This is a genomic window from Shigella sp. FC1544 (assembly GCF_001722145.1).
Lineage (GTDB): Bacteria > Pseudomonadota > Gammaproteobacteria > Enterobacterales > Enterobacteriaceae > Escherichia > Escherichia coli.
Genome location: NZ_MECT01000111.1, coordinates 1 through 57671 on the forward strand (window position 1 = coordinate 1; position 57671 = coordinate 57671).

Sequence of the window (57671 nt, forward strand, 5' to 3'; positions counted from 1 at the left end):
CTGTATGAATCCCGCCTGAAGGGAAAGCTGCACGTAATCAGCAAGCGATATACGCAGCGAATTGAGCGGCATAACCTGAATCTGAGGCAGCACCTGGCACGGCTGGGACGGAAGTCGCTGTCGTTCTCAAAATCGGTGGAGCTGCATGACAAAGTCATCGGGCATTATCTGAACATAAAACACTATCAATAAGTTGTAGTCATTACCAGCCGCGGGATATGCGCCCGCTATTGGGTTTATCCATAGTGGCAAACCGCTTTCATTTGTTTATGACATAGCCGATATCATTAAATTTGATTCGGTTGTACCAAAGGCATTTGAAATAGCGGCGAGGCAACCCGCAGAACCTGATAAAGAAGTCAGATTAGCCTGTCGTGATATTTTCCGTAGCACTAAGTTAACGGGCAAATTAATACCGTTAATTGAGGAAGTCCTTGCCGCAGGTGAAATTGAACCGCCACAACCTGCGCCGGATATGTTACCGCCAGCCATCCCCGAACCTGAAACGTTGGGCGATAGCGGTCATCGAGGACGCGGCTGATGAGCATGGTCGTGGTTGTTACAGAAAATGTCCCGCCGCGCTTACGTGGACGGCTCGCAATCTGGCTACTGGAAGTGCGTGCCGGTGTGTATGTTGGTGATACATCAAAACGTATTCGGGAGATGATCTGGCAGCAAATTACCCAACTGGCTGGTTGCGGAAATGTGGTGATGGCCTGGGCGACCAATACCGAGTCGGGTTTTGAATTTCAGACCTGGGGAGAAAACAGACGTATTCCGGTGGATTTGGATGGGTTACGTTTGGTTTCTTTTCTTCCTGTTGATAATCAATAAGTTATCCGTTCTTTAAAAATAAGGAAATGTTTTAATTTAGTTGGTAGATTGTTGATGCGGAATAAATTTGTTTAAAAACAGTTATGTATGCTTAGTGTGTTCCCCGCGCCAGCGGGGATAAACCGGGCGCACTGGATGCGATAATGGATATCACTTAGAATTCCCCGCCCCTGCGGTAGAACTCCCAGCTCCCATTTTCAAACCCATCAAGACGCCTTCGCCAGCTCCTTCACCAACGGTAGCATTATCCGCATAACGTCACGGCAGCGACGTTCTATTCTTCCAGGAAGTGCCTTATCAATATGCTGTTGATTATCCAGTCTTACGTCATGCCAGCTATTTCCCGCAGGGAATGCGGCTGTTTTTGCGCGTTGCTGATAACCATCCTTATTCCCAAGATTCCAGTTAGTCGCTTCCACCGAAAGTACAGCAATGCCCGCTTTGTCGAATATTTCTGCGTCATTACAACACCCAGTGCCTTTCGGATAATTTTTATTCAACCCCGGATTGGTCGTTGCGGCTATTCCGTGACTGCGCGCAATTGCCAGCGCCCTGTCGCGCGTTAATTTCCTTACTACTTCAGGGGTTTTTACACCGCTGTTGAAATACAATTTATCGCCAACAATTAAGTTATCGAGATTAATCACCAGCAGCGTATTTTTCTTTTCGGTGTCACTCATCCGCTTGAGTAAATTCTCAGCGCCTAATTTCCCTTCCTCTTCGCCGCTGGTCGCCACAAATCGAATACCATACTCGGTAGGCGTATTTTTCAGGCGTTCTGCCAATTCCAGCATGACACCTAAACCTGCGGCGTTATCATCCATTCCTTGTAACGTCAGCCCGCCGAGATTGGCATCGGCGTCAGCATCGCTCAGCGGGGCGTAAGTATCCAGATGCGCCATAATGATGATCTGCTGCGGCGCTTTGCCTTCATGAGCGGCAATCACCGTACTTCCCGTCACGTTATGCCAGCTCTTACGATTATCGCGGGCGGTATAAATATACCGACTATTAAATGTCCGAATATCACTGCGATAACCCATTTGCTGAAACTGTTGGCGAATATAATCGGCAGATAACATTTCTGCAGGAGTTCCGGTCATGCGTCCCGGAAAGAAAGTAGCAATATGTCGTGCCTGAGTATTAGCAAAATCGCCAGGTTTAGGTGACGAGGCGTGTACGGGGAGAATAAAGCATACGCCGAGCGCCAGGGCAGCGGTACGGTGGCGCAATGCGGAAAACATAGTGAGTCCTTAAATACCATGCAAATTTTTTTACCGCCATAGTATGAAACTGCCGCTGCGCTAAAACAATTTCAAATCTTCCTAAACGCCCGAAATCCGGTGCCTTAAGCACTTTTTGATATTAGCTTTGCCAAATCGTTATTCCGTTAAGGAACTACTCATTCTAATTGGTAATTTCATTCGTTCTCTTACGCTCCCTATAGTCGAAACATCTGATGGCAAGAAAATAGCGGTATTGCAAAGGAACGGTTATGGCTCAAAAACGACTTACTCACCTGCGGCAACTGGAGGCGGAAAGCATCCACATTATTCGCGAGGTGGCGGCAGAATTCTCAAATCCGGTGATGCTCTACTCTATCGGTAAAGATTCCAGCGTCATGCTGCATCTGGCGCGCAAGGCGTTTTATCCAGGTACGCTGCCTTTCCCGTTGCTGCATGTCGATACCGGCTGGAAATTCCGCGAGATGTATGAGTTCCGCGATCGTACTGCTAAAGCCTACGGCTGCGAGCTGCTGGTGCATAAAAACCCGGAAGGCGTGGCGATGGGGATTAATCCATTCGTACACGGCAGCGCGAAACATACCGATATTATGAAAACTGAAGGCCTGAAACAGGCGCTGAACAAATACGGTTTTGATGCCGCCTTCGGTGGTGCGCGCCGTGATGAAGAGAAATCCCGCGCTAAAGAGCGAATCTACTCTTTCCGTGACCGCTTCCATCGCTGGGCTCCGAAAAATCAGCGCCCGGAGCTGTGGCACAACTACAACGGGCAAATTAACAAAGGTGAAAGCATCCGCGTCTTCCCGCTCTCTAACTGGACCGAGCAGGATATCTGGCAATACATCTGGCTGGAAAATATCGACATTGTGCCACTGTATCTCGCTGCGGAACGTCCGGTTCTGGAACGCGACGGTATGTTGATGATGATTGATGACAACCGTATCGACCTGCAACCGGGCGAAGTGATTAAAAAACGGATGGTGCGTTTCCGTACGCTGGGCTGCTGGCCGCTGACCGGTGCGGTGGAGTCAAATGCACAAACACTGCCGGAGATCATCGAAGAGATGCTGGTTTCTACCACCAGTGAACGTCAGGGCCGCGTGATTGACCGCGACCAGGCGGGGTCTATGGAGCTGAAAAAACGTCAGGGGTATTTTTAAGATGAACACCGCACTTGCACAACAAATCGCCAATGAAGGCGGCGTCGAAGCCTGGATGATTGCGCAACAACATAAAAGCCTGCTGCGTTTTCTGACCTGTGGTAGCGTCGATGACGGCAAAAGTACCCTGATTGGTCGCCTGCTGCACGATACCCGCCAAATCTACGAAGATCAGCTCTCATCGCTGCATAACGACAGTAAGCGTCACGGCACCCAGGGCGAAAAGCTGGATCTGGCACTGCTGGTGGACGGCCTGCAAGCTGAGCGCGAACAGGGCATCACCATTGACGTGGCTTACCGTTATTTCTCTACCGAGAAGCGTAAATTTATTATCGCCGACACCCCAGGGCACGAGCAGTACACTCGCAATATGGCGACTGGCGCATCGACATGTGAACTGGCGATCTTACTGATCGATGCCCGTAAAGGCGTGCTCGATCAAACCCGTCGTCACAGTTTTATCTCCACACTGTTGGGGATCAAACATCTGGTCGTGGCGATCAACAAAATGGATCTGGTGGATTACAGTGAAGAGACGTTCACCCGTATTCGTGAAGATTATTTGACCTTTGCCGGGCAGCTGCCGGGTAATCTGGATATCCGCTTTGTGCCGCTCTCTGCACTGGAAGGCGACAACGTGGCATCGCAAAGTGAAAGTATGTCGTGGTACAGCGGTCCGACACTGCTCGAAGTGCTGGAAACCGTGGAGATCCAGCGAGTGGTGGATGCCCAGCCAATGCGCTTCCCGGTGCAGTACGTTAATCGCCCGAATCTCGATTTTCGTGGCTACGCCGGAACGCTGGCATCCGGTCGCGTGGAAGTCGGGCAACGTGTCAAAGCGCTGCCCTCTGGTGTGGAATCAAACGTCGCGCGGATCGTGACTTTTGATGGTGATCGCGAAGAAGCCTTTGCCGGAGAAGCGATCACCCTGGTGCTGACGGATGAGATCGACATCAGCCGTGGCGATCTGCTGCTGGCGGCAGACGAAGCGTTACCGGCGGTGCAGAGCGCGTCGGTGGATGTGGTATGGATGGCGGAACAGCCGCTTTCCCCGGGCCAGAGTTACGACATCAAAATTGCCGGTAAGAAGACGCGCGCGCGTGTTGATGGCATTCGCTATCAGGTTGATATTAATAACCTTACCCAGCGTGAAGTTGAAAACCTGCCACTGAATGGGATCGGCCTCGTGGATCTCACTTTTGACGAGCCGCTGGTGTTAGATCGTTATCAACAAAATCCGGTGACGGGTGGGCTGATTTTTATCGATCGCCTGAGCAACGTGACTGTTGGTGCCGGTATGGTGCATGAGCCGAAAAACGAGGCCGCCGTTGCGTCATCTGAATTCAGTGCATTCGAACTGGAATTGAATGCCCTGGTTCGTCGCCACTTTCCGCACTGGGGCGCGCGCGATTTGCTGGGGGATAAATAATGGCGCTGCATGACGAAAACGTCGTCTGGCATAGCCATCCGGTCACTGTGCAACAACGCGAGCTACACCACGGTCATCGTGGTGTAGTGCTGTGGTTTACCGGCCTCTCTGGGTCCGGTAAATCAACGGTCGCCGGGGTGCTGGAGGAGGCGTTACATAAACTCGGCGTCAGTACGTATCTGCTGGATGGCGACAATGTTCGCCACGGATTATGCAGCGATCTCGGTTTTAGCGATGCCGATCGTAAAGAGAATATCCGTCGCGTCGGTGAAGTGGCGAATTTGATGGTTGAAGCCGGACTGGTGGTGCTGACCGCATTTATCTCGCCACACCGCGCCGAACGCCAGATGGTTCGCGAACGCGTAGGAGAAGGGCGCTTTATCGAAGTGTTTGTCGATACGCCGCTGGCGATTTGCGAAGCCCGCGATCCCAAAGGCTTATATAAGAAAGCGCGTGCCGGTGAACTGCGCAACTTTACGGGAATAGATTCCGTTTACGAAGCGCCTGAATCGGCAGAAATTCATCTCAATGGTGAACAATTAGTAACAAATTTGGTACAGCAATTATTAGATCTGTTGAGACAGAACGATATTATCAGATCCTGAGACACCACCGGGTTTCCATGCCCGGTTCGTCAAAGTAACAGGATCAAATATGCGTAATAGCCATAACATTACACTAACAAATAACGACAGCCTTACTGAGGATGAAGAAACCACATGGTCACTGCCTGGTGCCGTGGTCGGTTTTATCTCCTGGTTATTTGCGCTGGCGATGCCGATGTTGATTTATGGCTCTAACACGCTGTTCTTCTTTATCTACACCTGGCCTTTCTTTCTGGCACTGATGCCTGTCGCGGTAGTGGTGGGGATTGCGCTGCATTCATTGATGGACGGAAAGCTACGCTACAGTATTGTTTTCACCCTGGTGACAGTAGGCATTATGTTTGGCGCACTGTTTATGTGGCTACTGGGCTAATTTGTACTTTCTTGTCTCCTCTGTTCATAATTCAAACCGTAACTAATAATGAGATTATGTTCTGCACGCCCTGGGTATACGTAACAATGGACAAATGTGGTACATTTGCCCGCGTTGTCGCGGTATCCCCAACAGAGGATGTAGAGTCGTCTTCGGATGCATGGGATGATGATGCCGTTTTTCAGGGGGCAGGATGGGTAAACTAACGCTGCTGTTGCTGGCTATTCTGATCTGGCTACAGTATTCGCTGTGGTTCGGTAAGAACGGTATACATGACTATACCCGCGTCAATGATGATGTGGCGGCACAGCAAGCTACAAACGCGAAACTTAAAGCGCGAAACGATCAACTTTTTGCCGAAATTGACGATCTCAATGGCGGCCAGGAGGCGCTCGAAGAGCGTGCGCGTAATGAACTCAGCATGACCAGGCCGGGCGAAACTTTTTATCGTCTGGTGCCTGACGCGTCGAAGCGCGCACAGTCTGCGGGGCAAAACAATCGATAAATCAGCCCGGGAATTAACATGGCAACCACTCATTTGGATGTTTGCGCCGTGGTTCCGGCGGCCGGATTTGGCCGTCGAATGCAAACGGAATGTCCTAAGCAATATCTCTCAATCGGTAATCAAACCATTCTTGAACACTCGGTGCATGCGCTGCTGGCGCATCCCCGGGTGAAACGTGTCGTCATTGCCATAAGTCCTGGCGATAGCCGTTTTGCACAACTTCCTCTGGCGAATCATCCGCAAATCACCGTTGTAGATGGCGGTGATGAGCGTGCCGATTCCGTGCTGGCAGGTTTGAAAGCCGCTGGCGACGCGCAGTGGGTATTGGTGCATGACGCCGCTCGTCCTTGTCTGCATCAGGATGACCTCGCGCGATTGTTGGCGTTGAGCGAAACCAGCCGCACGGGAGGGATCCTAGCCGCACCAGTGCGCGATACGATGAAACGTGCCGAACCGGGCAAAAATGCCATTGCTCATACCGTTGATCGCAACGGCTTATGGCACGCGCTGACGCCGCAATTTTTCCCTCGTGAGCTGTTACATGACTGTCTGACGCGCGCTCTAAATGAAGGCGCGACTATTACCGACGAAGCCTCGGCGCTGGAATATTGCGGATTCCATCCTCAGTTGGTCGAAGGCCGTGCGGATAACATTAAAGTCACGCGCCCGGAAGATTTGGCACTGGCCGAGTTTTACCTCACCCGAACCATCCATCAGGAGAATACATAATGCGAATTGGACACGGTTTTGACGTACATGCCTTTGGCGGTGAAGGCCCAATTATCATTGGTGGCGTACGCATTCCTTACGAAAAAGGATTGCTGGCGCATTCTGATGGCGACGTGGCGCTCCATGCGTTGACCGATGCATTGCTTGGCGCGGCGGCGCTGGGGGATATCGGCAAGCTGTTCCCGGATACCGATCCGGCATTTAAAGGTGCCGACAGCCGCGAGCTGCTACGCGAAGCCTGGCGTCGTATTCAGGCGAAGGGTTATACCCTGGGCAACGTCGATGTCACTATCATCGCTCAGGCACCGAAGATGTTGCCGCACATTCCACAAATGCGCGTGTTTATTGCCGAAGATCTCGGCTGCCATATGGATGATGTTAACGTGAAAGCCACTACTACGGAAAAACTTGGATTTACCGGACGTGGGGAAGGGATTGCCTGTGAAGCGGTGGCGCTACTCATTAAGGCAACAAAATGATTGAGTTTGATAATCTCACTTACCTCCACGGTAAACCGCAAGGCACCGGGCTGCTGAAAGCCAATCCGGAAGACTTTGTGGTGGTGGAAGATTTGGGCTTTGAGCCTGATGGTGAAGGTGAGCATATTCTGGTTAGAATCCTCAAAAACGGCTGCAATACCCGTTTTGTGGCGGATGCACTGGCGAAATTCCTGAAAATTCATGCCCGTGAAGTCAGCTTCGCTGGGCAAAAAGACAAACATGCTGTTACGGAACAGTGGTTATGCGCTCGCGTGCCAGGCAAGGAAATGCCCGATCTGAGCGCCTTTCAACTGGAAGGCTGCCAGGTGCTGGAGTATGCGCGGCACAAGCGCAAGCTGCGTTTAGGCGCGCTGAAAGGTAACGCCTTTACCCTGGTTCTGCGCGAAGTGAGCAATCGCGATGACGTTGAACAACGTCTGATCGATATTTGCGTAAAAGGTGTACCGAACTACTTCGGTGCCCAACGTTTTGGGATTGGCGGTAGCAACTTGCAGGGCGCGCTGCGCTGGGCGCAAACCAATACTCCGGTGCGCGATCGCAATAAACGGAGTTTTTGGTTGTCGGCAGCCCGCAGTGCGTTGTTTAATCAGATTGTTGCTGAGCGCCTCAAAAAAGCAGACGTTAATCAAGTTGTTGACGGCGATGCGCTACAATTAGCCGGACGTGGTAGCTGGTTTGTAGCAACCACCGAAGAACTGGCGGAATTACAGCATCGCGTCAACGATAAAGAGCTGATGATAACCGCCGCATTGCCGGGCAGTGGCGAATGGGGAACTCAGCGTGAAGCGCTGGCATTCGAACAAGCAGCTGTCGCCGCAGAAACTGAATTACAAGCTTTACTGGTGCGCGAAAAAGTTGAAGCCGCGCGCAGAGCGATGCTGCTGTATCCGCAACAATTAAGCTGGAATTGGTGGGATGACGTCACCGTAGAGATCCGTTTCTGGCTTCCGGCGGGTAGTTTTGCAACCAGCGTTGTCAGGGAACTTATCAACACAACAGGTGATTATGCGCATATTGCTGAGTAATGATGACGGGGTACATGCACCCGGTATACAAACGCTGGCGAAAGCCTTGCGTGAGTTTGCTGACGTTCAGGTGGTCGCCCCCGATCGTAACCGCAGCGGCGCTTCAAATTCTCTGACACTGGAATCCTCCCTGCGCACGTTTACCTTTGAAAATGGTGATATTGCTGTGCAAATGGGAACCCCGACCGATTGCGTCTATCTTGGCGTGAATGCTCTGATGCGTCCGCGCCCGGACATTGTTGTGTCCGGCATTAACGCCGGGCCGAATCTGGGGGATGACGTTATTTATTCCGGTACGGTAGCCGCCGCGATGGAAGGCCGTCATTTAGGTTTTCCGGCGCTGGCCGTCTCGCTTGACGGGCATAAACATTACGACACTGCCGCGGCGGTAACCTGTTCAATTTTGCGCGCACTGTGTAAAGAGCCGCTGCGCACCGGACGTATTCTTAATATTAACGTTCCGGATTTACCCTTGGATCAAATCAAAGGTATTCGCGTGACGCGCTGCGGTACACGACATCCGGCAGATCAGGTGATCCCGCAGCAAGATCCGCGCGGCAATACGCTGTACTGGATTGGCCCGCCGGGCGGTAAATGTGATGCCGGTCCGGGGACCGATTTTGCTGCGGTAGATGAGGGCTATGTCTCCATCACGCCGCTGCATGTGGATTTAACTGCGCATAGCGCGCAAGATGTGGTTTCAGACTGGTTAAACAGCGTGGGAGTTGGCACGCAATGGTAAGCAGACGCGTACAAGCACTTCTGGATCAATTACGTGCGCAAGGTATTCAGGATGAGCAGGTGCTGAATGCACTTGCTGCCGTGCCGCGTGAAAAATTCGTTGATGAAGCGTTTGAACAAAAAGCCTGGGACAATATCGCCTTGCCGATAGGTCAGGGGCAGACAATTTCGCAGCCGTATATGGTGGCGCGAATGACCGAATTACTCGAGCTGACGCCGCAGTCGCGGGTGCTGGAAATTGGCACCGGTTCGGGATATCAAACGGCAATCCTGGCGCATCTTGTCCAGCATGTTTGCTCGGTCGAACGGATTAAAGGTTTGCAGTGGCAGGCGCGTCGCCGCCTGAAAAATCTTGATTTACATAATGTTTCAACCCGTCATGGCGATGGATGGCAAGGTTGGCAGGCACGCGCGCCGTTTGACGCTATCATTGTTACGGCGGCACCGCCGGAAATTCCAACTGCGCTAATGACGCAGCTGGACGAAGGCGGGATTCTCGTCTTACCCGTAGGGGAGGAGCACCAGTATTTGAAACGGGTGCGTCGTCGGGGAGGCGAATTTATTATCGATACCGTGGAGGCCGTGCGCTTTGTCCCTTTAGTGAAGGGGGAGCTGGCTTAAAACGTGAGGAAATACCTGGATTTTTCCTGGTTATTTTGCCGCAGGTCAGCGTATCGTGAACATCTTTTCCAGTGTTCAGTAGGGTGCCTTGCACGGTAATTATGTCACTGGTTATTAACCAATTTTTCCTGGGGGATAAATGAGCGCGGGAAGCCCAAAATTCACCGTTCGCCGCATTGCGGCTTTGTCACTGGTTTCGCTATGGCTGGCAGGCTGTTCTGACACTTCAAATCCACCGGCACCGGTCAGCTCCGTTAATGGCAATGCGCCTGCAAATACCAATTCTGGTATGTTGATTACGCCGCCGCCGAAAATGGGGACGACGTCTACAGCCCAGCAACCGCAAATCCAGCCAGTGCAGCCAGTAGCTCAGCAGCCGGTACAGATGGAAAACGGACGCATCGTCTATAACCGTCAGTATGGGAACATTCCGAAAGGCAGTTATAGCGGCAGTACCTATACCGTGAAAAAAGGCGACACACTTTTCTATATCGCCTGGATTACTGGCAACGATTTCCGTGACCTTGCTCAGCGCAACAATATTCAGGCACCATACGCGCTGAATGTTGGTCAGACCTTGCAGGTGGGTAATGCTTCCGGTACGCCAATCACTGGCGGAAATGCCATTACCCAGGCCGACGCAGCAGAGCAAGGAGTTGTGATCAAGCCTGCACAAAATTCCACCGTTGCTGTTGCGTCGCAACCGACAATTACGTATTCTGAATCTTCGGGTGAACAGAGTGCTAACAAAATGTTGCCGAACAACAAGCCAGCTGCGACCACGGTCACAGCGCCTGTAACGGTACCAACAGCAAGCACAACCGAGCCAACTGTCAGCAGTACATCAACCAGTACGCCTATCTCCACCTGGCGCTGGCCGACTGAGGGCAAAGTGATCGAAACCTTTGGCGCTTCTGAGGGGGGCAACAAGGGGATTGATATCGCAGGCAGCAAAGGACAGGCAATTATCGCGACCGCAGATGGCCGCGTTGTTTATGCCGGTAACGCGCTGCGCGGCTACGGTAATCTGATTATCATCAAACATAATGATGATTACCTGAGTGCCTACGCCCATAACGACACAATGCTGGTCCGGGAACAACAAGAAGTGAAGGCGGGGCAAAAAATAGCAACCATGGGTAGCACCGGAACCAGTTCAACACGCTTGCATTTTGAAATTCGTTACAAGGGGAAATCCGTAAACCCGCTGCGTTATTTGCCGCAGCGATAAATCGGCGGAACCAGGCTTTTGCTTGAATGTTCCGTCAAGGGATCACGGGTAGGAGCCACCTTATGAGTCAGAATACGCTGAAAGTTCATGATTTAAATGAAGATGCGGAATTTGATGAGAACGGAGTTGAGGTTTTTGACGAAAAGGCCTTAGTAGAAGAGGAACCCAGTGATAACGATTTGGCCGAAGAGGAACTGTAATCGCAGGGAGCCACACAGCGTGTGTTGGACGCGACTCAGCTTTACCTTGGTGAGATTGGTTATTCACCACTGTTAACGGCCGAAGAAGAAGTTTATTTTGCGCGTCGCGCACTGCGTGGAGATGTCGCCTCTCGCCGCCGGATGATCGAGAGTAACTTGCGTCTGGTGGTAAAAATTGCCCGCCGTTATGGCAATCGTGGTCTGGCGTTGCTGGACCTTATCGAAGAGGGCAACCTGGGGCTGATCCGCGCGGTAGAGAAGTTTGACCCGGAACGTGGTTTCCGCTTCTCAACATACGCAACCTGGTGGATTCGCCAGACGATTGAACGGGCGATTATGAACCAAACCCGTACTATTCGTTTGCCGATTCACATCGTAAAGGAGCTGAACGTTTACCTGCGAACCGCACGTGAGTTGTCCCATAAGCTGGACCATGAACCAAGTGCGGAAGAGATCGCAGAGCAACTGGATAAGCCAGTTGATGACGTCAGCCGTATGCTTCGTCTTAACGAGCGCATTACCTCGGTAGACACCCCGCTGGGTGGTGATTCCGAAAAAGCGTTGCTGGACATCCTGGCCGATGAAAAAGAGAACGGTCCGGAAGATACCACGCAAGATGACGATATGAAGCAGAGCATCGTCAAATGGCTGTTCGAGCTGAACGCCAAACAGCGTGAAGTGCTGGCACGTCGATTCGGTTTGCTGGGGTACGAAGCGGCAACACTGGAAGATGTAGGTCGTGAAATTGGCCTCACCCGTGAACGTGTTCGCCAGATTCAGGTTGAAGGCCTGCGCCGTTTGCGTGAAATCCTGCAAACGCAGGGGCTGAATATCGAAGCGCTGTTCCGCGAGTAAGTAAGCATCTGTCAGAAAGGCCAGTCTCAAGCGAGGCTGGCCTTTTCTGTGCACAATAAAAGGTCCGATGCCCATCGGACCTTTTTATTAAGGTCAAATTGCCGCCCATACGCACCAGGTAATTAAGAATCCGGTAAAACCGAGAATGGTCGTTAACACTGTCCAGGTTTTCAGACCGTCTGCTACCGACAACCCCAGATATTTGGTCACAATCCAGAACCCTGAGTCATTAATATGTGACGCGCCAAGCCCACCAAAGCAGGCTGCCAGCGTCACCAATACGCACTGAATCGGATTCAATCCCATCACCGCTTCTGAGAGTAACCCGCCGGTTGTCAGGATTGCTACGGTTGCTGACCCCTGCGATGCACGCAGAGCCAGTGAAATAATAAATGCGGCTGGTAACAGAGGCAGGTCAATCATTTGTAGCATATTGGCAAGGGCTTTGCCGACGCCCGATTCCACCAGCACTTTGCCAAATACCCCTCCAGCACCAGTAACCAAAATCACTACCGCCGCAGTGGGAAGGGCTGAGCCCATAATGTCGCTGGTGTGTTGTAAGCTCCAGCCGCGACGTAAAGCCAATAACCAGAATGCCAGCACCAGCGCAATCATTAGAGCTACCATTGGTGAGCCGATCAGCTGTAGCGTACCAAGCAGGGGATGCGAAGGCGGCATCAGTGTTGCGGAAACCGTACCCGTCATGATAATCGCGATAGGAATAACAATTAGCGAGGTGACCAGCGCGACGCCCGGTGGATTTATTTTATCGCTTAATTTTGTCGCGCCTTCCTCACTGGCCGGAGCCAGTTGCATCTGTTCCAGTACTTCTACTGACATCGCATATTGGCGCTTATTGATTATTTTCGCTGCAAAGTAGCCAACAATCCCTACGGGAATAGAAATCGCAATACCGATGATGGTTAGCCAGCCGATGTCTGCGTGGAGTAACCCCGCTGTGGCGACAGGGCCTGGATGCGGCGGTACTGCCACATGAACAGTTAGCATGATTCCAGCGACAGGCAGGCCAAATTTGAGTGGCGATATTTTGGCAACCTTGGCAAAACCGTAAATGATTGGCGCAAGAATAATAAAGCTGACATCAAAGAAGACGGGAATACCGAGGAAGAACACTGCCAGAGTCAGCGCAGCGATAGTTCGTTTGTCACCTAACTTGCGACTGAAATAATTAGCCAGTGACTCTGCACCACCAGAGTGTTCGATCATACGCCCCAGCATAGCGCCCAGACCAATAATAATAGTGACGGAACCAAGCACACCGCCCATCCCGGCGATCATCACTTTACCCACTTCGCCCGCCGGTATACCCGCCGCAAGTGCGACTAACAGGCTGACGAGGAGCAGAGCAACGAATGGTTGTACCTTTGCCTTGATGACCAGCAGCAACAGCATGATTACGCCAGCTAACGCAATGCATAACAATGTAATTGTGGACATGGGAAACCCTGTCTGAAAGTTATAGTTAACCTACCCCATCCGTAGATGGGGGGATGTATGGGTACGTTGTAATTAGGGATTTAACGAATTAGCGCCAGGCGTCAAACCAGCCAAGCCCTTCTTCGGTGAGGCCACGAGGTTTATATTCACAACCGATCCAGCCCTGATATCCCACCTCATCGAACAGGCGGAACAGCCACGGATAGTTGATTTCTCCATCGTCCGGTTCATGTCGATCAGGTAGTCCGGCAATTTGTACGTGCGCATATTTCCCAGCGTAGTCGCGGATTAAATGCGTCAGGTTGCCATCTACTTTTTGCGCATGAAAAGTATCTAGTTGAATAAACACGTTATCTCGCGCAACCTCTTCAACAATAGCCAGTGCCTGATACTGGCTGGAGAAGAGATAATGAGGCTTAACGTCGGGGCTGAGTGCTTCAACTAATATTCGCTTGCCGTGTGGCGCAAAGCGGTCGGCAGCGTAGCGGAGATTATCGATAAATACTGCCCGGTACCGTTCAGCATCTTCGCCAGCGGGCACGACGCCTGCCATCACATGGACTTGTTCACAATTGAGCGCCAATGCATATTCCAGTGCCAGGTCGATGTCTGCGTGTGCTTCGTGCTCACGTCCGGGAAGGGCGGATAATCCCCATTCCCCCGCATTAATATCTCCGGGAGCGGTATTGAACAGCGCCAGTGTCAGATGGTTTTGCTCCAGTTGCTTTTGGATTTGCAGGGTGGAGTAGTCATAGGGAAACAGAAATTCCACAGCATCGAACCCGGCTTTTCGCGCTGCGGCGAAGCGTTCAATAAAAGGCACTTCGGTGAACATCATGGATAAATTAGCTGCAAAACGAGGCATTGCATTAACTCCTTAATTCCGCAATTTCACCTGCGGTCAGATAACGGATCGGGCGGTCACCGAGAATAAAAATCAGCTTTGCCGTTTCCTCCAGCTCTTCCATATTGTTGGTGGCTTCTTGCAGGCTTTCACCGCAAACCACTGGGCCATGATTTGCCAGTAAAAAAGCCTGATTGTCTGCTGCCAGTTCCGCCAGATCCTGTGCGATGCGTTTATCGCCCGGTCGGTAATAGGGCACCAGCGGGACATTTCCCATCCGCATCACCACGTATGGTGTGAACGGACGAATAACGTTGCTGCTGTCCAGCCCTTGCAGGCAGGAAAGCGCCGTCGACCATGTGCTGTGCAAATGCACCACCGCTTTACAGCGCGGATTGTTGCGATACAGCGCCAGATGAAAGAGCACCTCTTTCGAGGGTTTGTCACCACTTAACCATTCGCCATCCGCGGCGACTTTGGAAAGCCGCTGCGGATCGAGATTGCCCAGGCATGAACCTGTCGGTGTCGCCAGTAAATTCCCGTCAGGTAAAAGCAGCGACAGATTGCCAGCCGAACCGGTTGCATAGCCGCGCTGAAAGAATGAACTGGCAATCCGCGTCATCTCCTCTCGCAAAGACTGCTCTACTTTTGCGAAATCGCTCATGATAAAAACTCTCTTTGGGCTCGTGAAAAAAAGGCTTCATCACCGAAGTTGCCAGATTTAAGGGCGAGTGAGACAGGCTTATCCAGTGCGTTTACCCACGGCACGCCGGGGGAAATGGTTGGGCCAATATGAAACCCTTTTATGCCCAGGCTCTGTGTGACTACGCCGGAGGTCTCACCGCCTGCGACAATAAAGCGTGTCACGCCTTCCGCTGCTAACCGCGCCGCTAGTTGAGAAAACAGAGTTTCTACTGCCTGACTGGCTTTTTGTGCACCGTATTGCTGTTGAATTGCTGCCAATGCGTCAGTGCTGGCGGTGGCAAAAACCAGTGGAGCAAGTACACTTTCCTGGCCCAGAACCCACTCTGCCAGTTCGTGTGCATAAGCGGCCAGAGTTTCGGTTGAGAGGCAGCGTGCCACATCAACTTCACGGGCTGGTGCAATTTGACGGTAATGTGCCACCTGGCGGTTGGTCATTTGAGAGCATGAACCGGAGAGCACTACGCCGCGCCCAGCGAGCGGATGCCCTGCTTCGCGAGCCTGGTTACCGTTTTCTTGCGCCCACTGCCGGGCCAGGCCAATCGCCAGACCAGAACCGCCCGTTACCAGTGGGGCATCGCGCAAGGCTTCTCCCTGAATTTCCAGATGGTGTTCGGTCAGCGCATCAAGCACCGCGTAGCGGTAGCCCTCTTGCTGTAAGCGAGCCAGCTCTTGACGAACGGCATCCACACCTTGTTCGAAAACATGTGCCGAAACGACGCCGCAGCGCCCTGTGGATTGTGCTTCAACCAGACGGGGAAGATAGCTGTCGGTCATGGGATTTACCGGGTGATGGCGCATCCCGGATTCGGCCAGCAGTTGATTCATTACGAACAAATACCCCTGATAAACCGTACGTCCGTTGACCGACAGGGCCGGAGAGAAGACCGTAAACGGCGTGTCGAGAGCATCCATTAATGCATCGGTAACCGGGCCGATATTACCTTTCGCCGTACTGTCGAAAGTAGAGCAGTATTTGAAATAGATCTGTTTGCAACCTTGCTGTTGCAACCAGCTCAGAGCCGCCAGCGATTGCTGTGTGGCTTCAACCACCGGACAGGAGCGCGTTTTCAGGCTGATCACCAGTGCGTCGATTGCTTCCGGCATTTTACCTGTTGGAACACCGTTAATTTGTACCGTTGGTAGACCGTTTTCCACCAGAAAACTGGCGATATCCGTCGCGCCGGTAAAATCATCGGCGATAACGCCAATCTTGATCATGATTTCGCTCCCGGTAGAGTGATGCCAGAGAAAATCTTGATAACTGCGCTATCGTCTTCTTTCCCGTAACCTGCGTTACTGGCGCTGGTGAACATATTCAATGCTGTTGAGGCCAATGGCAGCGGGAAGTGCAGGGCTTTGGCTGTATCGGCAACCAGACCAAGATCCTTAACAAAAATATCGACGGCTGAATGCGGGGTGTAATCGCCATCCACCACATGACGCATCCGGTTTTCGAACATCCAGGAATTTCCGGCGGCATTGGTCACGACGTCATACATCACATCCAGCGGGATCCCCGCACGGGCTGCAAGTGCCATCGCTTCGGCTCCGGCAGCAATATGTACGCCCGCTAACAACTGGTGAATAATTTTTACGGTCGAACCTAGTCCCGGTTCTGCACCTATGCGATAAACTTTTCCGGCAACGGCTTCCAGCACGGGTGCCAGTCGTTCAAAGGCAATATCGCTACCGGAGGCCATGACAGTCATTTCACCGTTAGCGGCTTTTACTGCACCACCAGAAACTGGCGCATCCAGCATTTCCAGATCGAATCCAGCCAGAGCGGTAGCAATTTCTTGCGCATCAGCACTAGCGATAGTGGAAGAAACCATTACTGCCGTACCGGGTTTCAGATGTTGTACAACGCCTGTTTCACCAAACAGCACCTGTTTAACCTGGGCCGCATTGACCACCAGCACCAGCAGAGCATCCAGTTTTTCGGCAAACGTCGCGGCGTTATCAGAAACCCCGCAAGCACCTGCCTCTTTCAACGTAGCGCAGGCATTGCTGTTCAGGTCTGCGCCCCAGGTAGAAAGACCTGCGCGGACACATGACAGTGCTGCTCCCATTCCCATTGACCCTAAGCTAACGATACCGACATGAAACTCAGATCCCGTTTTCATCTGCTCTCCTTGTTAATTTAAGTGATATTTTGTTTGATATTGTGAATATAAGCGCTGGAAGATAACGATATGGTGAGCTTATTCACATAAATTAACATTGTGTGTTATTTTATGTGAACTAAGCGTTAGTTGCGCCGCGCACGTTTCGCAGGCAAATAGCGTAGAATGTCAGCAGGACAAAGGAAGGAGCAAAAGTTGATACCCGTAGAGCGTCGCCAAATCATCCTTGAGATGGTAGCTGAAAAAGGCATTGTCAGTATTGCTGAACTAACGGACAGAATGAATGTGTCACATATGACCATTCGTCGGGATTTACAAAAACTGGAGCAGCAGGGAGCCGTTGTGCTGGTGTCCGGAGGCGTCCAGTCTCCGGGACGCGTGGCGCATGAACCTTCTCATCAGGTAAAAACTGCGCTGGCAATGACGCAAAAAGCGGCTATTGGCAAGCTGGCGGCAAGTCTTGTTCAGCCGGGAAGTTGTATCTATCTGGATGCGGGAACAACCACGTTAGCGATAGCACAGCATCTGATTCACATGGAGTCACTGACTGTGGTCACAAACGATTTCGTTATTGCGAACTACTTGCTCGACAACAGTAATTGCACAATTATTCACACTGGCGGTGCAGTGTGTCGGGAAAACCGTTCCTGTGTCGGGGAAGCCGCTGCGACCATGCTGCGCAGCCTGATGATTGATCAGGCTTTTATTTCTGCATCGTCATGGAGTGTGCGGGGGATTTCTACGCCAGCGGAAGATAAAGTCACGGTGAAACGGGCGATTGCTAGTGCCAGCCGCCAGCGAGTTTTGGTCTGTGATGCGACGAAATATGGTCAGGTGGCGACATGGCTGGCGTTACCATTAAGCGAGTTTGATCAGATTATTACAGACGACGGTTTGCCGGAGAGTGCCAGTCGCGCGCTGGCGAAGCAGGATCTCTCTTTGCTGGTAGCGAAAAATGAATAATGGCCTGCAATAACATCTGGTTACTCATGCTTCACAGAAGAAGCATGAGACTACCTTATTTTATAAAATGACAGCCGCCCACTTTTCGGCGATCCGGTATCAATATAAATCTGGTTAGCGAACGTCTGAATGTTATCAAACATCATATGTCCAAATATAAAATAATCAGCGCCGTTTATTTATTGTAACTCGCCATTAAGCGATTTCTGCACACGATAAACAGGCCAGAGTAATTCGCTCTCTGCTATTTCTTTGCCAAAGAGATATTCATCACCCGGATAATCTGCATGTGCGATGACATATTTTATTATGTCGTTAGTGATTTCAATAATATGTGGAAGGTGATGGAATTTCAGCAACAGATCTATTGCCTCTTGTTGCTCTGAATCATTTAAATCGAAAAACCAGTCACCACCGCTGGCAAGCCACATATTGCCATCGCCGGTCGCGAACGCATCCAGCGCCATTGCTTCGTGGTTGCCTTTAACGGAGATAAACCAGGGCTGGTTTAGCAGGCGCAGGACGTCAAGACTCTCCGGCCCACGATCAATATTATCGCCGACAGAAATAAGTAAGTCGGTTTCAGGGCAAAAAGAGAGTTGATGTAAGCGGGATTGTAATAATTGATATTCACCATGAATATCACCAACGACCCATATATGGCGATAGTGATGGGCATTAATTTTTTGATAGCGTGTAGATGGCATGGTTTTACCCTGTAAAATAAGCTTTCCTATTATACAGGGTGTTTTTATTTTATTCGTCAGTTGTCGTTAATATTCCCGATAGCAAAAGACTATCGGGAATTGTTATTACACCAGGCTCTTCAAGCGATAAATCCATTCCAGCGCCTGACGCGGAGTCAGTGAATCCGGGTCCAGGTTTTCCAGAGCTTCGACCGCTGGCGAGGTTTCTTCCGGTACTGACAGCAAAGACATTTGCGTACCATCCACTTGCGTAGCGGCGGCGTTCGGCGAAATGCTTTCCAGCTCACGCAGTTTTTGCCGTGCGCGCTTAATCACCTCTTTTGGCACGCCTGCCAGAGCTGCAACCGCCAGGCCGTAGCTTTTGCTCGCCGCGCCATCCTGCACGCTATGCATAAAGGCAATGGTGTCTCCGTGCTCCAGCGCATCGAGATGCACGTTGGCGACGTCTTCCATTTTCTCCGGTAGCTGGGTCAGCTCGAAATAGTGGGTGGCAAACAGCGTCAATGCCTTAATCTTATTCGCCAGATTTTCTGCGCACGCCCACGCCAGCGACAGACCATCGTAGGTGGACGTTCCACGCCCGATCTCATCCATTAACACCAGACTGTATTCGGTGGCGTTATGTAAAATATTGGCGGTTTCAGTCATCTCCACCATAAAGGTTGAGCGCCCGGAAGCCAGGTCATCTGCCGCGCCTACGCGGGTAAAGATGCGATCGATAGGTCCAATCTCGACTTTTTGTGCCGGTACATAGCTGCCGATGTAGGCCATCAGCGCAATCAGTGCGGTCTGGCGCATATAGGTACTTTTACCGCCCATGTTCGGGCCGGTAATAATCAACATACGGCGCTGCGGCGACAGATTCAGCGGGTTAGCGATAAATGGCTCATTCAGTACTTGTTCAACTACCGGATGGCGACCTTCGGTAATGCGAATGCCCGGTTTATCAATGAAGGTCGGGCAGGTGTAGTTTAGGGTATAGGCCCGTTCCGCCAGGTTAACCAGCACGTCGAGTTCCGCCAGCGCGCTCGCGCTCTGTTGCAACGCTTCCAGATGCGGCAACAGCAGGTCGAACAGCTCTTCATAAAGCTGTTTTTCCAGTGCCAGTGCTTTGCCTTTTGAGGTGAGAACTTTATCTTCGTACTCTTTTAGCTCTGGAATGATGTAGCGCTCGGCGTTTTTCAGCGTCTGGCGACGCATGTAGTTGATGGGTGCCAGATGGCTTTGCCCACGGCTGATTTGAATGTAGTAGCCGTGCACCGCATTAAAGCCAACTTTCAGCGTGTCCAGGCCGGTACGTTCACGCTCGCGGACTTCCAGACGCTCCAGATAATCGGTCGCGCCGTCAGCCAGCGCGCGCCACTCATCCAGCTCTTCGTTATAGCCCGATGCGATAACACCACCGTCGCGTACCAGCACCGGCGGTGTGTCGATGATTGCTCGCTCCAGCAGATCGCGCAGCTCGGCAAACTCGCCCATCTTCTCACGTAGCGCCTGTACCGGTGCACTATCGACAGTTTCTAACTGTGCACGCAGCTCCGGCAGTTGCTGGAAAGCGTGGCGCATACGGGCCAGATCGCGTGGGCGAGCAGTTCGTAAAGCCAGACGTGCCAGAATACGTTCAAGGTCGCCGACCTGACGCAGTACCGGCTGTAGCCCGGCGGTGAAATCCTGCAATGCGCCAATAGTTTGCTGGCGCTCAAGCAACACGCGGGTATCGCGCACTGGCATATGCAGCCAGCGTTTCAGCATACGACTACCCATCGGCGTGACGGTGCAGTCGAGCACAGAAGCCAGCGTATTTTCCGCACCGCCCGCCAGGTTCTGAGTAATTTCCAGGTTACGACGTGTCGCGGCATCCATAATGATGCTGTCCTGCTCACGTTCCATGGTGATAGAACGAATATGCGGCAGGGTCGTGCGTTGGGTATCTTTCGCATACTGCAACAGACAACCGGCAGCACAAAGTCCGCGCGGCGCGTTCTCGACGCCAAAACCGACCAGATCGCGGGTGCCAAATTGCAGATTCAACTGCTGGCGCGCGGTGTCGATTTCAAACTCCCACAGCGGGCGACGGCGCAGGCCGCGACGGCCTTCAATCAGCGACATCTCGGCGAAATCTTCTGCATACAGCAGTTCCGCCGGATTAGTGCGTTGCAGCTCTGCCGCCATCGTTTCGCGGTCGGCCGGTTCGCTCAGGCGAAAACGCCCGGAGCTGATATCCAGCGTCGCGTAGCCGAAACCTTTGCTGTCCTGCCAGATAGCCGCCAGCAGGTTGTCCTGACGCTCCTGTAACAGGGCTTCATCGCTGATGGTGCCTGGCGTAACGATACGCACAACTTTGCGCTCAACCGGACCTTTGCTGGTCGCCGGATCGCCAATTTGTTCGCAGATGGCAACGGACTCTCCCTGATTCACCAGTTTGGCGAGATAGTTTTCCACCGCATGGTAGGGAATCCCCGCCATCGGGATCGGCTCTCCCGCCGAAGCACCGCGTTTGGTCAGTGAAATATCCAGCAGTTGCGACGCGCGTTTTGCGTCGTCATAAAACAGTTCATAAAAATCACCCATCCGGTAAAACAGCAGGATCTCGGGATGCTGGGCTTTCAGCCTGAGATACTGCTGCATCATGGGCGTATGGGCGTCGAAATTTTCTATTGCACTCATGGGGTTATGTCCGGTTCCTGATATTAAATGGGGTGTGATGGTTTTTATTTTCGTTGTAATCACATAAGGCGCACATGATACCGGAGTTAATCATTTCAGGGGAAGAAGCGAACGGCGAGTTCTTGATGCTGGTTCCGGGAAAGATGCTGTTTTGCAGCTTTTGCGTGATGCTTATGAAGCAAGTACGCAAAATTGCGTCGGTTGAATAAACCTCCTCCTTCAGAGCCATAGTCCCCTTTCAAATTAAGTTGTAATATAAATACACCTTAAGAGTATGGAGGCAGCATGTCCGGCAAGCGTATCTCTCGTGAAAAACTGACGATTAAAAAAATGATCGATCTTTATCAAGCGAAATGCCCGCAGGCGTCAGCGGAGCCGGAGCATTACGAGGCGTTGTTTGTTTACGCGCAAAAGCGGCTGGATAAATGTGTGTTCGGCGAAGAGAAACCAGCCTGTAAGCAGTGTCCGGTGCACTGTTACCAGCCTGCAAAGCGTGAAGAGATGAAACAGATTATGCGTTGGGCCGGGCCGAGAATGCTGTGGCGTCATCCGATCTTAACCGTGCGTCATCTCATCGATGACAAGCGTCCGGTGCCAGAACTGCCGGAAAAATATCGTCCGAAAAAAGCTCGTGAATAGTATGCCGGACAGGCAGATCTGTCCGGCAATTTGCAGTTAAATCAATGCCGATTTATCAATTCCCAGCCGCTTCATCCGTGACAGCAGGGTCGTGCGTTTCAGCCCCAGACGTTGCGCAGCGCCTTTAGGCCCGGCAACCACGCCGTTGGTTTCTTTCAGCACGCGAACAATCAACTGATATTCATCTTCGCCCTCCTGAGCGACAACCGTTGCGGCAGGCGGCGTTTCAGGCTCCGGTAAAGCAATATCTGGCAATGACAGCTGCAGCACGTTGCCGCGTGTTAGCAATACTGCGCGCTCAATGACGTTTTCCAGTTCGCGTACTTTACCCGGCCACTCCATGTTGCTCAAGGTGCGCAGCGTCTCGGCTGGAATGCTGTCGATATTGCGCCCCAGACGACGGGCAATTTTGAAGGTAAAGGCTTTCGCCAGCAGCGGAATATCTTCCGGACGCTCGCGTAGTGGCGGCAGGTGAATCGGGAATACGTTCAGGCGGTAATAGAGATCGCTACGGAACTCTCGGTCGGCGACCATTTTTTTCAGATCGCGGTTAGTCGCGGCAATTAAACGTACGTCCGTCTGAATGATTTTGTTGCTGCCGAGACGTTCAAACTCCTGTTCCTGCAATACACGCAGCAACTTCGGCTGTAACTCCAGTGGCATATCGCCCACTTCGTCTAGGAACAGGGAGCTTTTATCCGCCAGTTCAAAACGACCAATGCGCTGGGCGCTGGCACCGGTAAAAGCCCCACGCTCATGACCAAACAGATCGCTTTCCAGCAATCCGGCAGGCATCGCCGCGCAGTTCATTTTGACCATGCGGCGATTATTACGCCCACTGAGATTATGGATCGCGCGGGCAATCAGCTCTTTACCCGTGCCAGTTTCACCGAGGATCAGCACGGTACTGTCACTTTGCGCCACCATTTCAACTTGTTTAAGCACGCTGTACATGGCTTCGCTGCGGCCAATAATCTCGCCAAATTCACTATCAACATTGTTGAGCTGCTCGGTCAGGACGAGGTTTTCATCAACCAGCCGTTCTTTCAGACGATGGATTTCCTGATAGGTGAGGGCGTTATCGACAGCGATTGCCACACGTTCGGCAATCTGGCGCAGCAAATTCAGATTGGTAGTGGTAAACACTTTCTCTTCGCATTGCGCCAGTTTCAGCACGCCCAGCATGGTGTCGCCAGACATCAGCGGTAACAGGCACAAGGTTTGAATCTGGTTGCCCCAGGTGTCGAACAACATGCGTTCATAGGGGGCTAAATCGTCCCGCTCGTGGAGATTGATCAGCAGCATCTCTTTACTTTTGAACACGCGTTCGGTGAGGGTTCCGGCTTCATCGACTTCGCTCTGTTCGTGGGCGGGATGTTGTTTATCAAGATAGTGAGTGGAGTAGATGTTGAGTTTGTTTTTACGGTGGCTGCGTAAGACGATACTGATATCGTCAATGTCGAAATAGTAATGGATTTCTTTGGCGACTTCGCTGACCAGTTCGTCCATATCCAGGTGGGAAAGCACCGCGTTGGTAATGGTAACCAGGATGCGGAAGTTATCGCGCTCCCGGCATAACAACTCATAGTCGACATTGTTGACGACGCGGCTCTGGATTTGTTCGGTGACGACAGAAACGATCTGCGTAAATGTTTGCAGACGATTGAACTCTTTTTCGCTCCAGGGACGATCGTCATAACGAATAAATTCACAGCCACCAAAAATATGCCCTTCCGCCGCCAGTGGCATCAGGCAATAGTGACCAAATTTGGGGTATAGCCCACCTGCGACCAGGTTTCACAAAATTCTTCGTAACTGCAATGCAGCGTATCAGGGCGCGACAAAATGCGGCGTACCGGACCGTGTGCCAGAACAGTTTCGTCTTCATATTTAATGGGGGTGTCTTTTTCACGCGATGCGTAATAAGACGCACGTTGAGTCTGCGCTTGCCACAACACAATAGCCGCGTTGTCGGCGAGCGCAGAACGCTTTACCAGTTGCGAAAGAGCCTCACACAGCGAGGCCAGATCGGGCTGCTGCAATAGTGTCCGAGTGATGTCGAACAACCCTTGCTGTCCGAGATCACTCATCGGTGTATATGACATTTTGTTCTTCCAGGAAAGCACCGCAAAGCGGTGCAAAAGGTCATTGACTAACTATAGGAGATTTAGAATTTTATTAGCATATACGCGGAAGCGGTTCGGCGTGTGGTAAATCGAGGGTTCGTTTCACACCATACAGACCGGCAAGACGAACACCTTTACGTTCCACCACTTCACCAATTAGCGCCGCGTCTTTCCCCAGTGGATGGGAATGTAACGCTGCCAGCACTTGCTCTGCTGCGTTGCGTTCAACAGCTATTACTAGTTTGCCTTCGTTGGCAAAGTTAAGGGCGTCCAGTCCCAGCAGTTCGCAAACGCCGCGCACAGCAGGTTTAACCGGCAGTGCTGATTCAGAAATTTCAATACCACAACCGCAGGCTGCCGCGAACTCATGAACCACCGCGTTTACACCACCACGGGTGGCATCACGCAGCGCTTTCACGCCGGGAATGTCACGCAGCGTCTGAATAAGCGGCGTCAGCACCGCGCAGTCGCTGACCAGTTCACCATCCAGCCCCAGTTGTTCACGCAGGTTAAGGATAGTCGCCCCGTGGTCGCCGAGTGTACCGCTAACCAGCAATACATCGCCTGCGGTTAGCGTCTGTGCGCCCCAGTGAATATTCGCCGGAATTGCGCCCATGCCAGCGGTGTTGATAAACAGTTTATCTGCCGCGCCGCGCTGCACCACTTTAGTATCGCCAGTAACGATGGCAATGCCTGCCGTGCGGGCGGTTTCTGCCATGCTGGTCACTACGGCTTTCAGTGTCTCCATCGGCAATCCTTCTTCGAGGATAAAGCCACAGGAGAGATAGCACGGAATAGCGCCACTGACCGCAACGTCATTCGCGGTGCCGCAAATCGCCAGCTTGCCGATATTACCGCCAGGAAAGAACAGCGGGTCAATGACGTAACTGTCGGTGGAGAACGCCAGACGATCGCCTTCTGCTACCAGCTGCGCCAGATCAAGACGTGCCTGGTCTTCCTGCTCTGCCAGCCACGGGTTGGCAAAGGCTTCCATAAACAGGCTGTTGATTAATTGCTGCATCGCCTGGCCGCCGCTGCCGTGGGCGAGTTGGATATTATTCACGCTTCACTCTCCTGCTGACGATACTGATACCACGCGGCGCACGCTCCTTCGGAGGAGACCATCAGTGCACCAAATGCGGTTTGAGGATTACAGGTGTTACCAAACAGCGGGCATTGATGCGGCTTACATTTGCCCGTTAATACCTCACCACAACGCGCGCGCGGGTCATCGCAGACCTGCTGCGGTGCCGGGCGGAAATGTGCTTCGGCATCGAATCGTTGATAATCCGGCGTCAGGTGCACGCCAGAAGATTCAATCACGCCTAAGCCGCGCCATTCGCTGTCGCCGTTGACACAGAACACATCGGCAATCGCCTGTTGCGCCAGCAGGTTACCGGCATCCGGTACCACCCGACGATACTGATTCTCTACCTTGCTGTGGGCCTCTATTTTCTGCTCCACCAGCATCACCACGCCTTGCAGTAGATCAAGGGGTTCGAAACCAGCGACCACCAGCGGACGATGAAAATCGCTGGCGATAAAATTATAGGCATCAGTGCCGATAACCATACTAACGTGGCCCGGCGCGAGGAACGCGTCGATACCGTTATCCGGCTGTTCCAGCAAACTGCGCAGCGTCGGGATAAGCGTAATGTGCTGACAGAAGAAGTAAAAATTCTGCACATCACGCGCTTTCGCCTGTTGCAGAGTGATGGCGGTGGTCGGCATGGTGGTTTCAAAACCTAAGCCGAAGAACACCACTTTGCGGGTTGGATTCTCCTGCGCCAGTTTCAACGCATCCATCGGCGAGTAAACGATGCGCACATCGGCACCGCGTGCTTTTGCCTGCAACAGCGATCCCTGTTTCCCTGGTACGCGCATGGCGTCGCCAAAGGTACAGAAGATGACTTCCGGATGGCTGGCAATCTCCACGCAGGTGTCGATTCTACCCATCGGCAGTACGCACACCGGGCAACCCGGACCGTGGATAAACTCAACGTTTTCAGGCAGTAACTGGTCGAGGCCGAATTTAAAAATAGCGTGGGTATGACCACCGCACACTTCCATAATCCGCAGAGGGCGTTCGGTGGTGTAAGAGAGATGTGAAGCACGTTCGCGCAGATGCTCAATTAACTGCATCACCTGTTCCGGCGTGCGATATTCATCAACAAAACGCATTATTTTTCCTCGCCATACAACAGCGCGCCGACATCCGGCTCAACGTCAAACATGTTTTGTAAGGCGTCGAGAGTGTCGCGTGCTTCGGCTTCAGTAATTACGCTCATGGCAAAGCCAACGTGTACCAGTACCCACTGGCCCACGCGCGGCTGACCGTTTTCATCGCAGCTGCCGACTAACGTTAAATCGACATCGCGCTGAATGCCGCAGACGTCGACTTTTGCCTGGTTGCCGTCAATGGTGCGGATCTGGCCGGGAACGCCTATGCACATCGCTGTGTCTCCAGCCAGTTCAGCCACTGGTCCATCCCTTCACCGCTGGTGGCGGAAATAAGGATGATTTCAATTTCTGGATTGACTTCGCGGGCGCAGGCGATGCACTTCTCAACGTCAAAGTTGAGATACGGCAACAGGTCAACTTTGTTGAGCAGCATCAGCGAGGCGGCGGCAAACATATGCGGATATTTCAGCGGTTTGTCTTCACCTTCGGTAACGGAAAGCACCGCCACTTTGTGTTTTTCACCGAGATCGAAGCTGGCCGGGCATACGAGGTTGCCAACGTTTTCGATAAACAGAATACCGTTATCGTCCAGTGGCAGACGCGGTGCGGCGTCGGCAATCATCTGTGCGTCAAGATGGCAGCCTTTACCTGTGTTCACCTGAATCGCTGGTGTGCCGGTAGCGCGAATGCGTGCGGCATCGTTCACGGTTTGCTGGTCACCTTCAATAACCGCGCACGGAACGCTGTCTTTCAGGCGCATTAGGGTTTCCGTCAGCAGGGTGGTTTTACCGGAACCTGGGCTGGAAACCAGGTTGAGCACCAGTTGCTTGCGGGCAGCAAAGCGCGCGCGGTTGCGTTCAGCCAGACGGTTGTTTTTGTCCAGCACGTCAATTTCGACTTCCAGCATCCGACGCTGGCTCATGCCCGGTGCGTGAGTGCCCGCTTCGCCATGACCGTAATGCAGGTCGCCTTCTTCAGTCTGGCTGGGGGTAAATTCAGGCGCTTTAATGCCGGTGATTTTCATCTTCGGGCGTGCCGCCGGGGCAAATGGCGCGCTACGAAACGCGGAATGAGGGTTATGTTCATCACCCTCGATATACAGGTTGCCTTCACCGCAACCGCATGTTGTACACATCGCTCACTCCTGGTCTATTTCTATCCGCCGAATCTGTAAACCGTCGTCTGCCACAATCTGTAGCATGTCACCATGACACTGTGGACAGCGGCGGACGCGCTGGGTCAATAGCGTCACATACTGTTGGCATGTTTCACACCAGCATTCGACCTCTTGTTCTTCGAGGTGCAGTTTACAACCTTCCGCCACGCTGCCGCGGCAAACCAGATCAAAACAAAAGGCAAGAGAGCTGGTTTCGACGCAAGAAAATGCGCCAATTTTGAGCCAGACCCCAGTTACGCGTTTTGCGCCGTGTTTTGCGGCCTGCTGTTCGATCAATTCCAGTGCCCGTTGGCAGAGGGTTATTGCGTGCATATCGCCTCCCATTAACTATTGCCAGCTACAAGCAATAATTGTGCCAGTGTTGATTATCCCTGCGGTGAATAATGTCGATGATGTCGAAATGACACGTCGACACGGCGACGAAATTCATCTTTAGCTTAAAAATCGTTTTAATAACAATAAATTAAAAATTGGCACAGAAAATGCTTAAAGCTGGCATCTCTGTTAAACGGGTAACCTGACAATGACTATTTGGGAAATAAGCGAGAAAGCCGATTACATCGCACAGCGGCATCGTCGTCTACAGGACCAGTGGCACATCTACTGCAATTCGCTGGTTCAGGGGATCACGTTATCGAAAGCGCGCCTGCATCACGCCATGAGCTGCGCGCCGGACAAAGAACTCTGTTTCGTCCTTTTTGAACATTTTCGTATTTACGTCACCCTGGCGGATGGCTTTAACAGCCACACCATCGAGTATTACGTCGAAACAAAAGAGGGCGAAGACAAACAGCGGATTGCGCAGGCGCAACTGAGCATTGACGGCATGATTGATGGCAAGGTCAACATCCGCGATCGCGAACAGGTTCTGGAACACTATCTCGAAAAAATCGCTGGCGTTTACGACAGCTTATACACCGCCATTGAAAACAATGTGCCGGTGAATTTAAGCCAACTGGTAAAGGGACAAAGCCCGGCAGCATGAGCTGAGGCTTTGCCCGTTTTGCAGGCGTTACGCCTGTTTGGGGATGGGCGTGTCGATGAGTGTCGAAAATGACATTTCATCGGCATGTTTTCGTCAAAAATGACAATCACCTGAGGAATGCCTGGTGAATCGTTTTGTAATTGCTGACTCCACGCTCTGTATCGGCTGCCACACTTGTGAGGCAGCCTGTTCAGAGACGCATCGCCAGCACGGCCTGCAATCAATGCCGCGCCTGAGAGTGATGCTGAATGAAAAAGAATCTGCGCCGCAGCTCTGTCACCACTGTGAAGATGCACCCTGCGCGGTGGTCTGCCCGGTTAACGTCATCACCCGCGTTGATGGGGCCGTGCAGTTGAATGAAAGCCTGTGCGTAAGCTGCCAGCTGTGCGGCATCGCCTGCCCGTTTGGCGCAATTGAATTTTCCGGCAGCCGTCCGCTGGATATTCCTGCAAATGCCAATACCCCGAAAGCGCCACCGGCACCGCCTGCTCCGGCGCGTATCAGTACGCTGCTTGACTGGGTGCCGGGTATTCGCGCGATCGCCGTCAAATGTGACCTTTGTAGCTTTGATGAACAAGGTCCGGCCTGCGTGCGGATGTGCCCGACCAAAGCCCTGCATCTGGTGGATAACACCGATATCGCCCGCGTCAGCAAACGTAAGCGTGAGCTGACTTTTAATACGGACTTTGGCGATCTCACCTTGTTTCAGCAGGCTCAAAGTGGAGAGGCTAAATGAGCGCAATTTCCCTGATCAATAGCGGCGTGGTGTGGTTTGTCGCCGCCGCTGTTCTGGCATTTCTCTTTTCTTTTCAAAAGACGCTAAGTGGCTGGATAGCCGGAATTGGCGGCGCGGTTGGTAGCCTGTATACGGCAGCCGCGGGCTTCACTGTGCTGACTGGCGCGGTTGGCGTGAGCGGTGCGCTGTCGCTGGTAAGCTACGATGTGCAAATCTCCCCGCTTAACGCGATTTGGCTGATTACGCTCGGTCTGTGCGGTCTGTTTGTCAGCCTCTACAACATTGACTGGCATCGCCACGCGCAGGTGAAGTGCAACGGCTTGCAGATCAATATGTTGATGGCTGCCGCCGTCTGCGCCGTCATCGCCAGCAACCTCGGCATGTTCGTGGTAATGGCCGAAGTCATGGCCTTGTGTGCGGTGTTCCTCACCAGCAACAGCAAAGAGGGCAAACTGTGGTTTGCGCTGGGGCGTCTTGGCACTCTGCTGCTGGCGATTGCTTGCTGGCTGCTGTGGCAGCGTTATGGCACGCTGGATCTGCGCCTGCTGGATATGCGTATGCAACAGCTGCCGCTCGGTTCCGATATCTGGCTGCTCGGTGTGATTGGCTTTGGCCTGCTCGCCGGGATTATTCCGCTGCACGGCTGGGTGCCGCAGGCACATGCTAACGCCTCTGCGCCAGCTGCCGCGTTGTTTTCTACGGTAGTCATGAAAATTGGCCTGCTGGGCATTTTAACCCTGTCACTGCTGGGCGGTAATGCACCGCTGTGGTGGGGGATCGTGCTGCTGGTGCTCGGCATGATCACCGCGTTTGTCGGTGGTCTGTATGCGCTGATGGAGCACAACATCCAGCGCCTGCTGGCTTACCACACCCTGGAAAATATCGGCATTATCCTGCTGGGGCTGGGGCTGGGCGCTGGCGTAACGGGTATCGCGCTCGAACAACCGGCGCTGATTGCTCTTGGCCTGGTCGGTGGTCTGTACCATCTGCTTAACCATAGCCTGTTCAAAAGCGTACTGTTCCTCGGGGCGGGGAGCGTCTGGTTCCGTACCGGTCATCGCGATATCGAAAAACTCGGTGGTATTGGCAAGAAAATGCCGGTTATCTCCATCGCCATGTTAGTCGGGTTGATGGCAATGGCTGCGCTGCCGCCGCTGAACGGGTTTGCCGGGGAATGGGTTATCTATCAATCCTTTTTCAAACTGAGCAATAGTGGCGCGTTTGTTGCCCGTCTGCTGGGGCCGCTGCTCGCTGTGGGTCTGGCAATTACCGGTGCGCTGGCGGTGATGTGTATGGCGAAAGTCTATGGCGTCACGTTCCTCGGCGCGCCGCGTACCAAAGAAGCCGAAAACGCCACCTGTGCGCCGCTCCTGATGAGCGTAAGCGTAGTGGCACTGGCGATTTGCTGCGTAATTGGCGGTGTTGCTGCGCCGTGGCTGCTGCCGATGCTCTCTGCTGCCGTACCTCTGCCTCTGGAGCCTGCTAACACCACCGTTTCTCAACCAATGATCACATTGCTGCTGATTGCCTGCCCGCTGCTGCCATTCATCATTATGGCGATTTGCAAAGGCGACCGCCTGCCGTCACGTTCCCGCGGTGCGGCCTGGGTGTGCGGCTACGACCATGAAAAATCAATGGTGATTACCGCTCACGGTTTTGCCATGCCGGTTAAACAGGCGTTTGCGCCAGTGCTGAAACTGCGCAAATGGCTGAATCCGGTGTCGCTGGTGCCGGGCTGGCAGTGCGAAGGTAGTGCGTTGCTGTTCCGCCGGATGGCGCTGGTTGAACTGGCGGTACTGGTGGTGATTATTGTTTCACGAGGAGCCTGAGAATGAGTGTTTTATATCCGTTAATTCAGGCGCTGGTGTTATTTGCCGTTGCGCCGCTGCTCTCCGGTATTACCCGCGTGGCGCGCGCCCGTCTGCATAACCGTCGCGGGCCGGGCGTGTTGCAGGAGTATCGCGACATTATCAAACTGCTGGGCCGCCAGAGCGTTGGCCCGGATGCCTCTGGCTGGGTGTTCCGCCTGACGCCGTATGTGATGGTGGGCGTCATGCTGACTATCGCTACTGCGCTGCCGGTGGTGACCGTCGGTTCTCCGCTGCCGCAACTGGGCGATTTGATCACCTTACTGTATCTCTTCGCCATCGCGCGTTTCTTCTTTGCCATTTCCGGTCTGGATACCGGTAGCCCGTTTACCGCTATCGGTGCGAGCCGTGAAGCGATGCTTGGCGTGCTGGTCGAACCGATGTTGCTGCTTGGTCTGTGGGTTGCCGCACAGGTTGCCGGTTCCACCAACATCAGCAACATTACCGACACCGTTTATCACTGGCCGTTGAGCCAAAGCATCCCGCTGGTGCTGGCGCTCTGCGCCTGTGCGTTCGCCACTTTTATCGAAATGGGCAAACTGCCGTTCGACCTGGCGGAAGCCGAGCAGGAGTTGCAGGAAGGTCCGCTCTCTGAGTATAGCGGCAGCGGCTTTGGCGTCATGAAATGGGGTATCAGCCTGAAACAGCTGGTGGTGTTGCAGATGTTCGTCGGGGTGTTTATTCCGTGGGGACAAATGGAAACCTTCACCGCCGGTGGACTGCTGCTGGCGCTGGTGATTGCCATCGTAAAACTGGTGGTCGGCGTCCTGGTTATCGCGCTGTTCGAAAACAGCATGGCCCGTCTGCGTCTTGATATTACTCCGCGCATTACCTGGGCTGGGTTTGGCTTTGCATTTTTAGCGTTCGTCTCCTTGCTGGCGGCGTGATTAAAGAGAGTTTGAGCATGTCTGAAGAAAAATTAGGTCAACATTATCTCGCCGCGCTGAATGAGGCATTTCCGGGCGTCGTGCTGGACCACGCCTGGCAGACCAAAGATCAGCTGACTGTCACCGTAAAGGTGAACTATCTGCCGGAAGTGGTGGAGTTTCTCTACTACAAGCAGGGGGGCTGGCTGTCGGTGCTTTTTGGTAACGACGAACGCAAACTGAATGGTCATTACGCCGTTTATTACGTGCTGTCGATGGAGAAGGGGACTAAGTGCTGGGTAACGGTTCGCGTCGAAGTTGATGCCAACAAACCGGAGTATCCGTCCGTGACGCCGCGCGTTCCGGCGGCGGTGTGGGGCGAGCGCGAAGTGCGCGATATGTACGGTTTGATTCCGGTTGGTCTGCCGGATGAACGCCGTCTGGTGCTGCCGGATGACTGGCCGGATGAACTTTATCCGCTGCGTAAAGACAGCATGGATTATCGTCAGCGTCCGGCACCGACCACCGGTGCTGAAACCTACGAGTTCATCAACGAACTGGGCGACAAGAAAAACAACGTCGTGCCGATTGGTCCGCTGCACGTCACTTCTGACGAACCGGGCCACTTCCGTCTGTTCGTCGATGGCGAAAACATTATCGACGCAGACTACCGCTTGTTCTATGTCCATCGCGGTATGGAAAAACTGGCGGAAACCCGCATGGGTTATAACGAAGTGACCTTCCTCTCTGACCGTGTGTGCGGGATCTGCGGCTTCGCCCACAGCACCGCCTACACCACGTCGGTGGAAAACGCGATGGGTATTCAGGTGCCAGAACGTGCGCAGATGATCCGCGCCATTCTGCTGGAGGTGGAACGCCTGCACTCGCATCTGCTCAACCTCGGCCTCGCCTGCCACTTTACCGGCTTCGACTACGGCTTTATGCAGTTCTTCCGCGTGCGTGAAACCTCCATGAAAATGGCCGAGATCCTCACCGGTGCGCGTAAAACCTACGGCCTGAACCTGATCGGCGGGATTCGTCGCGATCTGTTGAAAGATGACATGATCCAGACCCACCAGCTGGCGCAACAGATGCGTCGTGAAGTGCAGGAGCTGGTGGATGTGCTGCTGAGCACACCGAACATGGAACAGCGCACCGTCGGCATTGGTCGTCTGGACCCGGAAATTGCCCGCGATTTCAGTAACGTTGGCCCGATGGTCCGCGCCAGCGGACACGCTCGCGATACCCGCGCTGATCACCCGTTTGTTGGTTATGGCCTGCTGCCAGTGGAAGTCCACAGCGAGCAGGGCTGCGACGTTATTTCGCGTCTGAAAGTGCGTATCAACGAAGTCTATACCGCGCTGAACATGATCGACTACGGTCTGGATAACCTGCCGGGTGGCCCGCTGATGGTGGAAGGCTTTACCTACATTCCGCACCGTTTCGCGCTGGGCTTTGCCGAAGCGCCGCGCGGTGATGATATCCACTGGAGCATGACTGGCGACAACCAGAAGCTGTACCGCTGGCGCTGCCGTGCCGCGACCTACGCGAACTGGCCGACCCTGCGCTACATGCTGCGTGGCAACACTGTTTCCGATGCGCCGCTGATTATCGGTAGCCTGGACCCTTGCTACTCCTGTACCGACCGCATGACTGTGGTCGATGTACGTAAGAAGAAGAGCAAAGTGGTGCCGTACAAAGAACTCGAGCGCTACAGCATTGAGCGTAAAAACTCGCCGCTGAAATAAGGAATCGCCATGTTTACCTTTATCAAAAAAGTTATCAAAACCGGCACGGCGACCTCGTCTTATCCGCTGGAGCCGATTGCGGTTGATAAAAACTTCCGTGGTAAGCCAGAGCAGAACCCGCAGCAGTGCATCGGCTGCGCGGCCTGCGTCAATGCCTGCCCGTCAAACGCCTTAACGGTTGAAACTGACCTCGCCACAGGAGAGCTGGCCTGGGAGTTTAATCTCGGGCGCTGCATCTTCTGTGGACGCTGCGAAGAAGTTTGCCCGACGGCGGCGATTAAGCTGTCGCAAGAGTACGAACTGGCGGTGTGGAAGAAAGAAGACTTCCTGCAACAGTCTCGCTTCGCGCTGTGCAACTGTCGCGTCTGCAATCGTCCTTTCGCCGTCCAGAAAGAGATCGACTACGCCATTGCGCTGCTTAAGCACAACGGCGACAGCCGCGCGGAAAACCACCGCGAAAGCTTTGAGACTTGCCCGGAATGTAAGCGCCAGAAATGCCTGGTGCCGTCCGACCGTATTGAACTGACTCGCCATATGAAAGAGGCCATCTGATGAGCAATTTATTAGGCCCCCGTGACGCCAACGGCATTCCGGTCCCGATGACGGTGGATGAATCCATCGCCAGCATGAAGGCGTCGTTACTGAAAAAAATCAAACGTTCTGCCTATGTTTACCGCGTGGACTGCGGCGGCTGCAACGGCTGCGAAATCGAAATTTTCGCCACTTTATCGCCGCTGTTTGATGCAGAACGCTTCGGCATTAAAGTCGTTCCTTCACCGCGTCATGCGGATATTTTACTGTTTACCGGCGCGGTCACCCGTGCAATGCGATCCCCTGCGCTGCGTGCGTGGCAGTCCGCGCCGGACCCGAAAATTTGTATCTCCTACGGTGCCTGCGGTAACAGCGGCGGGATCTTCCACGATCTCTACTGCGTGTGGGGCGGTACGGATAAAATTGTCCCTGTGGATGTTTATATCCCTGGCTGCCCGCCAACGCCTGCCGCCACGCTGTACGGCTTTGCAATGGCGCTCGGCCTGCTGGAGCAGAAAATTCACGCCCGTGGGCCGGGTGAACTGGATGAACAACCGGCGGAGATCCTGCATGGCGATATGGTGCAGCAGCTGCGCGTGAAAGTGGATCGCGAAGCACGCCGCCTGGCGGGTTATCGTTACGGTCGTCAGATTGCCGATGACTTCCTGACACAGTTAGGGCAGGGCGAAGAACAGGTTGCACGCTGGCTGGAAGCGGAAAACGATCCGCGTCTGAACGAGATTGTCAGCCATCTGAATCATGTTGTAGAAGAGGTGCGTATCCGATGAGTGAAAAGGTGGTGTTCAGTCAACTGAGCCGTAAATTTATTGATGAGAACGATGCCACGCCCGCCGAGGCGCAGCAGGTGGTCTATTACAGCCTGGCGATTGGTCACCACCTTGGGGTTATCGATTGCCTGGAAGCGGCGCTCACCTGCCCGTGGGATGAATATCTGGCATGGATTGCCACTCTGGAGGCGGGCAGTGAAGCCCGCCGCAAAATGGAAGGCGTACCGAAGTACGGTGAGATCGTCATCGACATTAACCATGTGCCGATGCTGGCCAACGCATTCGATAAAGCCCGGGCAGCGCAAACTTCGCAGCAGCAGGAATGGAGTACAATGCTGTTAAGTATGCTGCATGATATTCATCAGGAAAACGCCATCTATTTGATGGTGAGGAGATTGCGTGACTGACGTTTTACTCTGTGTTGGCAATAGCATGATGGGCGATGATGGCGCAGGTCCGCTGCTGGCGGAAAAGTGCGCCGCCGCGCCGAAAGGTAACTGGGTGGTGATTGACGGCGGTAGTGCACCGGAAAACGACATCGTCGCCATCCGTGAACTGCGCCCTACGCGGTTACTGATTGTCGACGCCACGGATATGGGGCTAAACCCCGGCGAGATCCGCATCATCGACCCGGATGATATCGCCGAGATGTTTATGATGACTACCCATAACATGCCTCTGAACTATCTTATCGACCAGTTGAAAGAAGATATTGGCGAAGTGATTTTCCTCGGCATACAGCCGGATATCGTCGGCTTTTACTACCCGATGACCCAGCCGATTAAAGATGCGGTAGAAACCGTTTATCAACGACTGGAAGGCTGGGAAGGGAATGGCGGCTTCGCGCAGTTAGCGGTGGAAGAAGAGTAGTTTTTCATTAAGGAATCAGGACAGGGATGTTCTTGATGGGGTGAACCAGCTCTGATGCCAAATGCTAAATTGCCCGATGCGCTTATCGGGCCTTCCTGGTTCGTGCGACATGTAGGCCGGATAAGGCGTTCACGCCGCATCCGGCACTGTTACTTACTCTAAATCTTCCCCATTACTGGCAATCACTTTTTTATACCACCAGAACGATTTCTTACGTGTGCGCGTCAGCGTGCCGTTGCCTGCGTCGTCACGGTCTACGTAGACAAAACCGTAGCGTTTGCTCATTTCACCCGTAGAGGCGGAAACTAAATCAATACAGCCCCATGTGGTGTAGCCCATCAGCGGAATGCCATCTGCAATCGCTTCGCCCATTGCGCGGATATGTTCGCGTAAATAGCTGATGCGATAGTCATCGTTAATCTCGCCATTGGCAGCAAGTTCATCTTTTGCGCCGAGGCCGTTTTCCACCAGAAACAGCGGCTTCTGATAACGATCGTACATCATATTCATGGTGATACGCAGACCGAGTGGATCAATTCCCCAGCCCCAGTCGCTCACTTGCAGATACGGGTTACGCAGCGATTTCACCACGTTCGCCGCACTGCTGTTGTTGGCGTTCATCTCCGCCGAGGCGCAGCGCGAGGCGTAATAGCTGAAAGAGACAAAATCGACGGTGTTTTTCAGGATCTCATCATCGCCCAGCGCTTTATCTATGGTTACCCCTTTTTCGCGAAATACGCGGGCAGAGTAAGCCGGATACGCGCCGCGCGCCTGCACATCGATAAAAAACAGGTTTTCCCGATCTTTCTCCAGCGCCGCCCAGACATCTTCCGGTTTGCAGCTGTAAGGGTAGAAGTTGCCGCCCGCCAGCATACAGCCCACCTGATTTTGCGGGTTAACCTCATGGCCGATTTTGGCGGCTAGCGCACTGGCAACCAGCTGGTGATGCGCGGCCTGATATTTCACCTGATCCTGATTTTCACCTTCTTCAAACACCAGACCCGCGCCGGAGAACGGGCTATGCAACATAATGTTGATTTCATTGAAGGTTAGCCAGTATTTCACCAGACCATCAAATGCTTCAAAGCAGGTTCTGGCGTAGCGGCTGAAAAACTCCACCAGCTTGCGGTTACGCCAAGAGCCATATTCGGTGACCAGATGCATCGGCACATCGAAGTGGCACAACGTGACCAGCGGTTCGATACCGTACTTTTTACACTCTTCAAAGACAGAACGATAAAAAGCAATGCCCTGCTGATTGGGCGTGATTTCATCGCCCTGCGGAAAGAGACGGCTCCAGGCAATTGAGGTACGGAAAACCTTGAATCCCATCTCTGCCATCAGGGCGATATCTTCTTTATAACGATGATAAAAATCCGTCGCCTCATGGCTGGGATAAAACTCGTCATCGCGCAACTGAAAACGTTTTTCCAGCCCCAGTTTCACCGCCATTCGATGCTCGCCGTGTGGGATCATATCGACGGTGGTCAGCCCTTTTCCGCCTTCACGGAACGCACCTTCAGACTGGTTGGCGGCAAGCGCGCCGCCCCATAAAAAACCTTCTGGAAATACTGACATTTTCATCCTCAATTAAGACTTACTTCTTTGGCGACGGTCGGTTGTACGCTCTGATGCTTTCGCGCCTGGGCAGCCGCTTCCTCAACAGGAATATCCTCAAAGCCGAGCAACAGTGTGAGGATAAACGACAGCACCACCGCCAGCGCCATGACTGCGAACACCCAGACGATGCTCATTGGATTCGCCGGATCGAAGAATTGCACGCTGGTAAATAGCCCCGGCGCTGCCATTGAGTGGCTGGCAAGCCCCGCCATACCGGCAACCGCGCCGCAAATAAAACCGCTGATAAGACTGGCGATAAGCGGACGTTTCAGGCGGATCGCCACGCAGTATAACGCCGGTTCGGAAATCCCCGCCATAATGGCTGATGCCGCCGCAGCCAGCGCCGTCTGGCGCAGTTCCGGGTTTTTCGTTTTCCACGCCACCGCCAGTGATGAACCGCCCAGCGACAGGTTAGCGCCGATCTCTGACGGCATGACCATCCCTTCTTTGCCGGTTTCGGCAATGGTCTGAATGATGGTTGGCGTAAAGACGCGGTGCATCCCGGTCATTACCAGCAGAGGCCACAGCGCGCCCATAATGGCGACTGAAAGCCAGCCCAGATAACCATGAATGGTGTAAACCAGCGCCGAAATGGCGCTACCGATCCAGATACCAATCGGGCCAATCAGCAGGATTGCCAGCGGTGCGGCAATCAACACAATCAGCATTGGCTTGAGGAAGTTTTTGGTCACCGCCGGTGTAATGCGATCCACCCAGCGTTCGATATATGACAGGCACCAGGTCATCACCAGCGCCGGGATCACTGTGTAGGTGTATTTCACCGCGGTGACCGGAATCAGGGCAAATTCGACATGTTCACCCTAGGCCGCTTTCGCCATCAGTTCAATAAAACTCGGATGTACCAGCACACCCGCGATGGCAATCGCCAGCGACATATTGGTTTTAAATTTGATGGCGGCAGATGCCGCGACCATCAGCGGCAGGAAGAAGAAAGCACCGTCACCAATCACATTCAGAATGGTTAAGGTCGGCGATCCTTTTGTCAGCACGCCGCTCATCTCGAGGATCATCGCCAGCAGTTTGACCATCGATCCGCCGATAATCGCCGGGATCAGCGGTGACATGGTGCCGATCAGCGCATCGAGGATCCCCGCACCAATGCGACGCAGCGTGAGTTTGGGTTTACCCACGGGCTGTGCGGGCTGCATATCTCCCGGCAGCAGGCTGACGACTTCCTGAAAGGCTTGTGAAACGGTATTGCCGATAATCACCTGACACTGGTTGTCACTACGTACCACGCCGAGCACGCCGGGGATGGTTTTTAACGTCGGGCTGTCGATAAGCTGGTCATCTTTGATAACAAAGCGCAAACGCGTCATACAGTGCGTGACCGCCGAGATGTTATCAACGCCGCCCAGTGCCGCTATCACCGAGCGTGCCAGCGCCGCATAATTTTTGGCCATCGGATTTTATCCTGTTATCAGTAGGGTAGATGTAGTTGTTATCAGTCGACGTAACGGAAAAATGCCGATGCTGAAACGGAATCAGGAAACCCGTTTCACAAAATCATGAATAGTTGTCACTAAATAAGCAAGAGAGTTAATTATTCATTTTTTATATTTGTGAAACCGGTCACCTGAATATTTTTCCCGCCGATTGCGCAAGGACAATCGGCAAACGGTGCAGTACACTGCGTTGATTGCGTGTAAAGGGATGAAAATGATGACGACGATGCTGGAAGTGGCGAAGCGCGCCGGGGTTTCAAAAGCGACCGTTTCCCGCGTGCTTTCAGGTAATGGCTACGTCAGCCAGGAGACTAAAGATCGCGTGTTTCAGGCGGTAGAAGAGAGCGGTTACCGCCCAAACTTGCTGGCGCGCAATCTGTCGGCGAAGAGTACTCAGACGCTGGGGCTGGTAGTGACCAACACGCTTTACCACGGCATTTATTTTAGTGAATTACTCTTTCATGCCGCGCGAATGGCGGAAGAGAAAGGGCGGCAGTTGCTATTGGCAGATGGTAAACACAGCGCCGAAGAAGAGCGCCAGGCGATTCAGTATCTGCTGGATTTGCGCTGCGACGCCATTATGATTTACCCGCGTTTTTTAAGCGTGGATGAGATCGATGACATCATTGACGCGCACAGTCAGCCGATAATGGTGCTTAATCGCCGCCTGCGCAAAAACAGCAGCCATAGCGTCTGGTGCGATCATAAACAGACCAGCTTTAATGCCGTGGCAGAGTTGATAAACGCCGGACATCAGGAGATTGCTTTCCTTACCGGCTCGATGGATTCCCCCACCAGCATTGAACGTCTTGCTGGGTATAAAGACGCGCTGGCGCAGCATGGTATTGCGCTCAATGAAAAACTTATCGCTAACGGTAAATGGACGCCCGCCAGCGGGGCCGAAGGGGTAGAAACGTTGCTCGAACGTGGGGCTAAATTTAGCGCGTTAGTTGCCAGTAACGACGATATGGCGATAGGTGCGATGAAAGCGTTGCACGAGCGCGGCGTAGCGGTGCCAGAGCAGGTGTCAGTTATCGGATTCGATGATATCGCAATTGCCCCCTATATCGTTCCGGCGCTCTCCAGCGTAAAAATTCCGGTGACTGAGATGATTCAGGAAATTATTGGACGGCTGATTTTTATGCTCGATGGCGGGGATTTCTCACCGCCGAAAACCTTCAGCGGAAAACTGATCCACCGCGACTCACTCATTGCTCTTTCGCGATAAACATTGTCATCACATGTCATCGTCACTAGTGTCGATGACATCTTTTTTCCTGCATTACAGAAATTAATTTCCTTAAATAACAGTGAATTAAAAACTGGCATGATTTGTGAATGTATCGGCGCATTAACTGTCATTGCTGGAGAATTTGATGAACCGTTTCATCATTGCTGACGCGAGTAAATGTATTGGTTGCCGTACCTGTGAAGTGGCGTGCGTGGTTTCTCATCAGGAAAATCAGGACTGTGCATCGCTGACCCCGGAAACATTTTTACCGCGTATCCATGTCATTAAAGGTGTGAACATTTCCACGGCGACAGTTTGCCGTCAGTGTGAAGATGCACCGTGCGCTAACGTCTGCCCGAATGGTGCTATCAGCCGTGATAAAGGGTTTGTTCATGTGATGCAGGAACGTTGCATTGGTTGCAAAACCTGCGTTGTGGCTTGCCCGTATGGCGCGATGGAAGTGGTGGTACGTCCGGTGATTCGCAACAGCGGCGCGGGGCTGAATGTACGGGCTGACAAAGCCGAAGCCAATAAATGTGACCTGTGCAACCATCGTGAAGACGGCCCGGCGTGTATGGCGGCTTGCCCGACTCATGCGCTGATTTGTGTCGATCGTAATAAACTTGAACAACTGAGTGCAGAAAAACGCCGCCGTACGGCGCTGATGTTCTAAAAATCTTACAGAACTGTTCTGGCATCAAAGGAATTCCCGGAAATATTCGTAGAATACGGAGCGGGCGGTATCGCCGACCTGTGACTGCCGGATGCGACGCTGTCGTGTCCGGCTGGGCGGGTTACGCAATTCATGATGGCGGGAATAACTCAATGGCAAAAAACACATCTTGCGGTGTCCAACTGCGTATTCGTGGCAAAGTGCAGGGCGTCGGTTTTCGTCCGTTTGTCTGGCAGCTGGCACAGCAATTAAATCTTCACGGCGATGTCTGTAATGACGGCGATGGCGTAGAAGTCCGGCTGCGGGAAGACCCGGAAACGTTTCTTGTTCAATTGCATCAGCACTGCCCGCCGCTGGCGCGTATTGATAGCGTCGAGCGTGAGCCGTACATCTGGTCACAACTGCCCACTGAGTTCACCATCCGCCAGAGCGCGGGAGGTGCCATGAATACGCAAATTGTCCCGGATGCCGCTACTTGCCCTGCTTGCCTTGCCGAAATGAATACCCCAGGCGAACGGCGTTATCGTTATCCGTTTATCAACTGTACCCACTGCGGCCTGCGTTTCACCATTATTCGCGCCATGCCTTACGACCGCCCGTTTACCGTGATGGCGGCGTTTCCGTTGTGTCCGGCTTGTGACAAAGAGTACCGCGACCCGCTCGATCGTCGCTTCCACGCCCAGCCGGTGGCCTGCCCGGAGTGTGGCCCGCATCTTGAATGGGTAAGTCATGGTGAACATGCAGAACAAGAGGCGTCATTACAGGCGGCTATCGCACAGTTAAAAATGGGCAACATTGTCGCCATCAAAGGGATTGGCGGATTTCATCTTGCCTGCGATGCACGTAACAGTAACGCGGTGGCGACACTTCGGGCGCGCAAACATCGCCCGGCGAAACCGCTGGCGGTCATGTTGCCAGTGGCTGACGGTTTACCAGACGCTGCGCGCCAGTTGCTTACCACGCCCGCCGCGCCGATTGTGCTGGTGGATAAAAAATACGTTCCTGAGCTTTGTGATGATATCGCCCCTGACCTTAACGAAGTCGGGGTAATGTTGCCTGCGAACCCGCTCCAGCATTTGCTGTTACAGGAACTGCAATGCCCGCTGGTGATGACCTCCGGCAACCTGAGCGGTAAACCACCAGCTATCAGCAACGAACAGGCGCTGGCGGATTTGCAGGGCATTGCCGACGGATTCTTGATACATAACCGCGACATCGTGCAGCGGATGGATGATTCGGTGGTGCGCGAAAGCGGCGAAATGCTGCGCCGTTCGCGGGGGTATGTGCCGGATGCGCTGGCTTTGCCTCCGGGCTTTAAAAATGTTCCGCCTGTGCTGTGTCTCGGAGCGGATCTGAAAAATACCTTCTGCCTGGTGCGCGGTGAACAAGCGGTGTTGAGTCAGCATCTGGGCGATTTAAGTGACGATGGCATCCAGATGCAGTGGCGCGAAGCGTTACGCCTGATGCAAAACATCTACGATTTTACCCCGAAATACGTTGTGCATGACGCGCATCCGGGCTATGTCTCCAGCCAGTGGGCGCGTGAAATGAATCTGCCGACGCAAACGGTACTGCATCATCATGCCCATGCAGCGGCGTGTCTGGCAGAGCATCAGTGGCCGCTGGATGGCGGTGATGTCATTGCTTTGACGCTCGACGGTATCGGTATGGGGGAGAACGGCGCTTTGTGGGGCGGCGAGTGCCTGCGGGTGAACTATCGCGAATGTGAGCACCTGGGCGGCTTGCCTGCAGTGGCGCTTCCGGGTGGCGATTTGGCAGCGAAGCAGCCGTGGCGAAACCTGCTGGCGCAGTGCCTGCGCTTTGTGCCGGAGTGGCAGAATTACCCTGAAACAGCAAGTGTGCAACAGCAAAACTGGAGCGTGCTGGCGCGGGCCATTGAGCGTGGAATTAACGCGCCGCTGGCGTCATCGTGTGGGCGGTTGTTCGATGCAGTGGCGGCGGCACTGGGCTGTGCGCCAGCCACGTTAAGTTATGAAGGTGAAGCGGCTTGTGCTCTGGAGGCGCTCGCAGCCTCATGCCACGGAGTGACGCATCCGGTGACGATGCCGCTGGTGGACAATCAACTGGATCTCGCCGCTTTCTGGCAGCAGTGGCTGAACTGGCAGGCACAGGTTAATCAACGCGCGTGGGCGTTTCATGATGCGCTGGCGCAGGGTTTTGCCGCGTTGATGCGTGAGCAGGCCACGATGCGTGGTATCACTACGCTGGTATTTAGCGGCGGGGTTATTCATAACCGTTTGCTGCGTGCACGTCTGGCGCATTATCTCGCTGATTTCACATTGCTCTTTCCACAGAGTTTACCGGCGGGTGATGGCGGTTTGTCTCTGGGGCAGGGGGTTATTGCTGCGGCGCGTTGGTTAGCGGGTGAAGTCCAGAACGGATAAAACGTGTTGCATTTGGACACCATTGCCGGATGCGGCGTAAACGCCTTATCCGGCCTACACATGCGTCCCCGTAGGTCGGATAAGACGCGCTAGCGTCGCATCCGACATTTTAGGCACAGTAGCCCACCTACATCGGCAATGTTTTCAACAATCCAAATGCCTCTTTCATCCGATCCTCACTGACCACAAAGGCGCGAAGCTGGTCAGCATCGTCAACACCGCGAGCCACCATTCCCTGGCGTTCGGTATTAATTTGCCAGCGTAAATCCTGACGCTGGGTTTCGCCTGCCAGATGCAGCGGTAATTCCGGCGTTTTGATTTTCACCAGCATCGTCGGTAGTTTCAGCGGCGTGTTATTGCCGAGAAGATTTTTTGCCAGCACCATCGCGCTAAGTTGAATCGGCTGCAGGAATGGCAGTACCTGACCGTTGATTTCCGCGTAATCGCCCAGCGCATAAATATCGTCATTACTGGTTTGCAGATAACTATCCACGCAAACGCCGCGATTAATCGTCAGCCCGGCGCGTCGTGCCAGGGCTGTTTCCGGGCGCAGTCCGGTGGCGGCAATTACCGCATCCACTTCGATACTACGCTGGTGGTCCAGCGTTGCCAGAATGCCAGAATCCGTTTTTTCCAGCCCCTGTAACTGAGATTTCAACAGCAGATGAACGCCCATCTCCGTCAACCGATGCTGCAAGCGGCTGCTTACTTCCGGTGGCATTAACGACGCCAGAATACTGGCAGCGTTGTCGATTAGCGTGACCGCTTTGCCTGCACGACAAAAATCCATCGCCAGTTCGCTACCAATCAAACCACCGCCAACAATCAACACGCGTCGGGCATCCCGCAGTTGCGTTTCACAGGCGCGATACTCTTGCTGACTATTTAACGTCAGCATTAACTCACGCCCAGGCACAGGCGGGACAAAGGCACTGGCACCGGTTGCCAGTACTAGCTTGTCGTATTGCCACTGATTATTCTGGCTTTTCACCACACGGGCTTCGGCATCGATATCCGTCACCCAGGTTTGTGGAAACAGGTGCAGATTAAACTGCTCGGCAAATTCACCCGCCGTCTGGCGGGTAAGGTCATCGGCACGTTGCCCCTGACTGATAACATGGCTGAGGTCAGGTTTGTTGTACTCATCCATGCTGTCGGCGGCAATCAGGGTTAATGGAATAGTGGCGTCCTGTTTGCGAATATTTTTCACCAGTTGGCGGGCGGCGAAGCCCGAACCGATGATCACAATGCCGTTACTCATTTTGCCTCCGATGCCAGTTCTTCAAAGACGTCTTTGCCGAGGAAGCATTCCGGGCAGAGGAAGTTATCCGGGACTTCACTCCACGGCGTTCCTGGCGCAACGTCCTGCATTGGCTCGCCTTTTGCCGGATCGTAAATCCACTGGCAGACGCTGCACTGCATCCGTGGGCCGAGGTCAGCCGTCGTGGTGGCAGAGGTTTCTTCTTTGACTACCTTATTCACCGTGCTCTGCGGCAGCGGCGCGAGCGCCCACTGACGGGCGATTTCGCGACCGTGTTCACGGCATAACTCCAGAGCGTCCTGGTCTGGTCGCCATTTCGCTTTCAGGCTAAGCGACATTTCGAAACCCGCATCCTGCAGGCGCGTGGAAAGACGATCCACCGCACCGCCGCTCCAGCCGTGAGAGCCGAAAGCACTGGCGCGTTTGTTACGGAAGCGTAAACCAGTCATCTCCTCCACCAGCCCGGCGATTTTCGGCATCATCACGTTATTCATCGTCGAAGTGCCGACCAGCACGCCTTTTGAGCGGAAGACATTGGTCAGGATTTCGTTTTTATCGCTTCGGGCGACGTTGAAAATTTTCACCGCCACGCGTGGGTCGGTTTCCGCAATCCCCTGGGCGATAGCGTCAGCCATCATGCGGGTGTTATTCGACATGGTGTCGTAGAAAATGGTGATTCTGTCTTCCTGATAATCAGCCGCCCATTTCAGGTACAGCTCGACAATTTGCGTCGGGTTATCGCGCCATACCACGCCGTGAGAGGTCGCTATCATATCGACTGGTAAGTTAAAGCCCAGGATCTCGGTAATTTTCGGTGTTACCAGGCGGCTGAACGGCGTCAGGATATTGGCGTAGTAACGCTGGCACTGCTCGAAAAGCTCCGTCTGATCCACTTCATCGTTGAACAGATGCTCGTCGCAGTAGTGCTGACCGAAAGCATCGTTACTGAACAGCACCGCGTCGCCTGTCAGGTAAGTCATCATGCTGTCCGGCCAGTGCAGCATTGGCGTTTCGACAAAAATGAGCTGTTTGCCGTTGCCGATATCCAGCGTGTCACCAGTTTTCACCACATTAAAATTCCACTCCGGATGATGGTGATGACCATTTATCGAGTCGATAGCGTTGGCAGTACAGTAAATCGGCGTATCGGGAATTTGCGCCATCAGTTCGGTCAGCGCCCCAGCGTGGTCCTCTTCTGCATGGTTAATCACGATGTAATCGATATCCGCCAGATCGATTTCATTACGCAGGTTCTGCACAAATTCGCGGCTGAATTTATGGTCGACGGTGTCGATCAGCACGTTTTTTTCTTCGCGGATGAGGTAGCTGTTGTAACTGCTGCCGCGCAGCGTTTTATATTCCGTACCGTGAAAATCACGCACTTCCCAGTCACGTTGACCAACCCAATGAATGTTATTTTTCACCACAATAGACATAGCAACCTCAATTTATTCAGCGTGTTCTAAAAAGATGTCTTGCTAATTGCAGATTACGTGCCAGTTTTTTATCTGATTGTTTTTACTCTATAAATAAAATTATGCTCATTAATGAGTAGTCAAAATGACTATCAATCAAATGGTCGATATGACAATATCTATAGTCAAATTGACAGTGAGGCAAAGATGAGTTTTTCCGTTGATGTGCTGGCGAATATCGCCATCGAATTGCAGCGTGGGATTGGTCATCAGGATCGTTTTCAGCGCCTGATCACCACGCTACGTCAGGTGCTGGAGTGCGATGCGTCTGCGTTGCTACGTTACGATTCGCGGCAGTTTATTCCGCTTGCCATCGACGGTCTGGCAAAGGGTGTACTCGGTAGACGCTTTGCGCTGGAAGGGCATCCACGGCTGGAAGCGATTGCCCGCGCCGGGGATGTGGTGCGCTTTCCCGCAGACAGCGAATTGCCCGATCCCTATGACGGTTTGATTCCTGGGCAGGAGAGTCTGAAGGTTCACGCCTGCGTTGGTCTGCCATTGTTTGCCGGGCAAAACCTGATCGGCGCACTGACGCTCGACGGGATGCAGCCCGATCAGTTCGATGTTTTCAGCGACGAAGAGCTACGGCTGATTGCTGCGCTGGCGGCGGGAGCGTTAAGCAATGCGTTGCTGATTGAACAACTGGAAAGCCAGAATATGATGCCAGGCGAGGCCACGCCGTTTGAAGCGGTGAAACAGACGCAGATGATTGGCTTGTCCCCTGGCATGACGCAACTGAAAAAAGAGATTGAGATTGTGGCGGCGTCCGATCTCAACGTCCTGATCAGCGGTGAGACGGGAACCGGTAAGGAGCTGGTGGCGAAAGCGATTCATGAAGCCTCGCCACGGGCGGTGAATCCGCTGGTCTATCTCAACTGTGCTGCACTGCCGGAAAGTGTGGCGGAAAGTGAGTTGTTCGGGCATGTGAAAGGAGCGTTTACTGGCGCTATCAGTAACCGCAGCGGGAAGTTTGAAATGGCGGATAACGGCACTCTGTTTCTGGATGAGATCGGCGAGTTGTCGTTGGCATTGCAGGCCAAGCTGCTGAGGGTGTTGCAGTATGGCGATATTCAGCGCGTTGGCGATGACCGTAGTTTGCGGGTCGATGTGCGCGTGCTGGCGGCGACTAACCGCGACTTACGCGAAGAGGTGCTGGCAGGGCGATTTCGCGCTGACTTGTTTCATCGCCTGAGCGTGTTTCCACTTTCGGTGCCGCCGCTGCGTGAGCGGGGCGATGATGTCATTCTGCTGGCGGGGTATTTCTGCGAACAGTGTCGTTTGCGGCTGGGGCTCTCCCGCGTGGTATTAAGTGCCGGAGCGCGAAATTTACTGCAACACTATCGTTTTCCGGGGAACGTGCGCGAACTGGAACATGCTATTCATCGGGCGGTAGTGCTGGCGAGAGCCACCCGCAACGGCGATGAAGTGATTCTTGAGGCGCAACATTTTGCTTTTCCTGAGGTGACGTTGCCGCCGCCAGAAGCGGCGGCGGTGCCCGTTGTTAAGCAAAACCTGCGTGAAGCGACAGAAGCGTTCCAGCGTGAAACTATTCGCCAGGCACTGGCACAAAATCATCATAACTGGGCTGCCTGCGCGCGGATGCTGGAAACCGACGTCGCCAACCTGCATCGGCTGGCGAAACGTCTGGGAATGAAGGATTAAATAATCCCGGCCTGATAGAAATCCTGCAGGTTAATTGCGCCGGTGAGTTTGCCGTTTTCATCCACCACCGGTGCGGCAGTGATTTTGCGCTTCATCAGGATCTCTTTGGCGTCGATGGCGCGACTTTGCGCCTGTAACGTGGTGCCGCCTGTCGTCATCGCTTCATTAACTGGCGTGGTGAGTGCGCTGCCGCCTACCAGCCAGCGACGTAAATCGCCGTCGGTAAAGACGCCTTGTACCTGTTGTTGAGCGTCACATACCGCCACCAGCCCCAGACCGGTGCGGCTGAGTTCCAGCATCGCATCCATCACGCTGGCGGTTAACGCCACCTGTGGGATGGCATCGTCACGGCGCATCAGATGATGCACTTTATTCAGCAAGCGAGCGCCCAGTGCCCCGGCTGGGTGGGAGCGGGCAAAATCTTCTTCATTAAATCCGCGCGCCTGCATGACCGCCATCGCCAGCGCGTCACCCATCATCAGGGTATTGACGGTGCTGGAGGTCGGCGCAAGGTGCATCGGGCAGGCTTCGCGTTCTACGGAGATATCCAGCACCGCTTTTGCCGCCAGGCCCAGCGGTGACGTCGGTTTGCCGGTCATCGCCAGCAGCGCGATAGATTTATCTTCCAGACGCGGAATAATCAGATCCAGTTCCTTCGCGCCACCGGAGTAAGAGATAAACAGCATCACATCGCGGCTTTCAATCATCCCCAGATCGCCGTGCAGTGCTTCTGCCGGATGGACAAAAAAAGCCGGTGTGCCGGTACTGGCAAGTGTTGCGGCGATTTTCTTACCAATGTGGCCCGATTTGCCAATTCCCGAAACCACCACTTTGCCTTCGCAGTGCAGGATGATATTGGCGGCGCGAACAAAATCATCGCCCAGACGTTCCGGTAAACGGCTTGCTTCCTGCAACTCCAGCATTAACGTCTGACGTCCCGCGTTCAGTAGTGCTTCACTCATTGCTCTCTCCGGTTATGATCACATCGATCCCTTTCTCTTCCAGCGCCTGACGAAACGCCGGATCGATACCTGCGTCGGTAATCAGCTTATCGACGCTTTCAAGACTGCAAACTACGTTGGGGCTTTTACGGCCAAACTTTGATGAGTCCGCCATCAAAATCACTTCGCGCGCGGCATTGCACATTGCCTTACTGACGGTATAAACCTCGTTGAAGGTGGTTACGCCCGCATTGAGATCGATGCCGTCGGTGCCCATAAACAATTTATCGAAACTGAAATGTTCGAAGGCATTCTCTGCCAGCTGGCCGTGAAATGAGGCCGATTTTTTACGAAACGTTCCGCCTGGCATCAGGATAGTTTGTTCGTTATCCAGTTCGGATAGCGCATTGACGATATGCAGGCTGTTGGTCATCACCGTGATGTTATTAAAGCGCGAGAGCAGGGGAACCATCTGCAAAACGGTACTGCCAGCATCAAGAATGATCGAATCGCCATCATGGATAAAACTAACGGCAGCTTCTGCAATCAGCTCTTTCTTGTGGGTGTTGATGAGTGTTTTATGATCGATAGGCGGATCGGATTCCTCTTTATTCAACACCACTCCGCCATAAGTACGAATGACGGTTCCGGCATGTTCCAGAATGACCAGATCTTTGCGAATGGTTGTGCCTGTGGTGTCAAAGTATTGCGCCAATTCTTCAACCGAGCATTTACCCTGCTTTTGCAGATACTCCAGAATGGCGGCCTGACGCTGACGAGGTTTCATGGGCGTGATTACCTGATTTAGGTTTCAAAATGATAACTTCGCAAGCAAGTAACATTCACAACGAAATTATCCACGTTTCAGTTTAAGCGCCAATGATAGAGCATTCTGTGATAGTGGATCATGGGGAAAGATCACATCGGGCTGTAAATCACCCGCATGCATACCGGTAATTGCGGGAATTTTTTGCGGTCGGGCGAAGACGGTCAGTCCTTTCATAAACAAGGTGTCGACGATGCGCTGCTGATCGTCCAGCGCGATGGCGACCACGACCCGCGGTTTAAAGCGCCCGCTGGAACGGCCCACGCCAACCCGCCCTTGCTGGCATAGTGTGTCGAAGGCACGGTTAAAACGAGAAATTTGCCAGCCGCCTAAGGCCAGTTGCGCACACCAGGCGATAACGGCGACGGTGATGAGTGCGGATACCATAACTTTTCCTTAATGTAGTGGCGGAAGTCCTGTATGCCTGATGAGCGTAGCGCATCAGGCATTCTATAGTCTCACGGAGATCCTTAATGGATCTCCGCTGTTGATCAGAACATCACCTGACCGCCGGTGACATTGATCGACTGTCCGGTGCAGTACGACGCCTTAGGACTGGCGTAGAACAGCAGCATATTCAGCACATCTTGATAATCGCAGCCGCGTTTGAGCGGTACTTTGTCGATGTAATACTGCTCGACTTGATCCGGTTTGATACCCAGCTTGGTCGCGTATTGTGGCAACAGTGACTGGAACATCGGCGATTTCAGCAGGTTACCGAGCATCAGTGAATGCACCGTAATGCCGTACTCCGCCAGATCCAGCGCCAGTGATTGAGTCAGCCCGACGCCACCAAATTTCGCTGCGCTGTAGCCAGAGTTGTGTTTGCTGCCCACTTTGCCGGATTTCGAGTTGATCTGAATAATGCGACCCTGAATCCCGTCGCGGATCATCAAACGCGAAAATTCACGGGCACACAGGAAATAACCCACCAGATTCACTTGTAGCGAACGGTCAAAATCGCCGAGCTGGAAGTCGCTGATAAAGGCTGCTTTTGCTATTCCGGCGCTATAGACCAGCAAATCCACGCGACCAAAGATTTCATCTACCCCACGAGAGAGCGCCAGAACGCTTTGCTCGCTAGTGGCGTCAGCACCAAAACCGTACGCCATACTTTCACCATATTCGGCGTTAATTTCTTGTGCCACATTTGCGGCTTTGTCGCTCTGAATATCGACAACCGCGACGCGATACCCCTCGGCAACCAGACCGTGGCACAGGAACGCGCCTAAGGTTTGCCCACCACCGATGACAACGGCAACCTGATTCATTTTTTACTCCTTAACAGATTCAAACTTCAAAACCGATCCCGGCGCGATATCGTCGGGTACAGGGCCTGCCACATGGACAGTGCCCGGAAATACCGCTTCGTTTAAACCATCGAAGCGCAGGGTGACATGACCCAGTTCGCGAAGGTTGTCTTCCGCCACGCTGCCAACAGCGGTCACCGGATAGCGATGCTGCCCGAGCGTAAATTGCAAACCGGGATGGAGTGCACCTTTCAACTCGCCGTGGCAATGAATGAAGCAATACTCTTCGAGGTCCGCTGGCGCGCCTTCACGAAAGGTGATGAGCATCTGGTCGCTGAGGGCGTCAGTGGCACTCGCGCCGATACGGGTGATGGTGGTCTTATAAATAACGGTCATGTTTCAGCCTCTATTGATAGATAAAACCGGAGACAAACCAGGCGATCAGTACAGTCGGTGCGCCGGTTAAAAAGCGGCTCACCAGTACAGAAGGGACACCGACGCGAACCGTGTCCTGACGGGCTTCCGCCAGCGACAAACCGACCGGGATGAAGTCGCAGGCCGCCTGCGCGTTGATGGCAAACAGTGCCGGTAAAGCCAGATGCGGCGGAATATTGCCGAGACCAATCTGCACGCCAATCAATACGCCGATAACCTGTGCGATAACTGCGCCTGGGCCGAGGAAAGGTGAAAGCAGTGGGAAGGAGCAGATGAGCGCCAGCATGACCAGACCCAGTGGATGGCTCGCCAGCGGAGCAAGACCGTGGGCAATCCAGTCACCAAGGCCAGAAGCCATAATGATGCCAATGAGCGCCGAGACGAATGCCATAAACGGCAGAATGGTTTTTAATACAGTGTCGATGGTGTCACGACCAGATTGAAACAGCACCGCAACGGCGGACCCCATGCCCATTCCCACCTTCGCCAGTAAACCATCGCTTTGTTCGGTGATTTTCTTACTGGTGTCATAGTCACGGCCCACGGAAGAGGGTTGTGGTGTCGCATCACCCACTACAGTGATGTTTTCTTCTTTTACGCCAGAGACATAAATATCTTCCACAATGTACTGCGCCAGCGGACCGGACTTGCCCGTCGAGTGGATATTAATGGTGGGAATACGTCGTTTCGGATAGATGCCGCAGCGTAATGTGCCGCCACAGTCGATTACCGCGACACCAATTTCCGCCTCCGCGGGTTCACCTTCTTTAAATCCGTCAATAGCCTGCCAGCCAGTAAGTTGTGCCAGTTTGTCAACAATCGCAGGCCGGGTACCGGCGGTGATATAGACGATTTTTTTGCCCGGCGTGGCTTCCAGCTCAAGCGGGCCGCCCCAGCCACCCGTTCCTTTTTCGATCCGAATACGCGTCATGATGTTGCTCCTGCCAGGTGAACTTTTTGTTCAAGTTGAATGCCCATCTTTTTCTCAAAAATGGCGGTGGTCAGATCGGTCACCCAGCCGCGAAAGAAGTTGGTGACCAGACCAACCAGCAGATAGCTCACCGCCAGTGGGCCAAGTGGCAGGTTCAGCGTTGTCAGACCGCTGGCAATGCCAAGATAAACAAACAGTTCGCCAGGGTTGATATGGGGAAAGAGGCCATTCATTGAGTGGCAGCTATAAGAGGCCGCCGCGTAGTAGCTGGGTTTGTACTTTTCCGGCATAAAGCGACCCAGGCTTAAGGTCATCGGATTGCAAAAGACAAACGTGCCAATGCACGGTAGCAGCAGGTAACGGGAAACAGGGTTACCGGCGCAACGTTGAGCAAAACGTTCAATACGATGCTGACCGATAAAATTAATCAGTGCGTTCATGATAACCAGCAGGCTAATCAACAGCGGAAGAATGCCGGTCACCATCCCGGTAAACACCTCTCCGCCCTTTTGGAACAGCCCGATAAACCACTCTGCACCATGAGTAATGGTTTCTATCATTGTTCTCTCCTTCAGGATTTATTGTTTTATTACCAAACGGCAACCTAATCTAATCAGATTGAAAGATTTAAAAGTGATATTTTGATCTAAAAATGAAAGATAAATATTTTAATTTGAAAGTTTGAGTAAAAGGATAGCGAGGGGAATGAGTTGAGTTATGTAAAGTCCGTATCGGGCAGTGACTACCGCTTCCTTGTGCGGGGCGTGATGCTTTACCATACTTGCCCCTGGTTGAATCTGTTAAATGGACCCCTCATGTTCAAGCGTCGTTATGTAACATTGCTTCCCCTTTTTGTGTTGCTTGCCGCCTGTAGCAGCAAGCCAAAACCTACTGAGACTGAAACGACCACCGGAACGCCGTCTGGCGGCTTCCTGCTTGAGCCGCAGCACAATGTGATGCAGATGGGCGGCGATTTCGCTAATAACCCGAATGCCCAGCAGTTCATCGACAAAATGGTGAACAAACACGGTTTCGATCGTCAGCAGTTGCAGGAAATTCTCTCCCAGGCGAAGCGTCTGGATTCGGTACTGCGGCTGATGGATAACCAGGCACCAACCACATCGGTGAAACCGCCATCAGGTCCGAACGGCGCATGGCTGCGTTATCGCAAAAAATTTATTACGCCGGACAACGTGCAGAACGGTGTGGGTTTCTGGAATCAGTATGAAGATGCGTTGAATCGCGCGTGGCAGGTGTATGGCGTACCGCCGGAAATTATCGTCGGGATTATCGGCGTTGAAACCCGCTGGGGGCGCGTGATGGGGAAAACTCGCATCCTCGATGCGCTGGCAACGCTGTCATTTAACTACCCACGCCGCGCGGAGTATTTCTCTGGCGAGCTGGAAACCTTCCTGCTGATGGCGCGCGACGAGCAGGACGATCCGCTCAATCTGAAAGGTTCCTTTGCCGGGGCGATGGGCTACGGACAGTTTATGCCGTCGTCTTACAAACAATATGCGGTAGATTTCAGCGGCGACGGGCATATCAACCTGTGGGATCCGGTTGATGCGATCGGTAGCGTGGCGAACTATTTCAAAGCGCACGGCTGGGTGAAAGGCGATCAGGTCGCGGTAATGGCAAACGGTCAGGCTCCAGGCTTGCCAAATGGCTTCAAAACCAGGTACAGCATTTCGCAGCTTGCCACGGCAGGTTTAACGCCACAGCAGCCGCTGGGCAACCATCAACAAGCCAGCCTGCTGCGTCTGGATGTCGGTACCGGTTACCAGTACTGGTACGGTCTGCCGAACTTCTACACCATTACCCGTTATAACCACAGCACCCATTACGCAATGGCGGTCTGGCAGTTAGGACAAGCCGTGGCGCTGGCGCGCGTGCAGTAACTATTTGCAAGAGGGGGGCGTGAGCTTCCCTCTGGCTAATCAGCTTTTTTCTGAATCCTCCTCGTAAAATTGCAACGCCAACACCATCTTCCTGACGAAAGTGCTATCTTGTCCGGCATAAATTTTTGACTGACAGAGGTTGTGATGACTGACAGTGAACTGATGCAGTTAAGTGAACAGGTTGGGCAGGCGCTGAAAGCCCGTGGCGCAACCGTAACAACTGCCGAGTCTTGTACCGGTGGTTGGGTAGCGAAAGTGATTACCGATATTGCCGGTAGCTCCGCCTGGTTTGAACGCGGATTTGTCACCTACAGTAACGAAGCCAAAGCGCAGATGATCGGCGTACGCGAAGAGACGCTGGCGCAGCATGGCGCGGTGAGTGAACCCGTCGTGGTGGAAATGGTGATAGGCGCACTGAAAGCGGCTCGTGCTGATTATGCCGTGTCTATTAGTGGTATCGCCGGGCCGGATGGCGGCAGTGAAGAGAAGCCTGTCGGCACCGTCTGGTTTGCTTTTGCCACTGCCCGCGGTGAAGGCATTACCCGGCGGGAATGCTTCAGCGGCGACCGTGATGCGGTGCGTCGTCAGGCTACTGCGTATGCATTGCAGACCTTGTGGCAACAATTTCTACAAAACACTTGATACTGTATGAGCATACAGTATAATTGCTTCAACAGAACATATTGACTATCCGGTATTACCCGGCATGACAGGAGTAAAAATGGCTATCGACGAAAACAAACAGAAAGCGTTGGCGGCAGCACTGGGCCAGATTGAGAAACAATTTGGTAAAGGCTCCATCATGCGCCTGGGTGAAGACCGTTCCATGGATGTGGAAACCATCTCTACCGGTTCGCTTTCACTGGATATCGCGCTTGGGGCAGGTGGTCTGCCGATGGGCCGTATCGTCGAAATCTACGGACCGGAATCTTCCGGTAAAACCACGCTGACGCTGCAGGTGATCGCCGCAGCGCAGCGTGAAGGTAAAACCTGTGCGTTTATCGATGCTGAACACGCGCTGGACCCAATCTACGCACGTAAACTGGGCGTCGATATCGACAACCTGCTGTGCTCCCAGCCGGACACCGGCGAGCAGGCACTGGAAATCTGTGACGCCCTGGCGCGTTCTGGGGCAGTAGACGTTATCGTCGTTGACTCCGTGGCGGCACTGACGCCGAAAGCGGAAATCGAAGGCGAAATCGGCGACTCTCACATGGGCCTTGCGGCACGTATAATGAGCCAGGCGATGCGTAAGCTGGCGGGTAACCTGAAGCAGTCCAACACGCTGCTGATCTTCATCAACCAGATCCGTATGAAAATTGGTGTGATGTTCGGTAACCCGGAAACCACTACCGGTGGTAACGCGCTGAAATTCTACGCCTCTGTTCGTCTCGACATCCGTCGTATCGGCGCGGTGAAAGAGGGCGAAAACGTGGTGGGTAGCGAAACCCGCGTGAAAGTGGTGAAGAACAAAATCGCTGCACCGTTTAAACAGGCTGAATTTCAGATCCTCTACGGCGAAGGTATCAACTTCTACGGCGAACTGGTTGACCTGGGCGTAAAAGAGAAGCTGATCGAGAAAGCAGGCGCGTGGTACAGCTACAAAGGTGAGAAGATCGGTCAGGGTAAAGCGAATGCAACTGCCTGGCTGAAAGATAACCCGGAAACCGCGAAAGAGATCGAGAAGAAAGTACGTGAGTTGCTGCTGAGCAACCCGAACTCAACGCCGGATTTCTCTGTAGATGACAGCGAAGGCGTAGCAGAAACTAACGAAGATTTTTAATCGTTCGTTATTGATGATAATAGATAATGTGTGCACGGACGGTCCCCTCGCCCCTTTGGGGAGAGGGTTAGGGTGAGGGGAACAGGCCAGCACTGGCGTGAAAAATTACTCTCACCTCGATCCTCTAACGAATTGGGCCTGCGGGAACATTCTGCACACTCATTGACTATTAAATCTGTTTATCAGCAAAACCTGGGTCGCATCTGCGGCCCTTTTGCTTTTTTAAGTTGTAAGGATATGCCATGACAGAATCAACGTCCCGTCGCCCGGCATATGCTCGCCTGTTGGATCGTGCGGTACGCATTCTGGCGGTGCGCGATCACAGTGAGCAAGAACTGCGACGTAAACTAGCGGCACCGATTATGGGCAAAAATGGCCCAGAAGAGATTGATGCTACGGCAGAAGATTACGAGCGCGTTATTGCCTGGTGCCATGAACATGGCTATCTCGATGACAGCCGATTTGTTGCGCGCTTTATCGCCAGCCGTAGCCGCAAAGGTTATGGACCTGCACGTATTCGTCAGGAACTGAATCAGAAAGGTATTTCCCGCGAAGCGACAGAAAAAGCGATGCGTGAATGTGACATCGACTGGTGCGCACTGGCGCGCGATCAGGCGACGCGAAAATATGGTGAACCTTTGCCAACTGTCTTTTCAGAAAAAGTTAAGATCCAGCGTTTTCTGCTCTATCGTGGCTATCTGATGGAAGATATCCAGGATATTTGGCGAAATTTTGCCGACTGAACGCATACGGTATTTTACTTCCCAGTCAAGAAAACTTATCTTATTCCCACTTTTCAGTTACCAGCCCGGCGGTTAAGACACGCTGGAGCTGGTGGCGATATTTCGTTAGCTTGATTTCAGGATAATTATGAGCAAGAGCACCGCTGAGATCCGTCAGGCGTTTCTCGACTTTTTCCATAGTAAGGGACATCAGGTAGTTGCCAGCAGCTCCCTGGTACCCCATAACGACCCAACTTTGTTGTTTACCAACGCCGGGATGAATCAGTTCAAGGATGTGTTCCTTGGGCTCGACAAGCGTAATTATTCCCGCGCTACCACTTCCCAACGCTGCGTGCGTGCGGGTGGTAAACACAACGACCTGGAAAACGTCGGTTACACCGCGCGTCACCATACCTTCTTCGAAATGCTGGGCAACTTCAGCTTCGGCGACTATTTCAAACACGATGCCATTCAGTTTGCATGGGAACTGCTGACCAGCGAAAAATGGTTTGCCCTGCCGAAAGAGCGTCTGTGGGTTACCGTCTATGAAAGCGACGACGAAGCCTACGAAATCTGGGAAAAAGACGTCGAAATCCCGCGCGAACGTATTATTCGCATCGGCGATAACAAAGGTGCGCCATACGCATCTGACAACTTCTGGCAGATGGGTGACACTGGTCCGTGCGGCCCGTGCACCGAAATCTTCTACGATCACGGCGACCACATTTGGGGTGGCCCTCCGGGAAGTCCGGAAGAAGACGGCGACCGCTACATTGAGATCTGGAACATCGTCTTCATGCAGTTCAACCGCCAGGCAGATGGCACGATGGAACCGCTGCCGAAGCCGTCTGTAGATACCGGTATGGGTCTGGAGCGTATTGCTGCGGTGCTGCAACACGTTAACTCTAACTATGACATCGACCTGTTCCGCACGTTGATCCAGGCGGTAGCGAAAGTCACTGGCGCGACCGATCTGAGCAATAAATCGCTGCGCGTAATCGCTGACCACATTCGTTCTTGTGCGTTCCTGATCGCGGATGGCGTAATGCCGTCCA

At 53.2% G+C, this 57671-nt stretch carries 56 protein-coding genes and 5 pseudogenes (1 of these 61 running past the window's edge); 36 read left to right on the plus strand and 25 right to left on the minus strand.

What is annotated here, in order from left to right; genetic code table 11:
* From BGK49_RS07675 to cas2e, 3 genes and pseudogenes are all read left to right on the plus strand, one after another.
* Positions 1-192: IS1 family transposase (locus BGK49_RS07675; RefSeq protein WP_000718190.1), on the plus strand; the 192-nt coding region annotated here is incomplete at its 5' end.
* Between the two features lie 16 nt (positions 193-208).
* A pseudogene (locus BGK49_RS07680) lies at positions 209-541 on the plus strand (type I-E CRISPR-associated endonuclease Cas1e); the annotation flags it as partial.
* Complete coding sequence (gene cas2e / locus BGK49_RS07685) at positions 541-834, plus strand: type I-E CRISPR-associated endoribonuclease Cas2e (protein WP_000063176.1); 294 nt, start codon at positions 541-543, stop codon at positions 832-834. The pseudogene BGK49_RS07680 and the gene cas2e, both read left to right, overlap by 1 nt.
* 206 nt (positions 835-1040) lie before the next feature.
* Here the strand turns inward: cas2e and iap are convergent, their stop codons facing one another.
* Positions 1041-2078: an alkaline phosphatase isozyme conversion aminopeptidase gene (gene iap, locus BGK49_RS07690; RefSeq protein ID WP_000490434.1), complete on the minus strand. Its 1038-nt coding sequence runs from the start codon at positions 2076-2078 to the stop codon at positions 1041-1043.
* A gap of 251 nt (positions 2079-2329) precedes the next feature.
* On the opposite strand from iap, the gene cysD reads away from it, so the two are divergent.
* The 12 genes and pseudogenes from cysD to rpoS all read left to right on the plus strand — a co-directional run bounded on the left by cysD (position 2330) and on the right by rpoS (position 12052).
* The gene (gene cysD, locus BGK49_RS07695) at positions 2330-3238 is read left to right on the plus strand and encodes a sulfate adenylyltransferase subunit CysD (RefSeq protein WP_000057622.1); all 909 of its coding nucleotides are present in this window, start codon (positions 2330-2332) and stop codon (positions 3236-3238) included.
* Position 3239: 1 nt separating this feature from the next.
* Positions 3240-4667 carry a sulfate adenylyltransferase subunit CysN gene (gene cysN / locus BGK49_RS07700; RefSeq protein ID WP_001090374.1) on the plus strand — a complete coding sequence of 476 codons (1428 nt, stop codon included), beginning with the start codon at positions 3240-3242 and terminating at the stop codon, positions 4665-4667.
* Positions 4667-5272 (plus strand): adenylyl-sulfate kinase, encoded by a 606-nt coding sequence (gene cysC, locus BGK49_RS07705; RefSeq protein WP_001173679.1) that lies wholly within the window; start codon positions 4667-4669, stop codon positions 5270-5272. Before cysN ends, cysC begins: the two co-directional genes overlap by 1 nt.
* A 49-nt stretch (positions 5273-5321) precedes the next feature.
* Positions 5322-5645, plus strand: a complete 324-nt coding sequence (locus tag BGK49_RS07710; protein ID WP_001246104.1) for a DUF3561 family protein — start codon at positions 5322-5324, stop codon at positions 5643-5645.
* Positions 5646-5838: 193 nt separating this feature from the next.
* The gene (gene ftsB, locus BGK49_RS07715; RefSeq protein WP_000517468.1) at positions 5839-6150 is read left to right on the plus strand and encodes a cell division protein FtsB; all 312 of its coding nucleotides are present in this window, start codon (positions 5839-5841) and stop codon (positions 6148-6150) included.
* An 18-nt stretch (positions 6151-6168) separates the two neighbouring features.
* Complete coding sequence (gene ispD / locus BGK49_RS07720; RefSeq protein ID WP_000246138.1) at positions 6169-6879, plus strand: 2-C-methyl-D-erythritol 4-phosphate cytidylyltransferase; 711 nt, start codon at positions 6169-6171, stop codon at positions 6877-6879.
* Positions 6879-7358, plus strand: a complete 480-nt coding sequence (gene ispF, locus BGK49_RS07725) for a 2-C-methyl-D-erythritol 2,4-cyclodiphosphate synthase (RefSeq protein ID WP_001219242.1) — start codon at positions 6879-6881, stop codon at positions 7356-7358. The genes ispD and ispF overlap by 1 nt, the downstream gene beginning before the upstream one ends.
* Positions 7355-8404: a tRNA pseudouridine(13) synthase TruD gene (gene truD / locus BGK49_RS07730; RefSeq protein WP_000568918.1), complete on the plus strand. Its 1050-nt coding sequence runs from the start codon at positions 7355-7357 to the stop codon at positions 8402-8404. The genes ispF and truD overlap by 4 nt, the downstream gene beginning before the upstream one ends.
* The gene (surE, locus tag BGK49_RS07735; RefSeq protein WP_001295182.1) at positions 8385-9146 is read left to right on the plus strand and encodes a 5'/3'-nucleotidase SurE; all 762 of its coding nucleotides are present in this window, start codon (positions 8385-8387) and stop codon (positions 9144-9146) included. The genes truD and surE overlap by 20 nt, the downstream gene beginning before the upstream one ends.
* Positions 9140-9766 (plus strand): protein-L-isoaspartate O-methyltransferase, encoded by a 627-nt coding sequence (pcm, locus tag BGK49_RS07740; protein ID WP_000254708.1) that lies wholly within the window; start codon positions 9140-9142, stop codon positions 9764-9766. The genes surE and pcm overlap by 7 nt, the downstream gene beginning before the upstream one ends.
* Before the next feature lie 184 nt (positions 9767-9950).
* Positions 9951-10997: a murein hydrolase activator NlpD gene (gene nlpD / locus BGK49_RS07745; RefSeq protein WP_306308696.1), complete on the plus strand. Its 1047-nt coding sequence runs from the start codon at positions 9951-9953 to the stop codon at positions 10995-10997.
* Positions 10998-11059: 62 nt separating this feature from the next.
* A pseudogene (rpoS, locus tag BGK49_RS07750) lies at positions 11060-12052 on the plus strand (RNA polymerase sigma factor RpoS).
* 93 nt (positions 12053-12145) lie between these two features.
* Here the strand turns inward: rpoS and BGK49_RS07755 are convergent.
* The 5 genes from BGK49_RS07755 to ltnD form a co-directional block, all read right to left on the minus strand.
* On the minus strand, positions 12146-13510 hold the full coding sequence (locus BGK49_RS07755; RefSeq protein WP_000104447.1) for a GntP family transporter: 1365 nt from the start codon (positions 13508-13510) through the stop codon (positions 12146-12148).
* Positions 13511-13598: 88 nt separating this feature from the next.
* The gene (locus BGK49_RS07760; RefSeq protein WP_001136921.1) at positions 13599-14375 is read right to left on the minus strand and encodes an HPr family phosphocarrier protein; all 777 of its coding nucleotides are present in this window, start codon (positions 14373-14375) and stop codon (positions 13599-13601) included.
* A gap of 4 nt (positions 14376-14379) precedes the next feature.
* Positions 14380-15018: a 3-oxo-tetronate 4-phosphate decarboxylase gene (gene otnC / locus BGK49_RS07765; RefSeq protein WP_001278997.1), complete on the minus strand. Its 639-nt coding sequence runs from the start codon at positions 15016-15018 to the stop codon at positions 14380-14382.
* The gene (gene otnK, locus BGK49_RS07770) at positions 15015-16277 is read right to left on the minus strand and encodes a 3-oxo-tetronate kinase (RefSeq protein ID WP_000590422.1); all 1263 of its coding nucleotides are present in this window, start codon (positions 16275-16277) and stop codon (positions 15015-15017) included. Before otnK ends, otnC begins: the two co-directional genes overlap by 4 nt.
* Positions 16274-17182, minus strand: a complete 909-nt coding sequence (gene ltnD, locus BGK49_RS07775) for an L-threonate dehydrogenase (protein ID WP_000848005.1) — start codon at positions 17180-17182, stop codon at positions 16274-16276. The genes otnK and ltnD overlap by 4 nt, the downstream gene beginning before the upstream one ends.
* A gap of 195 nt (positions 17183-17377) precedes the next feature.
* Here ltnD and ygbI point away from each other — a divergent pair, with 195 nt between their 5' ends.
* On the plus strand, positions 17378-18145 hold the full coding sequence (ygbI, locus tag BGK49_RS07780; RefSeq protein ID WP_001297141.1) for a DNA-binding transcriptional repressor YgbI: 768 nt from the start codon (positions 17378-17380) through the stop codon (positions 18143-18145).
* 50 nt (positions 18146-18195) lie between these two features.
* On the opposite strand, the pseudogene pphB reads toward ygbI, so the two are convergent.
* Both pphB and mutS read right to left on the minus strand, forming a co-directional pair.
* A pseudogene (gene pphB, locus BGK49_RS07785) lies at positions 18196-18852 on the minus strand (protein-serine/threonine phosphatase).
* Between the two features lie 105 nt (positions 18853-18957).
* Positions 18958-21519 carry a DNA mismatch repair protein MutS gene (mutS, locus tag BGK49_RS07790; protein WP_001272926.1) on the minus strand — a complete coding sequence of 854 codons (2562 nt, stop codon included), beginning with the start codon at positions 21517-21519 and terminating at the stop codon, positions 18958-18960.
* A gap of 74 nt (positions 21520-21593) precedes the next feature.
* Here mutS and BGK49_RS30360 point away from each other — a divergent pair, with 74 nt between their 5' ends.
* Together BGK49_RS30360 and BGK49_RS07795 are read left to right on the plus strand one after the other, a co-directional pair.
* Entirely contained in the window at positions 21594-21728 is a 135-nt protein-coding gene (locus BGK49_RS30360; protein ID WP_000611926.1) for a hypothetical protein, read from the plus strand.
* Positions 21729-21804: 76 nt separating this feature from the next.
* Positions 21805-22158, plus strand: coding sequence for a nitrous oxide-stimulated promoter family protein (locus BGK49_RS07795; RefSeq protein ID WP_000015495.1), 354 nt, complete (start codon positions 21805-21807; stop codon positions 22156-22158).
* A 36-nt stretch (positions 22159-22194) separates the two neighbouring features.
* Here BGK49_RS07795 and flhA read toward each other — a convergent pair.
* From flhA to hypA, 6 genes and pseudogenes are all read right to left on the minus strand, one after another.
* Positions 22195-24263, minus strand: a pseudogene (flhA, locus tag BGK49_RS07800) (formate hydrogenlyase transcriptional activator FlhA).
* A 73-nt stretch (positions 24264-24336) separates the two neighbouring features.
* Positions 24337-25347, minus strand: coding sequence for a hydrogenase maturation carbamoyl dehydratase HypE (gene hypE, locus BGK49_RS07805; RefSeq protein ID WP_001059906.1), 1011 nt, complete (start codon positions 25345-25347; stop codon positions 24337-24339).
* Positions 25344-26465: a hydrogenase formation protein HypD gene (hypD, locus tag BGK49_RS07810; RefSeq protein WP_069375716.1), complete on the minus strand. Its 1122-nt coding sequence runs from the start codon at positions 26463-26465 to the stop codon at positions 25344-25346. Before hypD ends, hypE begins: the two co-directional genes overlap by 4 nt.
* Positions 26465-26737, minus strand: a complete 273-nt coding sequence (gene hypC, locus BGK49_RS07815) for a hydrogenase 3 maturation protein HypC (RefSeq protein ID WP_000334884.1) — start codon at positions 26735-26737, stop codon at positions 26465-26467. Before hypC ends, hypD begins: the two co-directional genes overlap by 1 nt.
* Positions 26728-27600, minus strand: a complete 873-nt coding sequence (gene hypB, locus BGK49_RS07820; RefSeq protein ID WP_000337665.1) for a hydrogenase nickel incorporation protein HypB — start codon at positions 27598-27600, stop codon at positions 26728-26730. The genes hypC and hypB overlap by 10 nt, the downstream gene beginning before the upstream one ends.
* A gap of 3 nt (positions 27601-27603) precedes the next feature.
* Positions 27604-27954, minus strand: a complete 351-nt coding sequence (gene hypA / locus BGK49_RS07825) for a hydrogenase maturation nickel metallochaperone HypA (RefSeq protein ID WP_024259660.1) — start codon at positions 27952-27954, stop codon at positions 27604-27606.
* A 211-nt stretch (positions 27955-28165) separates the two neighbouring features.
* On the opposite strand from hypA, the gene hycA reads away from it, so the two are divergent.
* The 9 genes from hycA to hycI all read left to right on the plus strand — a co-directional run bounded on the left by hycA (position 28166) and on the right by hycI (position 36034).
* Entirely contained in the window at positions 28166-28627 is a 462-nt protein-coding gene (gene hycA / locus BGK49_RS07830) for a formate hydrogenlyase regulator HycA (protein WP_000158061.1), read from the plus strand.
* Positions 28628-28751: 124 nt separating this feature from the next.
* A complete protein-coding gene (gene hycB, locus BGK49_RS07840) occupies positions 28752-29363 on the plus strand; it encodes a formate hydrogenlyase subunit HycB (RefSeq protein ID WP_001079189.1) in 612 nt (203 codons plus the stop codon).
* Positions 29360-31192 carry a formate hydrogenlyase subunit 3 gene (hycC, locus tag BGK49_RS07845; protein ID WP_069375717.1) on the plus strand — a complete coding sequence of 611 codons (1833 nt, stop codon included), beginning with the start codon at positions 29360-29362 and terminating at the stop codon, positions 31190-31192. Before hycB ends, hycC begins: the two co-directional genes overlap by 4 nt.
* A 2-nt stretch (positions 31193-31194) precedes the next feature.
* Entirely contained in the window at positions 31195-32118 is a 924-nt protein-coding gene (hycD, locus tag BGK49_RS07850) for a formate hydrogenlyase subunit HycD (RefSeq protein WP_000115224.1), read from the plus strand.
* Between the two features lie 17 nt (positions 32119-32135).
* A complete protein-coding gene (gene hycE, locus BGK49_RS07855; RefSeq protein WP_001288142.1) occupies positions 32136-33845 on the plus strand; it encodes a formate hydrogenlyase subunit HycE in 1710 nt (569 codons plus the stop codon).
* A gap of 9 nt (positions 33846-33854) precedes the next feature.
* Entirely contained in the window at positions 33855-34397 is a 543-nt protein-coding gene (gene hycF, locus BGK49_RS07860; RefSeq protein ID WP_000493785.1) for a formate hydrogenlyase subunit HycF, read from the plus strand.
* Entirely contained in the window at positions 34397-35164 is a 768-nt protein-coding gene (hycG, locus tag BGK49_RS07865) for a formate hydrogenlyase subunit HycG (RefSeq protein ID WP_000067393.1), read from the plus strand. Before hycF ends, hycG begins: the two co-directional genes overlap by 1 nt.
* Positions 35161-35571 (plus strand): formate hydrogenlyase assembly protein HycH, encoded by a 411-nt coding sequence (gene hycH, locus BGK49_RS07870; protein WP_001291921.1) that lies wholly within the window; start codon positions 35161-35163, stop codon positions 35569-35571. Before hycG ends, hycH begins: the two co-directional genes overlap by 4 nt.
* On the plus strand, positions 35564-36034 hold the full coding sequence (hycI, locus tag BGK49_RS07875; protein WP_000132961.1) for a hydrogenase maturation peptidase HycI: 471 nt from the start codon (positions 35564-35566) through the stop codon (positions 36032-36034). Before hycH ends, hycI begins: the two co-directional genes overlap by 8 nt.
* Before the next feature lie 153 nt (positions 36035-36187).
* On the opposite strand, the gene ascB is transcribed toward hycI, so the two are convergent.
* A complete protein-coding gene (gene ascB / locus BGK49_RS07880) occupies positions 36188-37612 on the minus strand; it encodes a 6-phospho-beta-glucosidase AscB (RefSeq protein ID WP_069375720.1) in 1425 nt (474 codons plus the stop codon).
* An 8-nt stretch (positions 37613-37620) separates the two neighbouring features.
* Positions 37621-39078: pseudogene (gene ascF / locus BGK49_RS07885) on the minus strand (PTS cellobiose/arbutin/salicin transporter subunit IIBC).
* 259 nt (positions 39079-39337) lie between these two features.
* Between ascF and ascG the strand changes: the two are divergent.
* The 3 genes from ascG (at position 39338) to hypF (ending at position 43429) form a co-directional block, all read left to right on the plus strand.
* Positions 39338-40348 carry a DNA-binding transcriptional regulator AscG gene (gene ascG / locus BGK49_RS07890; protein ID WP_001343660.1) on the plus strand — a complete coding sequence of 337 codons (1011 nt, stop codon included), beginning with the start codon at positions 39338-39340 and terminating at the stop codon, positions 40346-40348.
* Between the two features lie 148 nt (positions 40349-40496).
* Positions 40497-41024, plus strand: coding sequence for an electron transport protein HydN (gene hydN / locus BGK49_RS07895; protein ID WP_001078777.1), 528 nt, complete (start codon positions 40497-40499; stop codon positions 41022-41024).
* A gap of 152 nt (positions 41025-41176) precedes the next feature.
* The gene (hypF, locus tag BGK49_RS07900; protein ID WP_001107694.1) at positions 41177-43429 is read left to right on the plus strand and encodes a carbamoyltransferase HypF; all 2253 of its coding nucleotides are present in this window, start codon (positions 41177-41179) and stop codon (positions 43427-43429) included.
* A gap of 127 nt (positions 43430-43556) precedes the next feature.
* On the opposite strand, the gene norW is transcribed toward hypF, so the two are convergent.
* Together norW and norV are read right to left on the minus strand one after the other, a co-directional pair.
* Positions 43557-44690, minus strand: a complete 1134-nt coding sequence (gene norW, locus BGK49_RS07905; protein ID WP_000064747.1) for an NADH:flavorubredoxin reductase NorW — start codon at positions 44688-44690, stop codon at positions 43557-43559.
* A complete protein-coding gene (norV, locus tag BGK49_RS07910) occupies positions 44687-46126 on the minus strand; it encodes an anaerobic nitric oxide reductase flavorubredoxin (protein WP_000029609.1) in 1440 nt (479 codons plus the stop codon). Before norV ends, norW begins: the two co-directional genes overlap by 4 nt.
* Positions 46127-46312: 186 nt before the next feature.
* Here norV and norR point away from each other — a divergent pair, with 186 nt between their 5' ends.
* On the plus strand, positions 46313-47827 hold the full coding sequence (norR, locus tag BGK49_RS07915; RefSeq protein WP_069375718.1) for a nitric oxide reductase transcriptional regulator NorR: 1515 nt from the start codon (positions 46313-46315) through the stop codon (positions 47825-47827).
* On the opposite strand, the gene gutQ is transcribed toward norR, so the two are convergent.
* The 7 genes from gutQ to srlA form a co-directional block, all read right to left on the minus strand.
* Complete coding sequence (gutQ, locus tag BGK49_RS07920) at positions 47824-48789, minus strand: arabinose-5-phosphate isomerase GutQ (RefSeq protein ID WP_001287421.1); 966 nt, start codon at positions 48787-48789, stop codon at positions 47824-47826. The two genes, norR and gutQ, sit on opposite strands and share 4 nt — an antisense overlap.
* Positions 48782-49555 (minus strand): glucitol operon DNA-binding transcriptional repressor SrlR, encoded by a 774-nt coding sequence (gene srlR / locus BGK49_RS07925; RefSeq protein WP_000804546.1) that lies wholly within the window; start codon positions 49553-49555, stop codon positions 48782-48784. The genes gutQ and srlR overlap by 8 nt, the downstream gene beginning before the upstream one ends.
* Positions 49556-49621: 66 nt before the next feature.
* Positions 49622-49981 carry a transcriptional regulator GutM gene (gene gutM, locus BGK49_RS07930; RefSeq protein ID WP_000252908.1) on the minus strand — a complete coding sequence of 120 codons (360 nt, stop codon included), beginning with the start codon at positions 49979-49981 and terminating at the stop codon, positions 49622-49624.
* Positions 49982-50085: 104 nt separating this feature from the next.
* Positions 50086-50865, minus strand: a complete 780-nt coding sequence (srlD, locus tag BGK49_RS07935) for a sorbitol-6-phosphate dehydrogenase (RefSeq protein WP_001077365.1) — start codon at positions 50863-50865, stop codon at positions 50086-50088.
* A 3-nt stretch (positions 50866-50868) separates the two neighbouring features.
* Positions 50869-51240 (minus strand): PTS glucitol/sorbitol transporter subunit IIA, encoded by a 372-nt coding sequence (gene srlB, locus BGK49_RS07940; protein WP_000216191.1) that lies wholly within the window; start codon positions 51238-51240, stop codon positions 50869-50871.
* Between the two features lie 10 nt (positions 51241-51250).
* A complete protein-coding gene (gene srlE, locus BGK49_RS07945) occupies positions 51251-52210 on the minus strand; it encodes a PTS glucitol/sorbitol transporter subunit IIB (RefSeq protein WP_000196934.1) in 960 nt (319 codons plus the stop codon).
* Entirely contained in the window at positions 52207-52770 is a 564-nt protein-coding gene (srlA, locus tag BGK49_RS07950) for a PTS glucitol/sorbitol transporter subunit IIC (RefSeq protein ID WP_000573321.1), read from the minus strand. Before srlA ends, srlE begins: the two co-directional genes overlap by 4 nt.
* Positions 52771-53025: 255 nt before the next feature.
* Here srlA and mltB point away from each other — a divergent pair, with 255 nt between their 5' ends.
* The 5 genes from mltB to alaS all read left to right on the plus strand — a co-directional run.
* Positions 53026-54111, plus strand: coding sequence for a lytic murein transglycosylase B (mltB, locus tag BGK49_RS07955; protein WP_005043896.1), 1086 nt, complete (start codon positions 53026-53028; stop codon positions 54109-54111).
* Positions 54112-54255: 144 nt separating this feature from the next.
* The gene (gene pncC, locus BGK49_RS07960; RefSeq protein ID WP_000132235.1) at positions 54256-54753 is read left to right on the plus strand and encodes a nicotinamide-nucleotide amidase; all 498 of its coding nucleotides are present in this window, start codon (positions 54256-54258) and stop codon (positions 54751-54753) included.
* Between the two features lie 79 nt (positions 54754-54832).
* Positions 54833-55894: a recombinase RecA gene (recA, locus tag BGK49_RS07965; RefSeq protein ID WP_000963139.1), complete on the plus strand. Its 1062-nt coding sequence runs from the start codon at positions 54833-54835 to the stop codon at positions 55892-55894.
* 242 nt (positions 55895-56136) lie between these two features.
* Entirely contained in the window at positions 56137-56637 is a 501-nt protein-coding gene (gene recX / locus BGK49_RS07970; RefSeq protein WP_000140506.1) for a recombination regulator RecX, read from the plus strand.
* A 127-nt stretch (positions 56638-56764) separates the two neighbouring features.
* Positions 56765-57671, plus strand: partial view of an alanine--tRNA ligase gene (gene alaS / locus BGK49_RS07980; RefSeq protein WP_000047152.1) — the beginning only. It continues 1724 nt past the right edge of the window; the window shows 907 of its 2631 coding nt (coding positions 1-907); it begins with the start codon at positions 56765-56767; its stop codon lies off the right edge, out of view.

Bases quoted from the DNA above. Each gene is read 5' to 3' on its own strand.
- cas2e (WP_000063176.1), top strand. From the start codon at position 541: ATGAGCATGGTCGTGGTTGTTACAGAAAATGTCCCGCCGCGCTTACGT.
- iap (WP_000490434.1), bottom strand. From the start codon at position 2,078: ATGTTTTCCGCATTGCGCCACCGTACCGCTGCCCTGGCGCTCGGCGTA.
- cysD (WP_000057622.1), top strand. From the start codon at position 2,330: ATGGCTCAAAAACGACTTACTCACCTGCGGCAACTGGAGGCGGAAAGC.
- cysN (WP_001090374.1), top strand. From the start codon at position 3,240: ATGAACACCGCACTTGCACAACAAATCGCCAATGAAGGCGGCGTCGAA.
- cysC (WP_001173679.1), top strand. From the start codon at position 4,667: ATGGCGCTGCATGACGAAAACGTCGTCTGGCATAGCCATCCGGTCACT.
- BGK49_RS07710 (WP_001246104.1), top strand. From the start codon at position 5,322: ATGCGTAATAGCCATAACATTACACTAACAAATAACGACAGCCTTACT.
- ftsB (WP_000517468.1), top strand. From the start codon at position 5,839: ATGGGTAAACTAACGCTGCTGTTGCTGGCTATTCTGATCTGGCTACAG.
- ispD (WP_000246138.1), top strand. From the start codon at position 6,169: ATGGCAACCACTCATTTGGATGTTTGCGCCGTGGTTCCGGCGGCCGGA.
- ispF (WP_001219242.1), top strand. From the start codon at position 6,879: ATGCGAATTGGACACGGTTTTGACGTACATGCCTTTGGCGGTGAAGGC.
- truD (WP_000568918.1), top strand. From the start codon at position 7,355: ATGATTGAGTTTGATAATCTCACTTACCTCCACGGTAAACCGCAAGGC.
- surE (WP_001295182.1), top strand. From the start codon at position 8,385: ATGCGCATATTGCTGAGTAATGATGACGGGGTACATGCACCCGGTATA.
- pcm (WP_000254708.1), top strand. From the start codon at position 9,140: ATGGTAAGCAGACGCGTACAAGCACTTCTGGATCAATTACGTGCGCAA.
- BGK49_RS07755 (WP_000104447.1), bottom strand. From the start codon at position 13,510: ATGTCCACAATTACATTGTTATGCATTGCGTTAGCTGGCGTAATCATG.
- BGK49_RS07760 (WP_001136921.1), bottom strand. From the start codon at position 14,375: ATGCCTCGTTTTGCAGCTAATTTATCCATGATGTTCACCGAAGTGCCT.
- otnC (WP_001278997.1), bottom strand. From the start codon at position 15,018: ATGAGCGATTTCGCAAAAGTAGAGCAGTCTTTGCGAGAGGAGATGACG.
- otnK (WP_000590422.1), bottom strand. From the start codon at position 16,277: ATGATCAAGATTGGCGTTATCGCCGATGATTTTACCGGCGCGACGGAT.
- ltnD (WP_000848005.1), bottom strand. From the start codon at position 17,182: ATGAAAACGGGATCTGAGTTTCATGTCGGTATCGTTAGCTTAGGGTCA.
- mutS (WP_001272926.1), bottom strand. From the start codon at position 21,519: ATGAGTGCAATAGAAAATTTCGACGCCCATACGCCCATGATGCAGCAG.
- BGK49_RS30360 (WP_000611926.1), top strand. From the start codon at position 21,594: ATGATACCGGAGTTAATCATTTCAGGGGAAGAAGCGAACGGCGAGTTC.
- BGK49_RS07795 (WP_000015495.1), top strand. From the start codon at position 21,805: ATGTCCGGCAAGCGTATCTCTCGTGAAAAACTGACGATTAAAAAAATG.
- hypD (WP_069375716.1), bottom strand. From the start codon at position 26,465: ATGCGTTTTGTTGATGAATATCGCACGCCGGAACAGGTGATGCAGTTA.
- hypC (WP_000334884.1), bottom strand. From the start codon at position 26,737: ATGTGCATAGGCGTTCCCGGCCAGATCCGCACCATTGACGGCAACCAG.
- hypB (WP_000337665.1), bottom strand. From the start codon at position 27,600: ATGTGTACAACATGCGGTTGCGGTGAAGGCAACCTGTATATCGAGGGT.
- hypA (WP_024259660.1), bottom strand. From the start codon at position 27,954: ATGCACGCAATAACCCTCTGCCAACGGGCACTGGAATTGATCGAACAG.
- hycA (WP_000158061.1), top strand. From the start codon at position 28,166: ATGACTATTTGGGAAATAAGCGAGAAAGCCGATTACATCGCACAGCGG.
- hycC (WP_069375717.1), top strand. From the start codon at position 29,360: ATGAGCGCAATTTCCCTGATCAATAGCGGCGTGGTGTGGTTTGTCGCC.
- hycD (WP_000115224.1), top strand. From the start codon at position 31,195: ATGAGTGTTTTATATCCGTTAATTCAGGCGCTGGTGTTATTTGCCGTT.
- hycE (WP_001288142.1), top strand. From the start codon at position 32,136: ATGTCTGAAGAAAAATTAGGTCAACATTATCTCGCCGCGCTGAATGAG.
- hycF (WP_000493785.1), top strand. From the start codon at position 33,855: ATGTTTACCTTTATCAAAAAAGTTATCAAAACCGGCACGGCGACCTCG.
- hycG (WP_000067393.1), top strand. From the start codon at position 34,397: ATGAGCAATTTATTAGGCCCCCGTGACGCCAACGGCATTCCGGTCCCG.
- hycH (WP_001291921.1), top strand. From the start codon at position 35,161: ATGAGTGAAAAGGTGGTGTTCAGTCAACTGAGCCGTAAATTTATTGAT.
- ascB (WP_069375720.1), bottom strand. From the start codon at position 37,612: ATGTCAGTATTTCCAGAAGGTTTTTTATGGGGCGGCGCGCTTGCCGCC.
- ascG (WP_001343660.1), top strand. From the start codon at position 39,338: ATGACGACGATGCTGGAAGTGGCGAAGCGCGCCGGGGTTTCAAAAGCG.
- hydN (WP_001078777.1), top strand. From the start codon at position 40,497: ATGAACCGTTTCATCATTGCTGACGCGAGTAAATGTATTGGTTGCCGT.
- hypF (WP_001107694.1), top strand. From the start codon at position 41,177: ATGGCAAAAAACACATCTTGCGGTGTCCAACTGCGTATTCGTGGCAAA.
- norW (WP_000064747.1), bottom strand. From the start codon at position 44,690: ATGAGTAACGGCATTGTGATCATCGGTTCGGGCTTCGCCGCCCGCCAA.
- norV (WP_000029609.1), bottom strand. From the start codon at position 46,126: ATGTCTATTGTGGTGAAAAATAACATTCATTGGGTTGGTCAACGTGAC.
- norR (WP_069375718.1), top strand. From the start codon at position 46,313: ATGAGTTTTTCCGTTGATGTGCTGGCGAATATCGCCATCGAATTGCAG.
- gutQ (WP_001287421.1), bottom strand. From the start codon at position 48,789: ATGAGTGAAGCACTACTGAACGCGGGACGTCAGACGTTAATGCTGGAG.
- srlR (WP_000804546.1), bottom strand. From the start codon at position 49,555: ATGAAACCTCGTCAGCGTCAGGCCGCCATTCTGGAGTATCTGCAAAAG.
- gutM (WP_000252908.1), bottom strand. From the start codon at position 49,981: ATGGTATCCGCACTCATCACCGTCGCCGTTATCGCCTGGTGTGCGCAA.
- srlD (WP_001077365.1), bottom strand. From the start codon at position 50,865: ATGAATCAGGTTGCCGTTGTCATCGGTGGTGGGCAAACCTTAGGCGCG.
- srlB (WP_000216191.1), bottom strand. From the start codon at position 51,240: ATGACCGTTATTTATAAGACCACCATCACCCGTATCGGCGCGAGTGCC.
- srlE (WP_000196934.1), bottom strand. From the start codon at position 52,210: ATGACGCGTATTCGGATCGAAAAAGGAACGGGTGGCTGGGGCGGCCCG.
- srlA (WP_000573321.1), bottom strand. From the start codon at position 52,770: ATGATAGAAACCATTACTCATGGTGCAGAGTGGTTTATCGGGCTGTTC.
- mltB (WP_005043896.1), top strand. From the start codon at position 53,026: ATGTTCAAGCGTCGTTATGTAACATTGCTTCCCCTTTTTGTGTTGCTT.
- pncC (WP_000132235.1), top strand. From the start codon at position 54,256: ATGACTGACAGTGAACTGATGCAGTTAAGTGAACAGGTTGGGCAGGCG.
- recA (WP_000963139.1), top strand. From the start codon at position 54,833: ATGGCTATCGACGAAAACAAACAGAAAGCGTTGGCGGCAGCACTGGGC.
- recX (WP_000140506.1), top strand. From the start codon at position 56,137: ATGACAGAATCAACGTCCCGTCGCCCGGCATATGCTCGCCTGTTGGAT.